63 protein-coding genes, 1 tRNA gene and 1 other RNA gene (2 of these 65 cut by a window edge) are annotated in these 53,498 nt (G+C 65.9%); 39 read left to right on the top strand and 26 right to left on the bottom strand.

The genetic code is table 11. The features are described from left to right. The 8 genes from trbE to AC58D2_RS15845 form a co-directional block, all read left to right on the top strand. A protein-coding gene (gene trbE / locus AC58D2_RS15880) for a conjugal transfer protein TrbE (RefSeq protein WP_058454882.1) crosses the window boundary here: on the top strand, positions 1–448 show its end. Its footprint begins 2,021 nt before the window's first position; 448 of the gene's 2,469 nt are visible here — the last part of the coding sequence; its start codon lies off the left edge, out of view; it ends in the stop codon at positions 446–448. A gap of 6 nt (positions 449–454) precedes the next feature. Then, complete coding sequence (trbJ, locus tag AC58D2_RS15875) at positions 455–1,207, top strand: P-type conjugative transfer protein TrbJ (RefSeq protein WP_058454881.1); 753 nt, start codon at positions 455–457, stop codon at positions 1,205–1,207. A 135-nt stretch (positions 1,208–1,342) separates the two neighbouring features. After that, a complete protein-coding gene (gene trbL, locus AC58D2_RS15870) occupies positions 1,343–2,650 on the top strand; it encodes a P-type conjugative transfer protein TrbL (protein ID WP_058454880.1) in 1,308 nt (435 codons plus the stop codon). Positions 2,651–2,653: 3 nt separating this feature from the next. Beyond that, a complete protein-coding gene (gene trbF / locus AC58D2_RS15865; RefSeq protein WP_058454879.1) occupies positions 2,654–3,496 on the top strand; it encodes a conjugal transfer protein TrbF in 843 nt (280 codons plus the stop codon). Then, complete coding sequence (gene trbG, locus AC58D2_RS15860; RefSeq protein WP_171127516.1) at positions 3,493–4,344, top strand: P-type conjugative transfer protein TrbG; 852 nt, start codon at positions 3,493–3,495, stop codon at positions 4,342–4,344. Before trbF ends, trbG begins: the two co-directional genes overlap by 4 nt. Then, positions 4,341–5,579 (top strand): TraB/TrbI/VirB10 family type IV secretion system protein, encoded by a 1,239-nt coding sequence (locus AC58D2_RS15855; RefSeq protein ID WP_058454877.1) that lies wholly within the window; start codon positions 4,341–4,343, stop codon positions 5,577–5,579. Before trbG ends, AC58D2_RS15855 begins: the two co-directional genes overlap by 4 nt. Then, on the top strand, positions 5,572–5,784 hold the full coding sequence (locus tag AC58D2_RS15850; protein ID WP_058454876.1) for a DUF2274 domain-containing protein: 213 nt from the start codon (positions 5,572–5,574) through the stop codon (positions 5,782–5,784). Before AC58D2_RS15855 ends, AC58D2_RS15850 begins: the two co-directional genes overlap by 8 nt. Positions 5,785–5,788: 4 nt before the next feature. Continuing rightward, positions 5,789–6,022: a helix-turn-helix domain-containing protein gene (locus AC58D2_RS15845; protein ID WP_051035681.1), complete on the top strand. Its 234-nt coding sequence runs from the start codon at positions 5,789–5,791 to the stop codon at positions 6,020–6,022. Between the two features lie 246 nt (positions 6,023–6,268). Here the strand turns inward: AC58D2_RS15845 and AC58D2_RS15840 are convergent, their stop codons facing one another. From AC58D2_RS15840 to AC58D2_RS15825, 4 genes are all read right to left on the bottom strand, one after another. Further along, on the bottom strand, positions 6,269–7,171 hold the full coding sequence (locus AC58D2_RS15840; RefSeq protein ID WP_497391987.1) for an FAD:protein FMN transferase: 903 nt from the start codon (positions 7,169–7,171) through the stop codon (positions 6,269–6,271). A gap of 68 nt (positions 7,172–7,239) precedes the next feature. Further along, entirely contained in the window at positions 7,240–8,070 is an 831-nt protein-coding gene (locus AC58D2_RS15835) for a DUF4198 domain-containing protein (protein WP_497391985.1), read from the bottom strand. A gap of 19 nt (positions 8,071–8,089) precedes the next feature. Continuing rightward, positions 8,090–8,620, bottom strand: coding sequence for a DUF2271 domain-containing protein (locus AC58D2_RS15830; protein WP_497391983.1), 531 nt, complete (start codon positions 8,618–8,620; stop codon positions 8,090–8,092). Positions 8,621–8,631: 11 nt separating this feature from the next. Continuing rightward, entirely contained in the window at positions 8,632–9,273 is a 642-nt protein-coding gene (locus AC58D2_RS15825; RefSeq protein WP_497391981.1) for a PepSY-associated TM helix domain-containing protein, read from the bottom strand. A 313-nt stretch (positions 9,274–9,586) separates the two neighbouring features. Between AC58D2_RS15825 and AC58D2_RS15820 the strand changes: the two genes are divergently transcribed. From AC58D2_RS15820 to AC58D2_RS15810, 3 genes are all read left to right on the top strand, one after another. Continuing rightward, the gene (locus AC58D2_RS15820; RefSeq protein WP_497391979.1) at positions 9,587–11,893 is read left to right on the top strand and encodes a catecholate siderophore receptor Fiu; all 2,307 of its coding nucleotides are present in this window, start codon (positions 9,587–9,589) and stop codon (positions 11,891–11,893) included. Between the two features lie 76 nt (positions 11,894–11,969). Continuing rightward, positions 11,970–12,647, top strand: a complete 678-nt coding sequence (locus AC58D2_RS15815; RefSeq protein ID WP_497391977.1) for a Fe2+-dependent dioxygenase — start codon at positions 11,970–11,972, stop codon at positions 12,645–12,647. A 19-nt stretch (positions 12,648–12,666) separates the two neighbouring features. Continuing rightward, positions 12,667–13,356, top strand: a complete 690-nt coding sequence (locus tag AC58D2_RS15810) for an energy transducer TonB (protein WP_497391975.1) — start codon at positions 12,667–12,669, stop codon at positions 13,354–13,356. A 1-nt stretch (position 13,357) separates the two neighbouring features. On the opposite strand, the gene AC58D2_RS15805 is transcribed toward AC58D2_RS15810, so the two are convergent. Next, complete coding sequence (locus AC58D2_RS15805; protein WP_497391973.1) at positions 13,358–14,830, bottom strand: helicase HerA domain-containing protein; 1,473 nt, start codon at positions 14,828–14,830, stop codon at positions 13,358–13,360. Between the two features lie 109 nt (positions 14,831–14,939). Here AC58D2_RS15805 and AC58D2_RS15800 point away from each other — a divergent pair, with 109 nt between their 5' ends. Beyond that, positions 14,940–15,200 carry a hypothetical protein gene (locus tag AC58D2_RS15800; protein ID WP_497391972.1) on the top strand — a complete coding sequence of 87 codons (261 nt, stop codon included), beginning with the start codon at positions 14,940–14,942 and terminating at the stop codon, positions 15,198–15,200. A gap of 21 nt (positions 15,201–15,221) precedes the next feature. Here AC58D2_RS15800 and AC58D2_RS15795 read toward each other — a convergent pair whose 3' ends face one another. From AC58D2_RS15795 to aguB, 3 genes are all read right to left on the bottom strand, one after another. Next, complete coding sequence (locus AC58D2_RS15795) at positions 15,222–15,560, bottom strand: hypothetical protein (protein WP_497391970.1); 339 nt, start codon at positions 15,558–15,560, stop codon at positions 15,222–15,224. Positions 15,561–15,659: 99 nt separating this feature from the next. Next, the gene (locus tag AC58D2_RS15790) at positions 15,660–16,322 is read right to left on the bottom strand and encodes an FABP family protein (protein WP_497391968.1); all 663 of its coding nucleotides are present in this window, start codon (positions 16,320–16,322) and stop codon (positions 15,660–15,662) included. A 23-nt stretch (positions 16,323–16,345) separates the two neighbouring features. Further along, a complete protein-coding gene (gene aguB / locus AC58D2_RS15785) occupies positions 16,346–17,197 on the bottom strand; it encodes an N-carbamoylputrescine amidase (protein ID WP_497391966.1) in 852 nt (283 codons plus the stop codon). Between the two features lie 158 nt (positions 17,198–17,355). Between aguB and AC58D2_RS15780 the strand changes: the two genes are divergently transcribed. After that, entirely contained in the window at positions 17,356–17,697 is a 342-nt protein-coding gene (locus tag AC58D2_RS15780; RefSeq protein WP_497391964.1) for a hypothetical protein, read from the top strand. 288 nt (positions 17,698–17,985) lie between these two features. Here AC58D2_RS15780 and AC58D2_RS15775 read toward each other — a convergent pair whose 3' ends face one another. The 3 genes from AC58D2_RS15775 to rpsD form a co-directional block, all read right to left on the bottom strand. After that, a complete protein-coding gene (locus AC58D2_RS15775) occupies positions 17,986–18,969 on the bottom strand; it encodes an agmatine deiminase family protein (RefSeq protein WP_497391962.1) in 984 nt (327 codons plus the stop codon). Between the two features lie 11 nt (positions 18,970–18,980). Beyond that, on the bottom strand, positions 18,981–20,675 hold the full coding sequence (locus AC58D2_RS15770) for a M28 family metallopeptidase (RefSeq protein WP_497391960.1): 1,695 nt from the start codon (positions 20,673–20,675) through the stop codon (positions 18,981–18,983). A 115-nt stretch (positions 20,676–20,790) separates the two neighbouring features. Continuing rightward, positions 20,791–21,402: a 30S ribosomal protein S4 gene (gene rpsD / locus AC58D2_RS15765; RefSeq protein WP_497391958.1), complete on the bottom strand. Its 612-nt coding sequence runs from the start codon at positions 21,400–21,402 to the stop codon at positions 20,791–20,793. 200 nt (positions 21,403–21,602) lie between these two features. Here rpsD and AC58D2_RS15760 point away from each other — a divergent pair, with 200 nt between their 5' ends. Beyond that, positions 21,603–21,911 carry a chorismate mutase gene (locus tag AC58D2_RS15760; protein ID WP_497391956.1) on the top strand — a complete coding sequence of 103 codons (309 nt, stop codon included), beginning with the start codon at positions 21,603–21,605 and terminating at the stop codon, positions 21,909–21,911. Here the strand turns inward: AC58D2_RS15760 and AC58D2_RS15755 are convergent. From AC58D2_RS15755 to rpiB, 5 genes are read right to left on the bottom strand one after another with little or no spacing between them, the layout of a single operon-like run. After that, a complete protein-coding gene (locus AC58D2_RS15755) occupies positions 21,908–22,645 on the bottom strand; it encodes an RNA methyltransferase (RefSeq protein WP_497391954.1) in 738 nt (245 codons plus the stop codon). The genes AC58D2_RS15760 and AC58D2_RS15755 overlap by 4 nt on opposite strands. After that, positions 22,642–23,106, bottom strand: a complete 465-nt coding sequence (gene nrdR, locus AC58D2_RS15750) for a transcriptional regulator NrdR (RefSeq protein WP_497391952.1) — start codon at positions 23,104–23,106, stop codon at positions 22,642–22,644. The genes AC58D2_RS15755 and nrdR overlap by 4 nt, the downstream gene beginning before the upstream one ends. Positions 23,107–23,109: 3 nt before the next feature. Continuing rightward, positions 23,110–23,322 carry a hypothetical protein gene (locus AC58D2_RS15745; protein WP_497391950.1) on the bottom strand — a complete coding sequence of 71 codons (213 nt, stop codon included), beginning with the start codon at positions 23,320–23,322 and terminating at the stop codon, positions 23,110–23,112. A 1-nt stretch (position 23,323) separates the two neighbouring features. After that, positions 23,324–24,631 carry a serine hydroxymethyltransferase gene (gene glyA / locus AC58D2_RS15740; RefSeq protein ID WP_497391948.1) on the bottom strand — a complete coding sequence of 436 codons (1,308 nt, stop codon included), beginning with the start codon at positions 24,629–24,631 and terminating at the stop codon, positions 23,324–23,326. Then, on the bottom strand, positions 24,628–25,080 hold the full coding sequence (rpiB, locus tag AC58D2_RS15735) for a ribose 5-phosphate isomerase B (protein ID WP_497391946.1): 453 nt from the start codon (positions 25,078–25,080) through the stop codon (positions 24,628–24,630). The genes glyA and rpiB overlap by 4 nt, the downstream gene beginning before the upstream one ends. A gap of 147 nt (positions 25,081–25,227) precedes the next feature. Here rpiB and AC58D2_RS15730 point away from each other — a divergent pair, with 147 nt between their 5' ends. Continuing rightward, positions 25,228–25,419, top strand: a complete 192-nt coding sequence (locus AC58D2_RS15730) for a hypothetical protein (protein ID WP_497391944.1) — start codon at positions 25,228–25,230, stop codon at positions 25,417–25,419. Next, positions 25,416–26,114, top strand: coding sequence for a DUF3667 domain-containing protein (locus AC58D2_RS15725; protein WP_497391942.1), 699 nt, complete (start codon positions 25,416–25,418; stop codon positions 26,112–26,114). The genes AC58D2_RS15730 and AC58D2_RS15725 overlap by 4 nt, the downstream gene beginning before the upstream one ends. A gap of 4 nt (positions 26,115–26,118) precedes the next feature. Here the strand turns inward: AC58D2_RS15725 and AC58D2_RS15720 are convergent, their stop codons facing one another. Next, entirely contained in the window at positions 26,119–26,775 is a 657-nt protein-coding gene (locus AC58D2_RS15720) for an alpha/beta hydrolase (RefSeq protein ID WP_089217171.1), read from the bottom strand. Positions 26,776–26,968: 193 nt separating this feature from the next. Between AC58D2_RS15720 and AC58D2_RS15715 the strand changes: the two genes are divergently transcribed. From AC58D2_RS15715 to AC58D2_RS15660, 12 genes are all read left to right on the top strand, one after another. Beyond that, a complete protein-coding gene (locus AC58D2_RS15715) occupies positions 26,969–28,054 on the top strand; it encodes a cysteine desulfurase family protein (protein ID WP_497391940.1) in 1,086 nt (361 codons plus the stop codon). Further along, complete coding sequence (locus tag AC58D2_RS15710) at positions 28,051–28,383, top strand: 2Fe-2S iron-sulfur cluster-binding protein (RefSeq protein WP_497391938.1); 333 nt, start codon at positions 28,051–28,053, stop codon at positions 28,381–28,383. The genes AC58D2_RS15715 and AC58D2_RS15710 overlap by 4 nt, the downstream gene beginning before the upstream one ends. 159 nt (positions 28,384–28,542) lie before the next feature. Next, positions 28,543–28,899, top strand: a complete 357-nt coding sequence (locus AC58D2_RS15705) for a hypothetical protein (RefSeq protein WP_497391936.1) — start codon at positions 28,543–28,545, stop codon at positions 28,897–28,899. 82 nt (positions 28,900–28,981) lie between these two features. Continuing rightward, an RNA gene (gene ffs, locus AC58D2_RS15700) (signal recognition particle sRNA small type) lies at positions 28,982–29,079 on the top strand. 43 nt (positions 29,080–29,122) lie between these two features. Next, entirely contained in the window at positions 29,123–30,874 is a 1,752-nt protein-coding gene (locus AC58D2_RS15695; protein WP_497391934.1) for a DNA polymerase III subunit gamma/tau, read from the top strand. Further along, entirely contained in the window at positions 30,871–31,206 is a 336-nt protein-coding gene (locus AC58D2_RS15690) for a YbaB/EbfC family nucleoid-associated protein (RefSeq protein ID WP_497391932.1), read from the top strand. Before AC58D2_RS15695 ends, AC58D2_RS15690 begins: the two co-directional genes overlap by 4 nt. A gap of 224 nt (positions 31,207–31,430) precedes the next feature. After that, positions 31,431–33,827, top strand: a complete 2,397-nt coding sequence (gene lon, locus AC58D2_RS15685) for an endopeptidase La (protein ID WP_497391930.1) — start codon at positions 31,431–31,433, stop codon at positions 33,825–33,827. Between the two features lie 159 nt (positions 33,828–33,986). Beyond that, complete coding sequence (locus AC58D2_RS15680) at positions 33,987–34,259, top strand: HU family DNA-binding protein (RefSeq protein WP_067107716.1); 273 nt, start codon at positions 33,987–33,989, stop codon at positions 34,257–34,259. 163 nt (positions 34,260–34,422) lie between these two features. Continuing rightward, positions 34,423–34,497: transfer RNA gene (locus AC58D2_RS15675), tRNA-Val, on the top strand. A gap of 73 nt (positions 34,498–34,570) precedes the next feature. Beyond that, positions 34,571–34,885, top strand: a complete 315-nt coding sequence (locus AC58D2_RS15670) for a PepSY domain-containing protein (protein WP_497391928.1) — start codon at positions 34,571–34,573, stop codon at positions 34,883–34,885. Positions 34,886–35,002: 117 nt separating this feature from the next. Then, positions 35,003–35,668, top strand: a complete 666-nt coding sequence (locus AC58D2_RS15665; protein WP_497391926.1) for a response regulator transcription factor — start codon at positions 35,003–35,005, stop codon at positions 35,666–35,668. Positions 35,669–35,775: 107 nt separating this feature from the next. Beyond that, the gene (locus AC58D2_RS15660; RefSeq protein ID WP_497392027.1) at positions 35,776–37,080 is read left to right on the top strand and encodes a sensor histidine kinase; all 1,305 of its coding nucleotides are present in this window, start codon (positions 35,776–35,778) and stop codon (positions 37,078–37,080) included. Between the two features lie 374 nt (positions 37,081–37,454). Here the strand turns inward: AC58D2_RS15660 and AC58D2_RS15655 are convergent, their stop codons facing one another. Continuing rightward, the gene (locus AC58D2_RS15655; protein ID WP_497391924.1) at positions 37,455–38,147 is read right to left on the bottom strand and encodes a glutathione S-transferase N-terminal domain-containing protein; all 693 of its coding nucleotides are present in this window, start codon (positions 38,145–38,147) and stop codon (positions 37,455–37,457) included. Next, complete coding sequence (locus tag AC58D2_RS15650; protein WP_497391922.1) at positions 38,144–38,431, bottom strand: chorismate mutase; 288 nt, start codon at positions 38,429–38,431, stop codon at positions 38,144–38,146. Before AC58D2_RS15650 ends, AC58D2_RS15655 begins: the two co-directional genes overlap by 4 nt. Positions 38,432–38,540: 109 nt before the next feature. Between AC58D2_RS15650 and AC58D2_RS15645 the strand changes: the two genes are divergently transcribed. The 3 genes from AC58D2_RS15645 to AC58D2_RS15635 all read left to right on the top strand — a co-directional run bounded on the left by AC58D2_RS15645 (position 38,541) and on the right by AC58D2_RS15635 (position 42,384). Next, positions 38,541–39,554, top strand: a complete 1,014-nt coding sequence (locus AC58D2_RS15645) for a polyprenyl synthetase family protein (RefSeq protein WP_497391920.1) — start codon at positions 38,541–38,543, stop codon at positions 39,552–39,554. Between the two features lie 7 nt (positions 39,555–39,561). Beyond that, positions 39,562–42,036, top strand: a complete 2,475-nt coding sequence (gene hrpB, locus AC58D2_RS15640) for an ATP-dependent helicase HrpB (protein WP_497391918.1) — start codon at positions 39,562–39,564, stop codon at positions 42,034–42,036. Between the two features lie 69 nt (positions 42,037–42,105). Further along, a complete protein-coding gene (locus AC58D2_RS15635; RefSeq protein WP_497391916.1) occupies positions 42,106–42,384 on the top strand; it encodes an ETC complex I subunit in 279 nt (92 codons plus the stop codon). Between the two features lie 40 nt (positions 42,385–42,424). On the opposite strand, the gene AC58D2_RS15630 is transcribed toward AC58D2_RS15635, so the two are convergent. From AC58D2_RS15630 to AC58D2_RS15610, 5 genes are all read right to left on the bottom strand, one after another. Further along, on the bottom strand, positions 42,425–42,643 hold the full coding sequence (locus AC58D2_RS15630) for a DUF4170 domain-containing protein (protein WP_497391914.1): 219 nt from the start codon (positions 42,641–42,643) through the stop codon (positions 42,425–42,427). Between the two features lie 95 nt (positions 42,644–42,738). After that, a complete protein-coding gene (locus AC58D2_RS15625; protein ID WP_497391912.1) occupies positions 42,739–43,128 on the bottom strand; it encodes a hypothetical protein in 390 nt (129 codons plus the stop codon). Beyond that, on the bottom strand, positions 43,112–43,516 hold the full coding sequence (locus tag AC58D2_RS15620) for a hypothetical protein (protein WP_497391910.1): 405 nt from the start codon (positions 43,514–43,516) through the stop codon (positions 43,112–43,114). Before AC58D2_RS15620 ends, AC58D2_RS15625 begins: the two co-directional genes overlap by 17 nt. Then, positions 43,516–43,971, bottom strand: coding sequence for a phage holin family protein (locus tag AC58D2_RS15615; protein ID WP_497391908.1), 456 nt, complete (start codon positions 43,969–43,971; stop codon positions 43,516–43,518). Before AC58D2_RS15615 ends, AC58D2_RS15620 begins: the two co-directional genes overlap by 1 nt. Before the next feature lie 7 nt (positions 43,972–43,978). Further along, positions 43,979–44,518 carry a hypothetical protein gene (locus AC58D2_RS15610; protein WP_497391906.1) on the bottom strand — a complete coding sequence of 180 codons (540 nt, stop codon included), beginning with the start codon at positions 44,516–44,518 and terminating at the stop codon, positions 43,979–43,981. 251 nt (positions 44,519–44,769) lie between these two features. Between AC58D2_RS15610 and eno the strand changes: the two genes are divergently transcribed. After that, positions 44,770–46,044, top strand: coding sequence for a phosphopyruvate hydratase (gene eno, locus AC58D2_RS15605; RefSeq protein WP_497391904.1), 1,275 nt, complete (start codon positions 44,770–44,772; stop codon positions 46,042–46,044). Between the two features lie 18 nt (positions 46,045–46,062). Here the strand turns inward: eno and AC58D2_RS15600 are convergent, their stop codons facing one another. Further along, a complete protein-coding gene (locus AC58D2_RS15600; RefSeq protein WP_497391902.1) occupies positions 46,063–46,821 on the bottom strand; it encodes a class I SAM-dependent methyltransferase in 759 nt (252 codons plus the stop codon). A gap of 81 nt (positions 46,822–46,902) precedes the next feature. On the opposite strand from AC58D2_RS15600, the gene AC58D2_RS15595 reads away from it, so the two are divergent. The 7 genes from AC58D2_RS15595 to AC58D2_RS15565 all read left to right on the top strand — a co-directional run bounded on the left by AC58D2_RS15595 (position 46,903) and on the right by AC58D2_RS15565 (position 52,592). Further along, complete coding sequence (locus AC58D2_RS15595; protein WP_497391900.1) at positions 46,903–47,700, top strand: helix-turn-helix transcriptional regulator; 798 nt, start codon at positions 46,903–46,905, stop codon at positions 47,698–47,700. Positions 47,701–47,730: 30 nt separating this feature from the next. Beyond that, positions 47,731–48,057, top strand: coding sequence for an FtsB family cell division protein (locus AC58D2_RS15590; RefSeq protein WP_497391898.1), 327 nt, complete (start codon positions 47,731–47,733; stop codon positions 48,055–48,057). Between the two features lie 127 nt (positions 48,058–48,184). Then, positions 48,185–49,255, top strand: coding sequence for a pyruvate dehydrogenase (acetyl-transferring) E1 component subunit alpha (gene pdhA, locus AC58D2_RS15585; protein WP_497391896.1), 1,071 nt, complete (start codon positions 48,185–48,187; stop codon positions 49,253–49,255). Between the two features lies 1 nt (position 49,256). Continuing rightward, positions 49,257–50,660 (top strand): pyruvate dehydrogenase complex E1 component subunit beta, encoded by a 1,404-nt coding sequence (locus tag AC58D2_RS15580; RefSeq protein ID WP_497391894.1) that lies wholly within the window; start codon positions 49,257–49,259, stop codon positions 50,658–50,660. A gap of 142 nt (positions 50,661–50,802) precedes the next feature. Beyond that, entirely contained in the window at positions 50,803–51,435 is a 633-nt protein-coding gene (locus AC58D2_RS15575; RefSeq protein WP_497391892.1) for a hypothetical protein, read from the top strand. Between the two features lie 81 nt (positions 51,436–51,516). Beyond that, on the top strand, positions 51,517–52,245 hold the full coding sequence (cysE, locus tag AC58D2_RS15570) for a serine O-acetyltransferase (protein ID WP_497391890.1): 729 nt from the start codon (positions 51,517–51,519) through the stop codon (positions 52,243–52,245). Next, the gene (locus tag AC58D2_RS15565) at positions 52,245–52,592 is read left to right on the top strand and encodes a DUF2794 domain-containing protein (protein WP_497391888.1); all 348 of its coding nucleotides are present in this window, start codon (positions 52,245–52,247) and stop codon (positions 52,590–52,592) included. Before cysE ends, AC58D2_RS15565 begins: the two co-directional genes overlap by 1 nt. A gap of 77 nt (positions 52,593–52,669) precedes the next feature. On the opposite strand, the gene AC58D2_RS15560 is transcribed toward AC58D2_RS15565, so the two are convergent. Beyond that, positions 52,670–53,498: the 3' portion of a SulP family inorganic anion transporter gene (locus AC58D2_RS15560; protein WP_497391886.1), read on the bottom strand. Its footprint extends 683 nt past the window's final position; the window shows 829 of its 1,512 coding nt (coding positions 684–1,512); the start codon falls outside the window, past its right edge — the gene reads right to left on this strand; the stop codon is at positions 52,670–52,672.

Below are 53,498 nucleotides of genomic sequence, written 5' to 3'. Positions count from 1 at the left end.
GCGCAAGAAGAACGTCAGCGTCGTGTTCGCGACACAGAGCCTAGCCGATATCGCCGACAGCACGATCGCGCCGGCCATCATCGAAAGCTGTCCGCAGCGCATCTTGCTGCCCAATGATCGGGCGATCGAGCCGCAGGGCCAGACGGCCTACGTCCGCTTCGGTCTCAACGCGCGCCAGATCGAACTGGTCAGCCGCGCGACGCCCAAGCGGCAATATTATCTGCAATCAGCGCGCGGCAACCGGCTGTTCGAGCTTGGGCTAGGCCCGATCGCGCTGGCGTTGTGCGGCGCGTCCGATCCCGACAGCCAGAAGCGCATAGACGCGGTGCTGGCCGAAAAGGGCCAGGCCGACTTCGCCGCGACCTTTCTCTCCCAAGCCGGCCTCGATTGGGCGGCCGACCTGCTTGGGCGTCACCCTGCCGCCCGCCCCCCAGAAGACAAGGAGTAATTTCCCGTGCCCCGTATCCCTATCCGCAAATATGCGTGCCTCTCTGCTCTCGCGCTCGGCGCCGTCGGCTCGCTCGGTATCGGCATCGCGTTGACCTCGACGCCCGTCGCGGCCCAGCTCAGCGTGTTCGATCCATCGAACTATTCGCAAAACCTGCTCACCGCCGCGCGCACGCTCGCCCAGATCAATAACCAGATCCAGAGCCTCCAGAACGAAGCGCAAATGCTGATCAACCAGGGCAAAAACCTCACCAGGATCGATTTCCCGCAACTTCAGGAGCTTCGCCAGCGCCTCCAGCAGATCGACCAGCTCATGGGCCAGGCGCAGGGCGTCGACTTCCGCATCGATCAGCTCGACGAGCGCTTCCGCCAGCTCTACCCGCAGGAGTTCGATCAGGTGTTCCGCCGCGATCAGCGTGTGGCTCGCGCACGCGATCAACTCGATACCGCAATGTCCGCGTTTCGCCAGACGATGGGGGTCCAGAACCGCATCGTCGACAACGTACGGAGCGACACGCAGGCGCTCGCCGACATCGTCGCGCGCAGCCAGGGCGCGGAAGGCTCGCTTCAGGCGCAGCAGGCCACGAACCAGCTTCTCGCGCTCACCGCCAAGCAGCAGCTCCAGCTTCAGCAAATGATGGCGGCGCAGTTCCGGGCGGAATCGGTCGAGCAGGCGCAGCGGGGCCAGATCGCGCGCGAGGCACGCGAGTCAACGCGCCGCTTCCTCGGCGACGGCAAGGCTTACACGCCACGCCAATGAGCTGAGGCAGGCGAGGACCGCGCCCCCAGCTCCCCCCGGTCCGAACCTGTCTCGTCGCGGGGGCCGTAGGGCTTGCCCCTCTCATGGCCGCCGGTCCCCGCGACACCTTTCAACTTCAAGCAGGAACCCGCCCATATGGATGACCTGAATGTCATCGATCAGTTCATGGAGGCCTTCGCCTCCTACATCGACAGCGGGTTCGGCCTGTTGGGCGGTGACGTCGGTTTCCTGACCACGATCCTGATCGGCATCGACATCACTCTCGCCGGGCTGTTCTGGGCGCTCGGCGGCGAAGACGACGTCATCGCCAAGTTCCTCAAGAAGATCCTCTATGTCGGCGTCTTCGCCCTGATCCTCAACAGCTTCTCGACACTGTCCGATATCATCTTTCGCAGCTTCGCCGGCCTCGGCCTCACCGCAGGGGGCAGCGCGATTACGGCTGACGATTTATTGCGACCCGGCAAGCTGGCCGGGACCGGCTTCGAGGCAGCATGGCCGCTCCTCGAGCAGGCGAAGGAGTTGGTTGGCCCGATCGCCTTCTTCGACAATTTCATCGAGATCGCCGTGCTGGTGATCGCCTGGGTCGTCGTCATCGCCGCCTTTTTCATCCTCGCGATCCAGCTTTTCATCACAATCCTCGAATTCAAGCTCACTTCGCTCGCCGGCTTCGTGCTCGTGCCCTTTGCGCTGTGGAACCGCACGTCGTTCCTCGCCGAACGGGTGCTCGGGAACGTCGTCAGTTCGGGCATCAAGGTCATGGTGCTCGCGGTCATCGTCGGCATCGGCTCTAACTATTTCGCCGACTTCACCAGTGCGATCACCGGCGACGAGGTGTCGATCGAACAGGCCGTGTCGCTGATGCTCGCGAGCCTCGCGATCTTTGGCCTCTCCATCTTCGGCCCGGGAATCGCATCCGGCCTCGTCGCCGGCGCGCCGCAGCTCGGCGCCGGATCGGTGATCGCCACTACCGCGCTTGCCGGCGGAGGTCTTGCGATGGCAGGCGCTGGCGCCGTCGGCGCGGCACGCGGTCTCGCGGGGGCCGGTCTCGGCGCGATCCGCGCCGGTACATCGATGGGGTCTGCCGCATCCACCGCCTACAAGCTCGGGCAGGAAACCTCGGGCTCGACCAGCGTCGGCGCGGGCCTCGGCGGCGTTGCGACCGCCATGCGCGGCGCGGCTGCCAACCGGATGAGCGGCGGTCTCGGCGTTAGCGCTGCCGCCGATCGTGGGCAGCGCGCCGCATGGGAAGCAGGAAGCACCCGTGCCGGCGGCGGCGCCCCCGCAGCCGCGCCGACAGGCGCAGCTGAAGGAACACCCGCCTGGGCGCAGAAGCTTCATGCCAGCCAGAATGCTCGCCACCGCCGTCAGATGGCGATCCACGCAATCCAGGGCGGCGACCGCGGCGGCGCTGGCGCCACTCCAGACATCAAGGAAAGGGACTGAGCGATGAAATTTCGACGCGCATTGCAGCGCTATGGGCGAACGCCCGAACCCGAGACACCCTACCAACGAGCGGGCCAGCTTTGGGATGAGCGTATCGGCTCGGCTCGCGCACAGGCGAAGAACTGGCGGCTGATGGCCTTCGGCGGCCTGTTCCTGACCACTGGTCTGTCGGGCGCGCTGGTCTGGCAATCGATGCAAAGCCGCGTCGTGCCCTATGTGGTCGAGGTCGATGCACTCGGGCAAGCACAGGCCGTCGCGCCTGCCGCCAAGGACTATCGGCCGACCGATCCGCAGATCGCATGGTTCCTCGGCCGGTTCATCACCGGCGTTCGAGCGCGCTCGCTCGATCCGGTATTGATGCGTGAAAACTGGCTATCAGCCTATGATTTCGCGACCGAACGTGCGTCACTGTTCCTCGGCGAATATGCCCGCACCTCCAATCCGTTCGCCGATGTCGGGCGCAAGACGGTTTCGGTGCAGGTGACGAGCATCGTCCGCGCGTCAGATACGAGCTTCCAGGTCAAATGGACCGAGCAGCAATATGAGCGGGGAAGCCTCGCCAGCACGTCACGCTGGACGGCGATGCTCACGGTGAAGATCAAGCCGCCGCGCTCGGCCGATGTGCTCCGAAAAAACCCGCTCGGTCTCTATGTTGACGCGATCGACTGGAGCCGCGAACTGGAAACGCCGCAGGACCGGCCACCTTCGCCGCAACCATCGGCCGTGCCCGATCCCGCACAATCACTCCCGGTCGCGCCGCCCGCCGACATTCCGCTGGGCTCGCCGCTCGATCCGACCCTTGCTCAACCCGCAGCCGCACCATCCCCCGAAAGGACCGACCAATGATCCGTGCCCTCATCCTGGCGGCGAGCGCGATGGCGCTTGCCATGCCCGCCGCTGCGCAGAGCCGCGAACCCGCGTCACCGACCGCGCGCGTCACTGCCGCCAACCGGGCGGCACTGCGCGAGCCGTCGAGCGCGGGATATATATATGCCGTCCAGGTCTATCCCTGGGCGGAAGGCGTGCTCTACCGGCTCTATGCCGCGCCCGAGCGCATCACCGACATTGCCTTGCAGCCGGGCGAAACGATTGTGTCCGTCGCCGCCGGCGACACCGTGCGCTGGACTGTCGGCGATACCACCAGCGGCATCGGCAAAAGCAAGCGCGTGCACATCCTCGTCAAGCCGTTTTCGGCGGGCCTACGCACAAACCTTGTCATTGCTACCGATCGCCGGACCTACCATCTCCAGCTCGAAAGCACGCCCGCGACCGCGATGGCGGCGATCTCCTGGACCTATCCACATGACGAGCTGATCGCGCTCCGGCGTCAGCGGGATGCAGCCGTGGCGGCGACGCCGATCGCGTCGGGCCTCTCGGTCGAAAGCCTCAACTTCAACTATGCGATCTCGGGCGACAAGCCGGCCTGGCGGCCGCTGCGCGCGTTCGACGATGGGCGGCAGACCTACATCGAGTTCTCGCCCGCGATCGCCGTGGGTGAGGCGCCCCCGCTGTTCGTGATTGGCGAGGATGGCGAGGCCCAGCTCGTCAACTATCGCGTCGCCGGCCGCTATTATGTGGTCGACCGCCTGTTCGGTGTCGCCGAGCTGCGCCTTGGCGGCAAGAAACAGCAGATTGTCCGTATCACCGCCGCCCAGCCGAAGAGCCGGCAGCGCAAGGCCGGGAGGGGCGCGTGACCGATCCAACCGCTTCTTCCGCGCCGATCGCGGCGCCCAAAGCCGACCCCGAAACGCTCGTTCTGCGCGCGGCGCCGGGCCGCGTCACCCGTTTTCGCCGCGGTGCGATCGTCGCCATCGCTGCCGCCGGCTCGACCGCGATCATCGGCGTCGCCTGGCTGGCGCTCAAGCCCGCGACCCTGAGCCTGATCGCACCAAGCGATGAAAAGCTGGTTGGCGCGAAGGCGCCGCCTGATGCGCTCGCGGGCGCGCCGACGAGCTATGGCGACGTGCCGAAGCTCGGGCCACCGCTTCCCGGTGATCTCGGGCGGCCGATCCTCGAGCGCCAGCGGCAGCTTGGCGGGATGGTTCCCCCTGACCCCGCTGCCGATGCGGTGAGCCGGGCCGCGCAGGAAGCCGAAGCCGAGCGCCAGCGCATCGCCGCTGAGCAGAAGGCCGCACGCGAGTCTGGCGTCATGCTGCAATTGGCGGGCGGCGGTCGCGCCGCCGCCCCTGCACCGGTGACTACCGATGCAAGTGTTCCGCCAGCATCGGCCGAGACTGCCAAGCCGCTCCTCGACCCTGACCGAGATCCTAACGCCCAGGGGCGCAAGAACGAATTGGTCGGCCGCGCCAATCGCGACGACGACATCAATCCGCACGCGCTGGCGCAGTCCGTATCGCCTTGGATCTTGCAGGCCGGCAGCATCATTGCCGCGAGCCTCATAACCGGGCTCAACTCGGATCTTCCCGGGCTCGTCACCGCGCAGATCACGGAGAACGTCTATGACAGTGTGACCGGGCGCGGTCTGCTCATTCCGCAAGGATCGCGGCTGATCGGCAGCTACGACAGCGTTGTAGCGTTTGGGCAGAGCCGTGCGCTGGTCGTCTGGCAGCGGATCATCCTGCCCGACGGCTCGTCGATTCGTATCGACAATGTGCCGGCGACCGATACGCAGGGCTATGCGGGTCTGTCCGACCGGATCGACCGGCATACTTGGCAGCTTCTGAAGGGCGTCGCCCTGTCGACATTGCTGGGCGTCGGCACTGAATTGAGCTTCGGCAGCACCGAAAGCGACCTTGTCCGGGCGATCCGCGAGTCAGCGCAGCAGAGCGGCGCGCGCGCCAGCGATCAGCTCGTCACGCGCAATCTCAATATCCAGCCGACCTTGCGCGTTCGCCCCGGCTGGCCGCTACGGGTGGTCGTGCACAAAGACATCATATTGCCCGGACCCTGGGGAGGCCGTCATGGCTGATTTGAAGCTGCCAAGGCTGCCCGATCGGACGCCGGTTAAGATCACGATCAACGTCATGCCGGATCTCATCGAAGCGCTGAACGACTACGCCGAGGCCTATGAGGCGGCCTACGGCCGACGCGAGTCCGTACCGGACCTCATTCCATTCATGCTTAGCGGCTTCCTGGCGAGCGACCGCTCGTTCAGCCGGGCACGTAAGAAATAGTCCGATGTCGGCCCGGCAGCCTGCAACGAATGGCGACGACGCGCCCCCGATTGGGCCGATAAGCGTTCGCATTCCCGACGCAGTACGGATGACGGGGCTCAGCAAATCCAAGATCTACCAGCTCATCGCTTCCGGCGACATCGAGGCAGCCAAGGTCGGCCGTGCAACCGTGGTGTTTGTCGATAGTCTGCGGTCCTTTCTGCGATCACACTGTAAACAGCCGCGTTCTCGGGCGTAGCAGGGATCGCGCATGTCGGCCTGTCGATATTTCGGCACGGCCTGTCGCGAAGGGGTAAAATTGGGGGTGGATTGAGCGGAATTATCGGCACGACGATCAAGAACGTTGTTATAAATCAGTATCTTATGTTTTTCGTGTGAATCCCTCCTCCGCTACCAACCTTCCAGACATCGATCGCCTGCATGCACCCGTCATTCGTCCGGCGACGCCGGTTCGTGCGCGATCGCATCGACCAAGACGTCGGGTTCAACCGAGCATGTCGCGCCACGCCTGCGACAGATACTCCCGCTCGTCCACGATTGCGCATGCGGCGAGGCCATGCTCGTCCGCGCATCGCATCGCCGCGTCGGCGCCCATCACCGTCAGCGCGGTCGCCCACGCATCGGCCAGCATGCAGCTGCGATGGACGACCGTGACCGAGCGGACGCCGTGGACGATCGGCCAGCCCGTTCGCGGGTCGAGGCTGTGCGAAAAATGTCGTCCATCGACCGCAAAGCCGCGCCGATAGCTGCCCGATGTCGCAATCGACAGGTCGTGGAGCGCGACCCGATAGGGTTGCCGGGTGACATCGGGGGGCGTTTCGACATCGACCCACCAGGGCTGGCCGTCCGGCCGCAGGCCCTCGCCGCGCAATTCGCCGCCGACCTCGATCAGGAAGTGGCGCACGCCCGCCGCGAGAAGCCACTCGGCGGCATGATCGACGCCGAAGCCCTTGGCGATCCCCGAAAGATCGAGCATCGCACCGGCCGATCGGCGCGCGCGCCGGGTGTCCGGGTCATAGTCGATGACGCGGTCGTCACGCCGCGCGGCATCGAGCGGGCCGGCGCCGGGGACCGCCGCGACGGCGCCCGCGGCGCCGAATCCCCATAATTCGGTCAGGCGGCCGAGGCAGGGATCGAACGCGCCGCCGCTCGCCCGGGCGACGTCGAGCGCCGCGCCGAGTACCGTTGCGAATTCGTGCGGCAAGGCCCGCCACGCGCCGGGCGCGGCCCGGTTGAAGCGCGACAGGTCCGAATGTGGTTCCCATTGGCTCATCTGGGCGACGACGCGGTCGAGCGCCGCCTGGACGCCGTGCGCGGCATGCGGCGGCGGCGCGACCGCTTGCAGCGACCAGCTCGTGCCCATGGTCTCGCCGCCAAATTGCTGCACCGGCGCCGCCGCATCGCGCGTGGCGAAGGCGGCGGGCGTCAGCGCGAGGGGGATCAGGACGCGGTCGCTCAGGGCGCAAGCACTTCGAGCGTGGTCATGTAGCTTGCGCGGCGCGAGGGCGCGGCATCGTCGTCGCCTTCGCCGCGCGGACCGCGCGGGGTCGATACGTTGAGCCAGTACATGCCGGGCTCTGGCCAGGTGATCGAAACCTTGCCCTCGGCATCGGTGGTCAGGTCGATCTGGCCGAGCTGGTCGCGATAGCGGATGCCGCCGGGAATGACCGTGACGGGCAGGGCCGACGCCGGCTTGCCGTCGAGCAGGAACTGGAAGCTGGCGCTTTCGCCGGCATAGAGGTCGTTCGGATGGGTGATCGGGACAAGCTCTATCCCCTTGCCGGTCGGCTTGAACAGTGTGGTGGTCGGTTCGCCGACCGTCACGAAGACTTCGTTGCGGCTGCTCGCCGCCGCGGTCTGGACGTTGGTCGCCCCGGCGGGAAGCTTTTCGGCGAGATTGGCGGCGTCGGTGCCGCGCGGCAGGCGCTCGCGCTTGCCGTTCAGTTCATAGCTGCCGGTCAGCGAGTCCGACACCGATGCGATTCGCCAGGTCCCTTTCTGCGTCAGGTGGACGTCGAACGTGCTGCGATAGCGCCCGGTCGCCGCATTTTCGATCGGCGCCTCGCTGCCATCGGGTGCCCAGGCTTTCACATGGTCGAGGCGGAGCGGAAAATGCTCGAAATAGAAAAGGTCGTTCGACACCGCGGCATCGACCGTGACCCAGACGTCGTCGCCGGACAGAACCGTCGCGGACGGCAGCATCCACTGCCGATGCGCCTGGGCCGGAACCGCGGCGAGGATGGCGAGGGCCGCGGTCGCGGCGATACCCAGGATATGCGTCTTCATCGTCTTGCCCCTTCGTTGGTTAGCGGAATGCAATCGAAACGGTGCCGAGTTCGTTCGAACCCGCGGCCTTGCCGCCCGCGCCGGGCGCGGCGGGCCAGGTGAACGGGATGCGCAGCAGTTCGCGTCCGCCGACTTCGCGCGCGGCCTCGATCACCAGCGTATATTGGCCGGGCGCCACCGCACCGAGCTGGGCGCGGGAGAAGCTCACCTTGTGCGTGCCGGGCGCACGCGTCGCTCCGGTGATGCCATTGGCGGGGAAGCGCATCGACCGGCCCGAGGCGCGCCACCACTGGCGCACGTCGCGGAGCCATTTCGTGCCCTCGCCATTCTTCATGTCATGGTCGTACCAGACCGCTACGGTCTTCGCCTTGCCGCCATCCTTTTCGACCCAGATCGCCACATAGGGACGGTGATATTCGGCCACCTTCAAGCGCGGGATCGTGACGGTGACGTCCATCGTCCCCGGCGCGGCGGCAAGCGCCGGCGCGGCGACCAGCGCGCCAAGGCCGGCGGCGCAGGCGCCAAGGGAAACAATATGGGGATCGGGCATCGGAGTCCTCCTTAATGAATGAAGAAAATCGCGAGGGCGGCGGGCAGGATCAGCCCGGCGCCGACGATCGGCCAGGTGCTCTTGCGCTTTGCCGCGTGCAGTTGGAGCAGGAACAGGCCGGTTATCGCGAAAACCAGGCACGCGGCCGCGAACACATCGATGAACAGGCTCCATACGGCGCCCGAGTTGCGCCCCTTGTGCAGGTCGTTCAGATAGGAGATCCAGCCGCGGTCGGTGACCTCGCCGGTCGCTTCGCCGGTTGCGCGATCGATCGCGACCCACGCATCGCCGCCCGGACGCGGCGCCGCGAGATAGGCCTCGTCGGTCGACCATTCGGCGTCGGCGGCGGCGCTGACGGGAAAATGATCCTCCACCCACGCCGCGACGGGGGCGGGAAGGGGGGCGTTGCCGCTATCCGGCGCGCCCTGCATCGCGCGCATCAGCGCGGGCGGCAGCTGCGCCTTATGCTCGGCGCTGACCGGCGCCGCTTCGATATCGGCGGCGTGGTTGAGGGTGAAGCCCGTCACGGCAAAGAGCAGCAGCCCGACGAGGCTGAGCGCGGAACTCATCCAGTGCCACATATGCAGTTGTTTCAGCCAAAAGGCTTTGCGGCTCTTGCGCGCCTTTGGCTGGATGGTGCGGGGTTGATGCATGGAGATGGTCGGATCCGATGGAGGTGAGCGCCAGTATCGCGAATGATTCGCAAATACAATCCCTATCCTCGTCGCAGGGCTAAATTCCACTCTACGCGGTTCGGATTTGCTCATCTCCTTTCGCGCCACGCAAGCCATCCGGTCCAAGAGTGATATACATAAAGCATTAAAAAACCGTGATAAAAGTCAACTTTGGTTTGTGCTCCTGATCTTTTTTGCTGCGTTGCGTCGAAAATCGGCTTGCAATTTATGCGAGTGACTCGCAATAGCGCACCCGCTACACAGGCTCTCATCCACAGAACAGGGGGAATAAATGTCATTCTTGCGTTTGCGCGAATCCATGTCGGCGGCGGCTCCGGCCTATCTGGCGCTCACCTGCTTCGGGCTCGCCGCGTCGCCCGCCGCGGCGCAGGATAGCGGCGACGCCGCGAAGCCGCCCATGCTCGGCGGCGTCACCGTGACCGACACCGCGATCGACGAGGATGGCTATAAGGTCGACCGGTCGTCTTCCCCCAAATTCACCCAGCCGCTGCGCGACACGCCGCAGACGATCCAGGTGATCGACAAGCAGCTGTTCAACGAACAGGGGGCGACCACGCTGACCGAGGTGCTCCGCAACACCCCCGGGGTCGGCACCTTCTATGCCGGCGAGAACGGCAACACCACGACCGGCGATTCGATCCGCATGCGCGGTTTCGATTCGTCGGGCAGCATCTTCGTCGACGGCATCCGCGATCTGGGATCGGTTTCGCGCGACATTTTCAACACCGAAGCGGTGGAGGTTCAGAAAGGTCCGGCCGGCACCGACAACGGCCGCACCGCGCCGACCGGTGCGATCAATCTGGTCAGCAAGCGCGCGACCCTCGAAAGCGCGCTGTCGGGCACGCTGTCGGTCGGGGTCGACGGGCAAAAGCGGATCACCGCCGACGTCAACCAGACGCTGGGCGGCCTCAGCAACAGCGCGCTCCGGTTCAACATGCTGTGGCAGGACAGCGACGTTCCGGGCCGCGACCATGTCAATAACCAGCGGCTCGGCCTCGCCGCCTCGCTCGGCATCGGCCTCGACACCCCGACCCGCGCCTATCTGAACCTGCTCTATGTCGATCAGGACAATATCCCCGACGGTTATGTTCCCACGATCGCGCTTCCCGGCTGGGAGCCGCAGGCCGGGCAAGAGGCACTGGTCGGCAATCCGGTGGATTCGGAGAATTTCTACGGCACGCGTAAAGATCACGACGATGTGCAGGCGAAGATGGCGACGCTGATCATCGAGCATGATTTTTCGGATAGCGTGCGGCTGTCGAATGTCGCGCGGGTCGGCCAGACGACGCAGGACTATCTTCTGACCGCTTTCATGTCGACGGGGGCCAACATCACGGGCAATCCCGCGAATCCCGATGACTTGTCGGCCTATACGATGACGCGCGGCAACCCCACGATCCGCGAAGCGACGAACCGCATCCTGACGAACCAGCTCAACCTGCGGGCCGATTTCGCGACCGGGGCGATCGAGCATAATCTGAGCGTCGGCGCCGAGATCACCGGCGAAAAGCAGGTCATCTACGGTCATAGTTCCACGGGCACTCTGCCGGTGGCAAATCTCTACAATCCCGACTGGAACGACACGAGCGATTACACCTATTCGCGCAACGGCGCGGCCGGACGGGGCAAGACGACCACGCTGGCGTTCTATGCCTTCGATACCGCCAAATTCTTCGATGGGTTGTTGCTGGTGACCGGCGGCATACGCCTCGATCACTACAAGACGACCTATTTCAACACGGCCGTCTGCAACAACGGCACCGGCCGCGGGGCCGTGCCATGCGGAACCGCCCCCGTTGGATCGATCGTCACCACCGCCGATCTGAAGGCCAAGGACACGCTGTTCAACTGGAAGCTCGGCGCCGTGCTCAAGCCGGTCGAGCCACTGAGCCTTTACGTGAACTATGCACTGTCGCAGCAGCCTCCGGGCGGCGAGGCCTTCACGCTGGCGACCGGCAACAGCGCCAACAACCCCGACTTCCTGCCGCAAAAGGCCAAGACGATCGAGGCCGGCGTGAAGTGGGACGTGCTCGACGGCGCGCTCGCGCTCAACGCGGCGATTTTCCAGACCAAGGTGCTGAACGAGATCAATGCGTCCGACCCCTCGGACATCCAGAGCGGGTCGAAGCGGGTGCGCGGCGTCGAACTGTCGGTGGTCGGAAACATCACCGACGCCTGGTCGATCTCCGCCGGCTACGCGCATCAGAAGACCAAGGTCACGAACGGTAACGGCATCGCGGCCGACGGCAGCGACGGCTTGACCTATGCGCCCGACGACAGCTTCACGTCCTGGACCAGCTATCGCACCCCGTTCGGTCTCGAAATCGCCGGCGGCGTCCGCTACACAAGCGGGATGCGGCGCGGAACCGACGGCGCGGCCGGCACGCCGCCGCACACGCAAGGCTATACGGTCGTCGACGCGCTGCTCGGTTATGCGGTCAACGATAATTTCAAGCTGCGCGTGAACGCCTATAATCTGTTCGACAAGGACTATGTGGCGGCGATCAACAAGAGCGGCTATCGCTACACGCCGGGGCAGCCGCAAACCTTCCTGTTCAGTGCCGACTTCGGTTTCTAGGCGGCGCGCGGACCAGCGGCCGGGGCGGGAGGCATGCCTCCCGCCTTTGCCGTGCGAGATTTAGGGAGAAACCGGGATGTTGCTGCATATACCGAACGTCCTGACGGCGGATGAAACCGCGGAGTTCCGCCGCCGTCTCGACGGCGCCGACTGGACCGACGGGCGCGAGACGGTCGGGGCGCAGGGCGCAAAGGTGAAGCGCAACGAGCAATTGCCCGACGCATCCCCGGAAAAAGCCGAGCTGGGCGCTGCGGTCCTCGCCGCGCTGAAGCGCAATCCGACCTTTTTCGCCGCAGCCTTGCCGGGCCGGATCCTGCCGCCGCGCTTCAATCGCTACGCGGGCGGCGGCGAATATGGTTATCACGTCGATGGCGCGGTGATGCACCTCGCCGACGGCCAGCACTTGCGCTCGGACCTCTCCTGCACGCTCTTCCTCAACGATCCGGGCGATTATGACGGCGGACGGCTGGTCATCAGCGACACCTATGGCGAGCATGAGGTCGCCTTGCCCGCCGGCGACGCGATCCTTTATCCGTCGAGCAGCCTGCACCGCGTCGAACCGGTGACGCGCGGCGCGCGGCTCGCCTCTTTCTTCTGGATACAAAGCCTCGTGCGCGATGCGGAATCGCGACGGATGCTCTTCGAACTCGATACGTCGATCCAGAAACTGACCCAGGATGGAGCCGATGACGATGCTGTCCTCCAACTCACCTGCATCTATCACAACCTCCTCCGCCGCTGGTCCGAAACGTGACGCGGGCGAGGGGAGGCCGATGAAACACACGCCCTATCCTGCCGGCTTCACGCGCCCGCCGCCGGCGGCGGCGAGCCGCTACGGCGACGACCGGCGGCCGAACCTGCCCGCGGCGGGCGTCGCGGCGGCGCTAACGGGACTGCTGCTGCTGGCCCTTGTCCAGACCGGCTATCATCCCAGGCGCGTCGAGGCTGCCGAACTGGCGGTCGTGAACCTGTCGGTCGCGCCGCCGCCCGCCCCGCCGCCGGCACCGCCGCGCGAAACGCCGCCACAGCCCGATACGCCGGTGGTCGCACCGCGACCGCTGGTGGCGGTTCCCAACAGCGCGCCCGCCTTGCTGACCTCTCCCGAACCGGTGCCGCCGCCGCCGGTTGCGATCGCAGTCCCGCCGGCGCCGCCCGCACCGCCCGCGCCTCCGGCGACGGTGCAAGCCGACGATCTGGGCACACGGATGCTGTCGGGGGCGCCGCCGCGCTATCCGCGCGAAAGCCGCCGCCACCGCGAACAGGGCACCGTGGTGCTCGCGCTGACGCTCGATGTCGATGGGCATGTGGCCTCGATATCGGTCGCGCGGACCAGCGGCTTCGACCGGCTCGACGAAGCGGCGTTACGCGCGGTACGCCGGTGGCGCTGGGCGCCGACGATGCGTGGCGGGCAGGCGGTGCGGGTGAAGGGCCTCGTCGAGATCCCGTTCGTCCTGCGCGGCTAGCCTATTCGGCTTCGGTGCTCAGGCCGAGCTGCGGAATGCCGATCGATCGCCGGCCGCCGAAGTCGGATCGCACGACGATCGCGCCCTGCCGCTCCATATAGTCGATCAGGCGGCGTATCCGTCCCGGCGAGCGCGTACCATAGGTCCGGCCAAGCGCGTCGTCGTCGGGGCAGGGATCGCCGTCGATCGCGGCGCGGGCGATCAGCACGAAAGGGGCGAGCATATCGTCGGGCAGCGCCTGCGCTGCGGCGAGCAGATCCTGCCAGCGCGGCTCGCCCGGATCGAAGACCCCTCCCTTGGCGAGCGCGAAGCGGCGGCGGAAAGCCGTCAGGTCCAGCGGCGGCCGCGCAAGCCGCTGCATCCGGCAGCGGACCGAGAAATCCTGATAGAGCACCGATTCGGTCTGGAACGCCGCGTCGGGGTCGGCCAGCATGTTGCGCAGCGCGGCGACCACCACCGCTTCGCCGTCGATCGCCGGACCCTCGGGGCGCTCGGCCGGGGGGGCGGTCTCCGCCGCATCACCCGCGTCCTCGCTCTCGGTTGCCGCGATCCGCTCCATCAGCTCGCCCGCGGCGAGCGGCGCGGGTTCGCTCGTGGCCGGCGGACGCGGCGGCGCCTCGTCGAGCGTCGCGAACAGCATCGACTGCATATCCTCGGGCTCGGCATCGGGAAGCGGCAACAGGCTGTGGGTGCCGCCGCGCGAATGGGTGCTCGTCGAACCGATGCGCACCGCGACCGGCCGCCGCGCGATCGCTGGCCCCAGGCCCAGGAAACAGCCGCGCTCGAGGTCGCGGATCTGTTCCGCCTGCCGCCGTTCCATGCCCAACAGGTCGGCGGCACGCGCCATGTCGATGTCTAGGAAGGTCCGCCCCATCAGGAAGTTGCTCGCCTCTGCCGCGACATTCTTTGCCAGCTTCGCCAGGCGCTGCGTCGCGATCGCGCCCGCAAGCCCGCGCTTCCGGCCGCGGCACATCAGGTTGGTCATCGCCGACAGGCTCGCGCGCCGGACCGCATCGGCAACGTCGCCGGAGGTGGTCGGAGCGAACATCTGGGCTTCGTCGACGACGACGAGCGCCGGAAACCAATGCTCGCGCGGCGCGTCGAACAGCGCGTTCAGAAAGGTGGCTGCACAGGTCATCTGCGCTTCGATCTCGAGCGTGTCGAGGCTCAGGATCACCGACGCGCGATGTTCGCGGATGCGCGCGCCCATCGTCGCGATTTCGCGCTCATTATAGTCGCCCGCATTGATGACGACATGGTTATAGGCATCGGCCAGCGTAACGAAATCGCCCTCGGGATCGATCACGACCTGCTGGACCAGCCCCGCGCTCTGTTCGAGCAGGCGGCGCAACAGGTGCGACTTGCCCGACCCCGAATTGCCCTGGACCAGCAGACGCGTCGCGAGCAGTTCCTGGATGTCGACATGGACCGCCTTGCCCGCGGTGTCGGTTCCGATTTCGATGCTGTGATTCACCCCTCCGCACCTATCGACGCCGCGCGGCGCTGACAACCGGAAGACCATTGGCGACGGGCCGCCGGCGAGGCGCTTTGCCGTGCGCCCTCATATCGTCTACGGCGCGCGCATGAACTTCGACGACCAGCTCTTTCGCTATTTCGGTACGGCCGACATCGGCGCGGTCCCCCCTGCGGCTTTCGAGGCGGGAACCGAGCGGATGCTCGTCGACTTCGGGCTCGAATCGAACCCCAGCCGGCGTTTCGCGCTGTGGACGTTGATGTACATGCTCGGCGTCGCGCCCGATCTGGACGTTGCGTTCAAGGACGCCGCGACGCGCGATGCGGCGCGCGATTTCATGGATATGGTCGACCGCGCGGCAGGGGATTGACCGGCGCGCGCGGCGCGGCGGTCAATGGGCGGCGTCGGCGTCGAAGGCCTCTTCGAGGTCGTGGATTTCGCCGACCGGTTCCTTGGGGCTGCCGCAATGCGGGAAGATCGCGTCGAGCCGGCGGCGCAGCGTTTCGTCGAACAGCGTCTGGTTCGAAATGCGCGCCTGCGACAGCGTCAACTCCATGCGGATCGAATCCTTGATCCGTTCGAGCGCGGGCGCGTCCAATATCCCGACCTTCAGCAGTTCTTCGCAAAGCTGGATCAGACCTACGGTCGTCGCATGCGCGCGCAGGCCCAGAAAATCGATTGTGCGGTGCAATTCGCGCGCGCCGGCCGCGCGCTGCTCCATATTGCTCATAATCCGTCTCCCTCACCACCCGGGCGCGGCGCCGGTCCAGTCGACCGGTCGTATCTGCGCGTCGGTGCTTAGGAGCTTAAGTGTATCGGCGGGGCACTGTCAAATGCCGCCTTGCGTCGAGGCTGTTCCGCGGACGATCCTGGCCCAGGGATTGAGGTCGGGTTCGGCAACCTTGGTCAACCGGTTGCGGTCGCGGTGCAGGAAAGGTTCGGCCTGTCCCTTCACCACCAGGGTCGTGTCGGAAACATAGCTCCATGTTCCATCATCGTGGAAATCGACGGTAATCCGATAGCTGTCGGTCCGAAAGGCGAGGTCGAGAAAGCTCGTCGAGCAGATGCCATATTCGGTTTGTCCGCGGTCGGCCTTCAACTCCAGTCGCCGCGCGTCGGGTTCGGCATGCCCCGATGCGATCGCGATCTGGCCGCGCGGGATGGCGAGCGTCTGGAGGATCAGGCCGGTGGCGGGTTCGTAGAGCCAATAGCCCACCTGGTCGTGAAAGGTGATTTGCTCTTCACGCGTGTTGACATGCAGGTGATAGCGCAGACCGTAAAAGAGCTGCGGCCCGTTCGGTTGCGCGTCGATCGGCTGCATCTCGATCCGCTCATAATAATCGCGCGTTTCCGGCCCGTCGGCCTTGGGATTGATATCGACGCCATGCTGGCCTTCCCAGATACCGGCAAGGCGCCGGAGCGGCCCCAGCCGGCCCAGCGTTTCGGGGTCGATATCGTCGGGTTCGGTGAAAATGTCGTCCGGTATATTCATCGCGTGGCCCCCCGCTTCCTCAATCAGATATCCTCGACCAGCCGGCCATAGAGTTGCGGGCGGCGATCGCGGAAAAAGCCCATGCCCGCCCGGTGCTTTGCCGCGCGGTCGAGGTCGATCGTTTCGATCAGCACACCCGTCTCCCCGGCGCCGAACTCCTGCGTCAGGTCGCCCCATTCGTCGCTGATGAAACTGTGGCCGTAAAAGTCGGCGTCGCCCTCTGTCCCGATCCGGTTCGCGGCGATCACCGGCATGCAGTTGGACACGGCGTGGCCCTGCATCGCGCGCCGCCACATGCGGCTGGTGTCGAGGTCGGCGTCATAGGGTTCGCTACCGATCGCGGTCGGATAGAACAGCAGTTCGGCGCCCATCAGCGCCATCGCGCGCGCGCATTCGGGATACCATTGGTCCCAGCAGACGCCGACGCCGATCCGCGTCCCGAACATGTCCCACACCCTGAACCCCGTGTTGCCGGGGCGGAAATAATATTTCTCTTCATAGCCGGGCCCGTCGGGGATGTGGCTCTTGCGGTACGTCCCCATGATCGCGCCATCGGGGCCGATCATCGCGAGCGTGTTGTAATAATGCGGCCCGTCCTTCTCGAAGAAGCTCGTCGGGATCGCGACCCGCCGCTTTGCCGCCAGCGCCTGCATCGCGACGACGCTGGGATGCTCGGCGGTCGGGTGCGCGGTCGCGAACAACTCTTCCGCCTCGACCTGACAGAAATAGGGGCCTTCGAACAGCTCGGGCGGCAGCACCACCTGCGCGCCCTTGTCGGCCGCGTCCTCGACCAGCGCGGTCACGGCGTCGATATTCGGCTGGACGGGCCCGGGCAGGGGAAGCTGCAATGCGGCGACGGTAAGGGTGCGGGTCATGAGGCGGATATAAGCGCGTCGGCGCATCTTGCCACCGCAAAAGCGGAGATTCGGCTCACCGAGCGGCGGAGCAGGCGCGACCATCGGGGACGGCTAACTCGCGATCGTCCGTTTGCGACCATCATAGCTGTCACAGAATTTATTGGCTAAGCTTCGGCATGTTTTGGTGGGATTGGAACTCGAAACGAAAATTCTCGGTGCTCGGCTTGATGCTCGCCATCGCCGCGACGCCTTGGTTGTTCCTTGGGTGGTTCCCCGGCGAAATTGGGGCACTGGTTGGCGGAACCGCCTTTCTAATGATCCCTCAATTGGTCGGCTGGCTGCTGCTCATTGGCCTAAGAACTGGTCGTATGCCAGTGGCGTATGGAGGAAGCGAGGATCGAGCGAGTTCTCCTGTCGCATTCTGGATTGCCGCCGCGATGTATGCCGCACTACTAGCCTTGGCGATTGGGTTCATCCTGACAGTGATAGCGGACGTCATAAAGGATGGTCTGTACTGACCGCTTTCCACCCCAAATCGGACATCCGCCGCAAAAACCGCTGTCCTACATTATCCGGCTGTGCCAGCCTTCGTCACGACTCTTTCGACAAGTGGATAAAAGCGGTCAACGTTCACGCATGCGAACGGAAGCCGGCGCGGCAGGTTCGCCGAACGCGGGCTCGCAAGGCTGAACTTTGCTGAACTTTGAAACGGCGACGCCGACCTAGCCCGCGACGGCTGAAGGCGGCAAGGGCAACAGGCCGCGCCAGACCCGCCGATCGCGTGTGCAGGACGCCGTCCGCGTGCCTCAGGCCGGGAGTTGCTGGCTCGAGCAATGGAAGCTGCCCCCGCCGGCGATAATCCCCCTTGCCGGGATGCCGACCGTGCGGCGATCCGGAAACAGCGCCGCGAGCGCATCGACAGCTTTCGCGTCATTGGCGACACCGTAGGTCGGGACCACGACCGTCGTGTTGCCGATGTAGAAATTCATGTAACTCGCGGCGGCGATCTCCCCCCCGATTTCCACGCGGCCGGGCGAGGGGAGGTCGATCACATCGACCCCGCCAAAGGCCGCCGCGCGCGCGCGGGCGTCGGCATAGACATGGGCGTTGGGGTCGTCGTCGCCCTCGGCCACCGGCAGCGCGATCCGGCCTTCGCCGACGAAGCGCGCCAGATTGTCGACATGGCCGTCGGTATGGTCGCCAACCAGCCCGTCGCCGAGCCACAGCAGGCGATCGATGCCGAGCGACTGGTGCAGCCGCACCGCGATATCCGCGCGCGTCAGCGACGGATTGCGGTTGGGATTGAGCAGGCAGTCCTCGGTCGTGACGCACAGGCCGCGACCGTCGACATCGATCGCGCCGCCTTCGAGCACCCAGTCCTGCTCGTCGACCGGCAGGCCGCTTTCGAGGGCGAGCGCGGCGCCGACCTCCTGATCGCCCGGCATGACGAATTTTTCGCCCCACCAGTTGAAGCGGAAGTTGCGCGCGCGCCGCGCCGCGCCCGTTCCGGCAATGATCGGCCCGGTATCGCGAAGCCAGATATCGCCGAGCGGCTGGATCAGGATGCGGACGCCCGCATCGACGAGCGTCGCCGCGATTGCGGCCTGGCGCTCGTCGTTGACGACCAGCCGCACCTCTTCGCCGCGGCCGCCGTCGTGGACCGCGTTGGCAAAGGCGGCAACATCGCTGCGCGCGGAGTCGATCTGTCCCGCCCATTCCTCGGCGAGGTGCGGGAAGCCGATCCACACGGCCTCGTGCGGCGCCCATTCGGCCGCCATGCGCAGCGTCATCGGCGTCGCCCTTAGCGGTCGGCGCGCGATTTGTCGCGGGCGGCGCGGAATTCGTCGCCCTCAACCCAGTTCGGCCAGCTTTCGGTCGACGCCAGCATCCGGCCGGCGGCATAGAAGAGCTTCAGGTCGGCAAGCATGCCATCCCAGTTCTTGATCGCCGCATATTCGTCGCTCGGCGCATGATAGCGGTTCGTCTCGTAATCCTCGGCGGCTTTCCGGCCGGCCTCCTTGCCGCCATCGACGAGATCCTCGCCGGCGCCGAAGTTGAAGAAGGGCACGCCGCGCTTCGCGAAGCTGAAGTGATCCGAACGGTAATAGAAGCCCTTTTCGGGCGTCGGTTCGTCGACGATCGTCACGTCGGCCGCCTTGGCGATCTTTTCCAGATAGGTATCGAGCTGCGATTTTCCGCGGCCGACCACGACGATATCTTTGGCGGGGCCATTGGGGTTGAGCGCGTCCATGTTCACGCCGCCCACCGTCTGGGCCAGCGGGAAGATCGGGTTCGCGGCATAATATTCGGAACCGAGCAGGCCCGATTCCTCTGCGGTCACGGCCAGGAAGACGATGCTGCGGTCGGGCGCGCCGGCCTTCTGATACGCCTGCGCGAGCGTCACCAGCGCCGCCGTGCCGGTCGCATTGTCGACCGCGCCGTTGCAGATGTCGTCACCGTTCACCGGGCTGCAGCGGCCGAGATGGTCCCAATGCGCGGTATAGAGGACATATTCGTCGGGATGCGTCTTGCCGGGCAGAATGCCGATGATGTTGTGCGACAGCTTTTTCGAAATCTCGTTGTCGAAGCTGAGCGAGGCTTTCACGCCGGCAAGCGGGACGGCCTTGAAGCCCTTTTTGCCCGCGGCTTCGCGCAGCGCGTCGAAATCCTGCCCGGCACTTGCAAACAGCGCCTTTGCCTTGTCGAGCTGGATCCAGCCGTTCGCCGCCGTCTGGTCGGCGCCGCCGTCCGCCTTCTCTGCCAGATACTGGGTGCCGGTGTTGCTGCTTTCCACGACGTTCCAGCCATAAGCGGCGGGTTCGGTGTCGTGGACGATCAATGCCGCAGCGGCCCCCTGCCGTGCGGCCTCTTCATATTTGTAGCTCCAGCGACCGTAATAGGTCATCGCGCGGCCGTTGAATTCGCCCTTGGCTTCCTTGGTCTGCCAGTCGGGATCGTTGACCAGGATGACGACCGTCTTGCCCTTCACGTCGAGCCCGGCATAATCGTTCCAGCCCTTTTCGGGGGCGTTGATGCCATAGCCGACAAAGACGACGTCGCTGTTCTTGATCTCGGTTTTCGGCTGCACGCGATAGCTGAACGCGACATAGTCCTTCGCATATTGCAGCGTGACCGGCGACTTGCCGCCGGTGAAGGTGAGCGGGGTTGCGTTCTTCGCGGTGATTTCGACCAGCGGAACGTCCTGGGTCCACTTGCCGTTGTTCCCGGGCTTCAACCCCGCCGCCTCGAACTGGCCGGTCAGATAGGCGATCGTCTTTTCCTCGCCCTTGGTGCCGGGTGCGCGGCCCTCATAGGCGTCCGACGACAGTTCCTTCGTCACGTCCTGAAGCGTCTGGAGCGACAGGTCCGGGAACTCGACGTCGGGCAGCACCGCCACCGCGTCGGTCGCGCTGGTGGGGGTCGTCGTGTCGGCGTTGCAGGCCGTGACCCCGACAAGGACCGCTGCGGCCGCGGTGGTTCGGAAGAAGCGAAGCATGGAATTTCCTTGGATTTTCGTGATCGACGACGGGGCTTGTGCCAGTCGCCACCGGCAGATGCAAGAAGGGCGGCCCTTGCGGACCGCCCGTCTGGAGTAACGCTGTGCGTTCCGATCAGCGCGAATAGAATTCGACGACCAGATTGGGTTCCATCTTCACCGGATAGGGCACTTCGTCGAGCGTCGGAACGCGGACGAAGGTCGCCTTGGTGCCGTCGACCGCCACATATTCGGGCAGGTCGCGCTCGGGCAGGCTCTGCGCTTCGGCGACCAGCGCCATTTCCTGCGCCTTCTTGCCTAGGGTGACTTCGTCGCCCGGCTTCACGAGGCGGCTGGCGATGTCGCACTTCACGCCGTTCACATAGACGTGGCCGTGGCTGACGAGCTGGCGCGCCGAAAAGATGGTCGGCGCGAACTTGGCGCGATAGACGATCGCGTCGAGGCGGCGCTCGAGCAGGCCGATCAGGTTCTGGCTCGTGTCGCCCTTCATGCGCGAGGCTTCGAAATAGTTCTTCTTGAACTGCTTTTCGGTAATATCGCCGTAATAGCCCTTCAGCTTCTGCTTGGCGCGCAGCTGGATGCCATAGTCCGACATCTTGCCCTTGCGGCGCTGGCCATGCTGGCCGGGGCCATATTCGCGGCGATTGACCGGGCTCTTCGGGCGACCCCAGATGTTTTCGCCCATCCGGCGGTCGAGTTTATACTTGGCGCTCTGGCGCTTCGACATATGTCGTCTCCAATATGCTGTGCCGAGGGATTTCGGCCGATGTCCCGGGTCGCACCGCACGGAAGAGATTCCGAGCGCGACCGCCGCTTCACCGGGGTGCGGGGTCCATTGCGAAGGCGCGCGGTTAGACGGGGCGGGCGCCGGAGTCAAGCATTGCGGGGCGCTCGACACGTGGGAAAAAGCCGTTAAAGGCAGCGCACATGACCGCTGCCAAATCCCCCGAAGCCTGCGAAACGATGACCGATGTCCGCCAGGGGGTCGATGCCGTCGACCGCGAACTCGTCGCCCTGCTCGTCCGCCGCTTCGGCTATATGGATGCCGCGGCCCGGATCAAGGCCGATCGCGGCGCGGTGCGCGACGAGGCGCGCAAGGCCGAGGTGCTCGACAATGCCGCGCGGGCCGCCGAAGCGGCGGGCCTCGATCCGCGGCGCATCCGTGCTGTCTGGAACGAGCTGGTCGAACAGTCGATCGCGCACGAACTGGGTCGCTGGGACGATTTGCGCGCCTAATCCGGTCGACGCGCCGATTTGCGCGCTTTCCCCAATGTCGTAACGATGCCGTGCATCATCCTGATATCATTGTGCGACCATCCGGTGCGCGTCAATGTGGTCCGCAACGTGCGCAGGGTGGCTTCGGTGCGGTCCGCCGGAAAGAAATAGCCCGCCGCATCCAGGTCGCGGACGAAATGCTGGATCAGCTCTTCCATCTCGGCATGCGGCGCGGGGGGATCGAGATCGACGGCGGGGGGCTGGGCGAGCGCCCGCCCTTTCGACCATTCATAGGCGAGCAGGATGACCGCCTGCGCAAGGTTCAGCGAACCGAACTCCGGGTTGATCGGTACGGTGACGATCTTGTGTGCAAGCGCGACGTCGTCGGTTTCCAGTCCCGAGCGTTCGGGACCGAAGACATAGGCCGAGCGACCGGCGCTTGCATGAACCTCGGTCGCCGCGGCCTCGGGGGTGAGGACCGGCTTGGTCACGCCACGCTTTCGTACCGTCGTCGCATATATGGTGGTGCAGTCGGCGACCGCGTCGGCCAGCGATTCGAACACATCCGCCTTTGCCAGCACGACGTCGGCGCCCGATGCGGCGGGGCCGGCGTCGGGGTTGGGCCAGCCGTCGCGCGGCGCGACGAGGCGCATCTCGGTCAGCCCGAAATTGAGCATCGCGCGTGCCGCCTTGCCGATATTCTCGCCCAGTTGCGGACGAACGAGGACGATGACGGGGGGAGGGGCTTCGCTCACGCCTTTTGCGCCGCCTCGTTGATCGTCGAGGCGAATTCTTCGAAGTCCTTGGCTTCGGTGAAATCGCGGTAGACGCTGGCAAAGCGGATATAGGCGACGTTGTCGAAACCCTTGAGCGCTTCCATCACCATCGCGCCGATCTGCTGGGCCTGCACTTCGCTATCGCCGGACGTTTCCAGCTGGCGCTGGATGCCCGAGACGAGCCGCTCGATCCGCGCGCCGTCGATCGGGCGCTTGCGGCACGCGATCTGAACGCTGCGCATCAGCTTTTCGCGGTCGAACGGCTCGCGGCGGCCATCCGCCTTGAGCACGCCGACTTCGCGCAGCTGGATGCGCTCGAAGGTGGTGAAGCGGGCGCCGCAATCCTCGCATTGTCGCCGGCGACGGATCGCCGCGCCGTCCTCGGTGGGACGGCTGTCCTTCACCTGGCTGTCTTCATGACCGCAATAGGGGCACCGCATCGGTCAGCGTCGGACCCGGCCGTAAAGGGCGATCGCGGCGCCGGCGAGCAGGCCCACCGGCCAACTGACGATGGGCAGCACCGCACCTGCAACGGCACCAAGGCCCCCGCCGATCAGCACGGGCTTCGTAGAGGGATGGTCCATCCCTTCCTTGCCCATCGCCTTGATTTCCTCGACCGTGTCGCCGAGCAGCGTTTCGATCTTCGGCTTTCCCATGTCAGCCTCCATAGATGGGGAAGCGTTCGCACAGCGCGCGGACGCGGCGGCGCACGTCGGCTTCGACGTCGGCATCGCCCTGTTCGCCCTTGTCCCGCAAGGCTTCCAGAACGTCGGCGACCATATCGCCGATATCCTCGAATTCCGCGACCCCGAAACCGCGGGTCGTACCCGCGGGCGATCCGACGCGGATGCCGCTGGTCTTGACGGGCGGCAGCGGGTCGAACGGAACGCCATTCTTGTTACAGGTGATCGCGCTGCGCTCCAGCGCCTCGTCGGCATCGCGGCCGGTGATGCCTAGCGGACGCAGGTCGATCAGCGCGAGGTGCGTGTCGGTGCCGCCGGCGACGATGTCGGCGCCGCGCGCCTTCAGCCGGTTCGCGAGCGCCTGGGCATTGGCGATCGTCGCCTTTGCATAATGTTTGAACTCGGGGCGCAGCGCTTCGCCGAACGCGACCGCCTTCGCCGCGATGACGTGCATCAGCGGGCCGCCCTGCAGGCCCGGGAAGACCGCCGAGTTGATCCGCTTGGCGATCGCTTCGTCGTTGGTCAGGATCATGCCGCCGCGCGGGCCGCGCAGCGTCTTGTGCGTCGTCGTCGTGACGACATGCGCGTGGGGAAGCGGCGAGGGGTGCTCGCCGCCCGCGACGAGGCCCGCGAAATGCGCCATGTCGACCATCAGCAGCGCACCCACATCGTCGGCGATCGCCCGGAAGCGCGCGAAGTCGAGCGTGCGCGGATAGGCCGAACCGCCCGCGATGATCAGCGCCGGGCGATGCTCCTTGGCGAGCGCCTCGACCTGGTCGAAATCGACGAGATGGTCGTCGGCGCGCACGCCGTACTGCACCGCGTTGAACCATTTGCCCGACATCGCCGGCGGCGCGCCGTGGGTCAGGTGGCCGCCCGCGTCGAGGCTCATGCCCAGGATCGTCGCGCCGGGCTTCGTCAGCGCGAGCATTACCGCGCCGTTCGCCTGTGCGCCCGAATGCGGCTGGACATTGGCATAGCCGCAGTCGAACAGCGCCTTCGCGCGGTCGATGGCCAGCGTCTCGACCTCGTCCGACGGCGCGCAGCCCTGATAATAGCGGCGGCCGGGATAGCCCTCGGCATATTTGTTGGTGAAGACCGATCCCTGCGCTTCGAGCACGGCCTGCGACACGATGTTTTCCGACGCGATCAGTTCGATCTGATATTGCTCGCGTTCGAGCTCATGCTTCATCGCGGCCGCGACCGCGGGATCGGTGGCTTCGACGCCATCGGTGAAATAGCCGGCCGATTTGATGGGTTTGTCGAGCGTATCAGTGGTCATCGGCTGGTCTCCAGGACGGGAGGGTGGGAAAGCTTGTCGACACGGCGCACATGGCGATCGCCGGCAAAATCGGTGGTCAGAAAGGCATCGAGGCACGCCTTCGCCATGTCGATCCCGGTCAGGCGTGCGCCCATCGCGACGACATTGGCGTCGTTATGTTCGCGCGCGAGCTTTGCCGACAGCGGCTCGGAAACGAGCGCGCACCGGCACGCGGGATTGCGATTGACCGAAATCGAGATTCCGATGCCCGATCCGCAGAGCGCGACCCCGCGCTCGGCGCTGCCGTTGGCCACCGCTTCGGCAAGGGCATAGCCATAATCGGGATAATCGACACTCTCCGGCCCGTTGGTGCCAAGGTCGGCGACATCATGGCCGGCGTCGCGCAGCCAGTCGGCGAGCGCGTCCTTCAGCTCCCATGCGGCGTGGTCGGAGGCGATGGCGATGCGCATGGCGCGTCTCCCGAGATGCTGAAAGGGAATCGATGTGCGCCCTTTAAGCGAAGCCGCCCGGATTGGCCATAAGCGGCAGCGGCTTTTGACGCGATTTTGTCACGAAGCGCGTTTGACGGACATCGTCGCCCGGCATAGAGCCGGCGCATGAGCGACCTCCTTCTGTCCCTGGTGATGCTTGGTGCGCTTGCCTTGCTCGGCGGTGCGGTTCTTGTCTTTCGATCGGGCGATCGGCGGCGGGCGCTCCTGATGGTGATCGCTGCGGCGGTCATGTTCGCGAATGTCGCGATCTGGTTGATCCCGGCAAACGACGGGCCTTCGCTGTCCGGGACCGAATGAGCGAACCTTGCGCACACCGCGGCGACGGACGCTATTGCCCGGACTGCGGCAAGGATCTTCGTCCCGCGCCGTTCGATCAGCGTACCATATTCGACGACGTTGCGGAAAACTGGTGGGAAAAAGGGGCAATCCAGACCTTCATCGGTCTCTTTCGCGAGCCGGGGCCCCTGATCCGTCGCTATATCGAGGAGGATCGTGACCTTCTCGTCAAGCCGGTCGCTTATGTCGCGGTCGTGCTCGCATTGAATTATCTGGTCCGCGCACGATTGTTACCCGGAAGCGATACCACCGATCTGACGCTGATCGAAATGCTGCGCAACGAGCCGGTCATCCTGCCGCTCGTTTCAGCCATGATTTCGGCTCTGGTACTGAACTATGTCTTCTATCGGCACGCATCGGCCGGATTGTTCGGGACGATCATCATGCGCGTTTATGTGCTCGCCCAGGCCACATTGCTGATGCTGGCCGCCGATCTTCTGATGGAACTCGCGACGCCCGATCGCAGCATCGAACGCAATCTGGTGCGAGCTGCGGTCGGGATCGGCTATTCGATCGCCGCGGTGCGTCAATTCTATGCGGGCGAGGGTCGCGGCGGGTGGATCCGCGCGATCGTCGCCGTGGTGTGCGGCGAAATCGCGCTGATCCTTTTAGTTCTTACGCCCGCGGCCATGATAGAGCGGTCGGGCTTTCTCTGACCGATCAGCGGATAGGCGAATCGGGCGCGAGCCGCATATCCAGATAGTTATCGAGCGACTTCATCAGCTGGTCGAGCTCGTGCTCGAAGAAATGGTTCGCGCGGGGGATCTCGTCGTGATGGATGGTGATGCCCTTTTGCGTGCGCAGCTTGTCGACCAGTTTCTGGATCGCCGACGGCGGCACGATCTCGTCCTGCCCGCCCGCGACGATGATGCCCGACGAGGGGCAGGGGGCGAGGAAGCTGAAGTCGTACATGTTCGCCGGCGGCGCGACCGACAGGAAGCCGCGGATTTCGGGGCGCCGCATCAAGAGCTGCATCCCGATCCACGCGCCGAAGCTGAAGCCCGCGACCCAGGTCGTCTGCGCCTCGGGATGGATCGACTGGACCCAGTCGAGCGCCGAGGCTGCATCGCTCAATTCGCCGACGCCATTGTCGAAAGTGCCCTGGCTGCGCCCGACGCCGCGGAAATTGAAACGCAGGGTTGCAAAGCCGCGCGCCACGAAGCTCTTGTACATCGCCTGGGTGATACGGTCGTTCATCGTGCCGCCGCCTTGCGGGTGCGGATGCAGGATCAGCGCAACCGGCGCGCGCGGGCGCGGCGGGGGCGAAAAGCGGCCTTCGATGCGACCCTCGGGGCCGGGAAAAATGACGTCGGGCATGCGAGCACCTTCATATCTTGGCTGGCCCCCCGAGTCGCCGGATCGGCGGGGTGGCAGAGCGAAAGCGGCGCCTATATAGAAATTGGGTATCAAGTTGCAACTTTTGCGAATGGTTCGCAATAAACGGTTGCGTCCATCCCGATGATAGACGGCGGCGCTCGACAGGAAAGGGATTAACAGGCAGATGCGCCCGATGATCTACCTCGACTATCAGGCCACGACCCCGCTCGCTCCCGAAGCGCGCGAGGCGATGCTGCGCTGGCTTGGCAAGGAAGGCGACAGCTTTGCGAACCCGTCGAGCACGCACAAGGCGGGTCGCGCCGCCGCCGCCGCGGTCGAGGTCGCGCGCGATCAGGTCGCGGCGCTGCTGCCGAAGGGCGGGCGAGTCTTTTTCACATCAGGTGCGACCGAGGCCCTCAACTGGGCGCTTTTTCGCGGAGCGCAGAGCCGGCCGGGCGGCGTCGCGGGGCTCAGCATCGAACATGCGGCCTCGCTCCAGTGCCTCGAACGGCTGAACGCGACGATCTTGCCCGTCGACGGCGCGGGACTCGCGCTGCCGCCCGATGCGGCGTTGCTGCCCGAGGGCGGGGTCGTCGCGACGATGCTCGTCAACAACGAGGTCGGGACGATCCAGCCCGTCGCCGATTTCGTCGCCGCCGCGCATGCGAAGGGCAGCCTGCTGCTCTGTGATGCGGTGCAGGGCTTCGGCCGCGTGCCGATCCCCGAAGGCCCCGACCTGATCGCCATATCGGCGCACAAGATCCACGGGCCGAAGGGCATCGGCGCGCTGTGGGTGAAGGATGGCGTCGATCTGGAACCGCTGATGTTCGGCGGCGCGCAGGAACAGGGGATGCGCTCGGGCACCGTCTCGCCCGCGCTGTGCGCCGGTTTCGGCGCCGCGGCGGCGCTCGCGGCCGAGCGGATGGATACGGACGCAAGCCATGTCGAGCGCCTCTGGTCAATTGCGACGGACATGCTGCCCGAATGGACGCTCAACGGCGCGGCGGATACGCGCTATCACGGCAATCTCAACGTCCGGCGCGAAGGCGTCAACGGGCTGCGGCTGATGTCCGATGCGCGCGATGTGGCCTTCTCGTTGGGCAGCGCATGTGGCAGCGGGTCGGGCAAGGTCAGCCATGTGCTGCGCGCGATGGGCGTGAGCGAAGCCGACGCGCGCGCCTCGATCCGGCTCGGCTGGGGGCGCTATACCAGCGAAGGGGAGTTGCGCGACGGGCTGAACGCGATCAAGGATGCCGCGCGGCTGCAAGGGGTCGATTGATGCGCGTTACCTTCATCCACGCCGACGGCAAGGGCCGCACCGACGCCGAGGCAAACCCCGGCGACATCCTGCTCGACGTCGCGCAGGCGCATCTGATGCCGCTCGAAGGCACGTGCGAGGGCCAGATGGCCTGCTCGACCTGCCATGTGATCGTCGAGAAAGCGGATTTCGACCGCCTGCCGCCCGCGAGCGAGGAAGAAGAGGATATGCTCGACCTCGCCGCGGGCGTCCGGCGCACCAGCCGCCTGTCGTGCCAGATCATGTTGACCGACGCGATGGACGGGCTGACGGTGCATATTCCCGCCGAGAGCCGGAACATGCAGGGGTAGGGTGTTTCGGAATTGCGGCGGTGCCGGAGCACGACGAGAGCTCCTATGTCCTGGACGGCTGGTAACGACCGATTGCGGACGTCTTGAAATAGGGTAAGGCTCCCGCCCGATGACAGACTTTTGGCCTTTTGAACTGGCAGTGCTCAAGTTGAACTGGCAGTGCTCAAGGCGATTGGGGCGGAATCCGCCGAATGGTCAGCGATTGTTGATCGACTAACCGTCCACGGTCGTGTGCGTTCACGCGACAATACGGGCGGCGGAATCTTTGTGGAGATAGAGCCAGGGCCCGGCGATACCGAGATTGTCCGGAAATGTCAGGTCTCTCAAAAAGATGTGTGGCTGAGCGTCGACCGGATGGATCACGGCCTTGGGATGATCCTTCATCTGAAGGATGATGGCCTAGCCCTCCTAGAGGGATATGCAGTCGGTCTGGAAGACACATCAAAGATCGATTTTGAGCGAGCGCGATTCGAAATCACCGACCGGCCCGGGCCTCTTCCATCGAACGGCAGCTAACCACCCCGGAATCTCACAGAATGCGACGCGGCCCCCCGGCACCGGCGGTCTTGCATTTCCCCGCCGCCCCCGCCATATGCGCCGCGGGAGTCGGGCGGACGCAGTCTTCGCCAACCCGGTCAGGTCCGGAAGGAAGCAGCCGCAACGAATTCGCTGCGGGTCGTTCCGGCTCCCACCCATTTCCCCCTTCGACAAGCGCGCTGACCACCCCTAAGACGGGCGTATGGACGATTCCGCCGACGACAACACGCCGATGCTGGGCATGGACTTGCCAGAGGCGCCGCCCGCGCCTGCCTCGAGCGGTCCCTACCGCGTTCTCGCGCGCAAATACCGCCCTCAGACGTTCGCAGAACTGATCGGGCAGGATGCGATGGTTCGCACGCTCGGCAATGCGATCGCGCGCGACCGGCTGGCGCATGCCTTTCTGATGACCGGGGTGCGCGGGGTAGGCAAGACGTCGACCGCGCGCCTGATCGCCAAAGCCCTGAACTGCATCGGGCCCGACGGGCAGGGCGGACCGACGATCGACCCGTGCGGCGTGTGCGAGCCGTGCCGCGCGATCACCGAGGGGCGCCATATCGACGTGATCGAGATGGACGCCGCGTCGAACACCGGCGTCGACGACGTGCGCGAGATCATCGAGGCGGTGCGCTATGCCGCCGTGTCGGCGCGTTACAAGATCTACATCATCGACGAAGTGCACATGTTGTCGCGCAATGCCTTCAACGCGCTGCTGAAAACGCTCGAAGAGCCGCCGCCGCACGTTAAATTCCTGTTTGCGACGACCGAGGTCAACAAGGTGCCGGTGACGGTGCTCTCGCGCTGCCAGCGCTTCGATCTGCGCCGCATCACCCCCGACATGCTGTTCGCCCATTTCAGTGCGATCCTGCAAAAGGAAGGCGTCGAGGCCGAGGCGCTCGCGGTGTGGTTGATCGCCAGCGCCGCCGAAGGGTCGGTGCGCGACGGTCTGTCGATTCTCGACCAGGCGATTGCGCACGCCGATCTCGAATCGGGCGACGCCGGAAAAAGCCGCATCACCTCTGAACAGGTGCGCGCGATGCTCGGTCTTTCGGATCGATCGTCGATCGCGCAGCTTATGGCGGCGATCCTGGAGGGGGACGTGGGCGGAGCGATCGACCTTGCCCGTGCGCAATATGCGTTGGGCATCGAACCCGTCGCGATGGTACGGGGGCTGATGGACCTGACCCACGCGATCACCCTCGCCAAGGTGTCGCGGCACGAGGATCCGGCGCTGGCCGAGGCCGATCGCGAGCGGATCGGGGACTGGGCACAGAAACTGGGCTTCGCTCCCCTCAACCGGCTCTGGCAATTGCTGCTCAAAGGCCATGAAGAGGTCCTGCGAGCGAATAATCCGCTCGAGCATCTCGAAATGCTCTTGCTGCGCGTGATCTATGCCGCCTCCATGCCCGATCCCGGCGAATTGGCGAAGCTGCTCGCGACGGGCGCCGTTCCCGCGGCACCTCACGCCGCGCCGGCCTCGCCGCCGGCATCGGGTTCGCCCGACGCTGCGCTGCCGGCGGACGGCCCCGCGCCAGCTGCGCAGGCCGCGCCCGTCGACGCCGTGGCGCAGCCGCCGGCGTCCGCGCTGACCGTCGCGCAAATCCATCAGCTTCTCGAATCGACGGGCAACCACAGGCTGGCGGTCGACCTCCATGACCATCTTCGCGTGATCGAACTCGAGCCGGGAATCCTTGCCTTCGCGGCCATCCCGGCGCTGTCCGGTGGTTTCGCGCGCGACCTTTCCGATGCGTTGTTCGCCGCGACGGGCAATCGCTGGCAGGTGCGGGCCGAGGAGGGCGAGGGACGCCCCAGCCTGGGCCAGATTCGCGCTGCGAAGGTCGCCGACAACGACGCGCGCATCCGCGAATTGCCGGTCGTAAAGGCCGCTTTGGCGGCTTTTCCCGACGCCGAGCTTGAACCGCCCGGCGACAATCGCCATAGATCGAACCCATGAAATCGATCGAAGACATGATGAAGGCGGCGCAGGAAGCCGCGGCGAGCGTCCAGGCCCAGATGCAGGAGGCGCAGGCAAAGCTCGACAGCGTCGAGGTCGAAGGTGTCTCGGGTGGCGGGCTCGTGAAGATACGCGCGACCGCGAAGGGGCGCATCAAGGCGATCGCCATCGACGACAGCCTGATCGTTCCCACCGAAAAGCAGATGCTCGAGGATTTGCTTGCCGCGGCGTTCAACGACGCGCGCGAAAAGGCCGATGCCGCGAGCCAGGAAGAAATGGGCAAGATGACCAGCGGCCTGCCGCTGCCCCCGGGCTTCAAGCTGCCGTTTTGACCTCCTTTCATCCGTCATCCCGGCGAAGGCCGGGATCTCGCCGGTGCATCAAAACGCTAGGACGAGATCCCGGCCTTCGCCGGGATGACGGATTGAGACGGGAGAGCGAGCCTTACCCGTTCACCCCGTCGTCATTGAATGCGTGGCAAGTTACGCCATATTAGCATGGAACACCCTATAACAGGGGTGGCGCGCCCGTGCCGGTCGCCCGCCCAGGAGCCATGATGACGCAATCCTTTCCTCTTCTGCCCCTGCGGGACATCGTCGTTTTCCCGCACATGATCGTTCCCCTTTTCGTCGGCCGCGACCGCTCGGTCGCCGCGCTCGAAGCCGCCATGGAAGCCGACAAGGAGATTTTCCTCGTCGCGCAGCTCGATCCCGGCGAGGACGATCCGCAGCGCGACGACCTGTACGACGTCGGCGTGATTGCGACCGTGCTGCAACTGCTCAAGCTGCCCGATGGCACCGTTCGCGTGCTGGTGGAGGGCAAGACGCGCGCAAAGCTGATGGGCCTCGATAGCGAGGACAAGGCGGTGATGGCGCGCGTGGAGCCGGTCGCCGATGCCGTCGACGACAGCGTCGACACCGCGGCCTTGATGCGGTCGGTCGTCGACCAGTTCGAGAGCTATGCCAAGCTCAACAAGAAGATGCCTGCCGAAACTGCGGTGCAATTGTCGCAGATCGACGACGCCTCGCGCCTCGCCGACTCTGTTGCCGGCAATCTCAATATCAAGGTCTCCGACAAGCAGGCGCTGCTGGTCGAGGACGCGCCCGCCAAGCGGCTCGAGATGGTATTCGCCTTCATGGAGGGCGAACTCGGCGTGCTCCAGGTCGAAAAGAAGATCCGCGGCCGCGTGAAGCGGCAGATGGAGAAGAGCCAGCGCGAATATTATCTCAACGAGCAGTTGAAGGCGATCCAGCGCGAGCTCGGCAATGACGGCGGCGAGGGCGGGGACGACCTTGGCGAATTGCAGGCAAAGATCGACAAGCTGAAATTGTCGAAGGAAGCCAAGGCAAAGGCCGAGGCCGAACTCAAGAAGCTGCGGGCGATGGCGCCGATGTCGGCCGAAGCCACGGTCGTGCGCAACTATCTCGACACGCTGCTTGGCCTGCCGTGGGGCAGGAAGTCGAAGCTCAAGAAGGATATCGCCAAGGCCCAGTCGGTCCTCGACGACGATCATTATGCGCTGGAAAAGGTCAAGGACCGCATCGTCGAATATCTCGCGGTGCAGGCGCGCACGAACAAGTTGAAGGGGCCGATCCTGTGCCTGGTCGGCCCTCCGGGCGTCGGCAAGACCTCGCTCGGCCGCTCGATCGCGAAGGCGACGGGCCGCGAATTCGTGCGCCAGTCGCTGGGCGGCGTGCGTGACGAGGCAGAGATCCGTGGCCACCGCCGCACCTATATCGGCTCGCTGCCGGGCAAGATCGTGTCAAACCTGAAAAAGGCGGGGACGATGAACCCGCTGTTCCTGCTCGACGAGATCGACAAGCTCGGCCAGGATTTCCGCGGCGATCCCGCATCGGCGTTGCTTGAGGTGCTCGACCCCGAACAGAATGCGAAATTCCAGGATCATTATCTGGAGATCGACGTCGACTTGTCCGACGTGATGTTCGTGACCACCGCGAACTCGCTCAACCTGCCGCAGCCGCTGCTCGACCGGATGGAGATCATCCGGCTCGAAGGCTATACAGAGGACGAGAAGGTCGAGATCGCGAAGCGTCACCTGATCGCCAAGCAGGTCGAAGCGCATGGGCTGAAGGACGGTGAGTTCGAGCTGACCGACGAAGGCCTGCGCGATCTGATCCGCTATTACACGCGCGAAGCCGGTGTCCGTACGCTCGAGCGCGAAATCGCCCGCCTTGCGCGCAAGGCGCTGCGCAAGATTCTCGAGGGCAAGGCGCAGAGCGTGACGATCACGCCCGACAATCTGTCCGAATTCTCCGGTGTCCGGAAATTCCGTCACGGCGTCGGCGATCGCGAGGACCAGGTCGGCGCGGTGACGGGACTCGCCTGGACAGAGGTTGGCGGCGAGTTGCTGACGATCGAGGCCGTGACCGCGGCCGGCAAGGGGCAGGTCAGGACGACCGGCAAGCTCGGCGAGGTGATGACCGAGTCGGTGCAGGCCGCGCTGTCCTTCGTCAAGGCGCGCGCGCCCGCTTATGGCATCCGGCCGAGCCTGTTTGCGCGCAAGGATATCCATATCCACCTTCCCGAAGGCGCCGTGCCAAAGGACGGTCCGTCGGCCGGTGTCGGCATGGTCACCGCGATGATTTCCACCCTGACCGGCATCCCGGTACGCAAGGATGTCGCGATGACCGGCGAGGTCACGTTGCGCGGCCGCGTGCTGGCGATCGGCGGACTTAAGGAAAAGCTGCTCGCGGCGCTGCGCGGCGGCATCACGACCGTTCTCATTCCCGAAGAGAATGAGAAGGATCTGGTCGAGATTCCGGCGAACATCACCGACAAGCTCAAGATTATTCCGGTGAGTCATGTCGACGAGGTGCTGGCGGAAGCTCTGGCGAGTCCGGTCGAACCGATCGAGTGGACCGAAGCCGACGAACTCGCAGCTTCGCCCCCGCACGCGCCCGGTGCCGACCCCGAGTCGGCGATCCGGCACTGATCCATGTTGGTTTCGAGGCGGGTTTTCATCGCAAAAAGCCCGATTCGGGGCGCTTTTCCCCCATTTTTGCTTTGACAAGGTGGGGTGAAACGGCGTTAGTGGCGCGCCATGGCACGGCCATGAATCACTAACCAACCACATCACAGGGGTTCCTTAGGCATGAACAAACAAGACCTGATCGCCACCGTCGCTGACTCGAGCGGCCTGACCAAGGGCGATGCGAGCAAGGCGGTTGAGGCCGTTTTCGACGCGATCACCGCGTCGCTGAAGAAGGGCGGCGAAGTCCGCCTCGTCGGCTTCGGGACGTTCTCGGTCAGCAAGCGCAAGGCGTCGACCGGCCGCAACCCGCGCACCGGCGAAACGATGACCATCGCGGCGTCGAACCAGCCGAAGTTCAAGGCCGGCAAGGCCCTCAAGGACGCCTGCAACTAATCGGCAGGGCGTTTCCTTGGTGAAATGCGTTCGGGCCGTGGTGAAAACCGCGGCCCGATTTGCATCCGCCGGCCGCAAAGCTGCAAATCGGCGTTGCAATCGCCGCCGCAGCGGCTATGGACGTCCCGCTTTCGGATGCCCGCCGCGATGGTGGGGCCGGGACGGGCGCGTAGCTCAGTGGTAGAGCACACCCTTCACACGGGTGGGGTCGCAAGTTCAATCCTTGCCGCGCCCACCATGGCCCAAAGGCCGAACGGTCGCCGAACGGGTCATTCATCGCCTATTCAATGCGTTCGCGTTAGGACCGGGGCATGATCCGCACGCTGACCCTCTCGCTTCTATCCGCGCTGCTGCTGACCGCCGGCGCGCCGGCGCTCGCCCGCGGCGACCGCAACCGCGACCAGGACAATCTGCGCGAGGCCGCGGCCGAGGGTCGCGTGGTGCCGCTCAACAGGCTGATTGCCGATGTCCGATCGCGTCCGCCCTACAACAAGATGACCTATTTGGGCGGCACGCAGTTCGACGCGTCGCGCATGGTCTACACCCTGAAATTCCTCGACGGAAACCGCGTCGTCCAGGTGTTCGTCGATGCCCGGTCGGGCCGCATCGTCGGGCGCAATCCCTGAATATCGCCCGTCGGACCGGCGCGCGCGCAACGACATTTTGCGATGTTCGTTCCGACTTGATAGAGCGAAGATGAACGGACTGCCTGCATCGGCCGGTCCCCGTTGAAAGGCGCATGAATGCGGATATTGATTGTCGAAGACGAGCCCACGCTGGGGCCGCAGCTCAAGGCGACGCTCGAAGGCAACGGCTATGCCGTCGACCTTGCGACCGATGGCGAGGACGGGCATTTCCTTGGCTCGACCGAGGATTATGATGCCGCGATCCTCGATCTCGGCTTGCCGGAGGTCGACGGGCTGACCGTCCTCGACCGCTGGCGCAAGGAAAAGCGCAATTTCCCGGTCCTCGTCCTGACGGCGCGCGACAGCTGGTCGGACAAGGTCGCCGGACTCGACGCGGGCGCCGATGACTATCTGGCCAAGCCGTTCCAGACCGAAGAATTGATCGCCCGCCTGCGCGCGCTCATTCGCCGCGCATCGGGTAATGCGTCGAGCGAGCTGATCGCGGGGCAGGTGCGCCTCGACACCCGGTCGGGCCGCGTCACGCTGGCGGGCGAGCCGGTCAAGCTGACCGCGCAGGAATATAAGCTGCTGTCCTACCTGCTGCACCACAAGGGCAAGGTCGTGTCGCGCACCGAACTGATCGAGCATATCTACGATCAGGATTTCGACCGTGATTCGAACACGATCGAGGTGTTCGTGACGCGCATCCGCAAAAAGCTCGGCGCCGATATCATCACGACCATCCGCGGGCTCGGCTACCAGCTCGACGACCCGCAGGATTGAGCGCGGCGCCCGTGCCCGACGCGGCGGATCAGGCAGGCGCGGGGACCGGGCCCGTCGCAAAGCCGGCGCTGTTGTCGACGCGCATGACCGGCTCGCTCGCGCGCCGCATGATCGCGATCGCGGCGATCTGGATTTCGGTGCTGCTGATCGGCGGCGGCTTCGCGCTCGACCGCGTGCTGACCGGCGCGATCACGCGCAACTTCGATTCGGGGCTCGAATATGTGCTGATCGCGATGATCCGTTCCTCGGAGATCGGTCCCGACGGAGAGGTGCGGTTGCTTCAGCCGCTTGGCGACCAGCGGTTCCTTGAACCCTACAGCGGCCTCTATTGGCAGATCAGCGGCACGGGGCAGGAACCCTATGTTTCGCGTTCGCTGTGGGAACGGCGCCTCGAAACGTCGGACGAACACACGGACGACGACATGCACGTCTATGACAGCAACCAGTTCCCCGACGAGGAACTGCGCGTGCTCGAACGCGATGTGGTGCTGCCCGGAAGCCAGACCAAATGGCATTTCCAGATTGCCGCGTCGCGCCAGTCGCTCGATGAACAGATACGCGCGGTCCGCGCGACCCTGATCCCCAGCCTCGCGATGCTGGGGCTCGGCCTGATCGTACTGGCGGCGCTCCAGACCTTTTACGGCCTCTGGCCGCTGCGTCATATCCGGCGGGCGATCGCCGCGATGCGCGGCGGGCAGAACCGCCGCGTCACGGCGCCATTGCCGCTCGAGGTTCAGCCGATGGTCGACGAACTCAACGCGCTGCTCGCACATAATGAGAAACAGGCGGAGGAAGCGCGGCTCCATGCGGGTAATCTTGCCCATGCGCTGAAGACGCCGCTGACCGTTCTGGTGAACAGCGCCACCGGCAATGACAGCGACCTTGCCGAAACGGTGCGCCGCGAAGCGGCGACGATGCAGCGACAGGTCGAACATCATCTGGCGCGCGCAAGGGCGGTCGGGCGGCGCGGCGCGGCGCAGGCGCGCGCCAATGTGCGCGACAGCGTCGACAGTGTCTCGCGCGCGGTCGCCGCGCTCTATCCCGACGTCCGGCTCGACGCGGCGGGCGACAAGGATCTCGTCGTCTGCGTCGAGCGGCAGGATCTCGACGAACTCGTCGGCAACCTGCTCGAAAATGCCGCCAAATATGGCGGTGGCAGCGTATTCGTGACGATCGGGCGCGAAGGCAAGATGGGCGAAATCCTGGTCGAGGACGACGGTCCCGGCATCTCGCCCGTCGACCGCACCCGCATTTTCGACCGCGGCGTGCGGCTCGACAGCGGCAAGCCGGGCACCGGGCTGGGCCTCGCGATCGTGCGCGACGTGGCGGAGATTTATGGCGGCAGCATCGCGCTCGAAGAGAGCGAGGATCTGGGCGGGTTGCTGGTGCGGCTCAGGCTTCCGGCCGGGTAGGGGCAAAGGACCGTTTTGGGGTGGGAAGCGAACTGTCCCCTATCCGTCATCCCGGCGCAGGCCGGGATCTCAAGCTAGCGGATTTAGACACCGGGGAGATCCCGGCCTTCGCCGGGATGACGATGAGGTAAAGGTCCGCCTCCGCTCGTTCACAGGCGTTCGTCATCCCGGACTTGATCCGGGATCCATTCTTCCAACGCTGCGCTAGTGGACCCCGGATCAAGTCCGGGGTGACGATGGTGGAGGGGCCGCGACGCTGCGCCATTGCCCCTCCATCAGCGCGTCGCGCTGCCACCTCCCCAAGCCTGCGGCACAGGGAGGGCCAATGGCCGCAACCGGTCGCAAACCGGCGTCGTACCCCGATCGCAGCAGCCCTATGCCGCCGTCACCTCCAGCCCGCGCTGCACCGCCGGGCGCGCCAGTCCGGCGTCGAGCCAGCGCTGGACGTGTGCGAAGCGATCGAAACCGACGATCTCGCGCGCCTCGTAAAAGCCGATCAGGTTGCGCACCCAGCCGAGCAGCGAGATGTCGGCGATGCTGTAATCGTCGCCCATCACCCATGCGCGGTCGGCCAGCCGCTCGTCGAGGACGCCGAGCAGCCGAGCCGATTCCTTGGCGTAGCGGTCGCGCGGGCGCTTGTCCGCATAGTCCTTGCCGGCGAATTTGTGAAAGAAGCCGAGTTGGCCGAACATCGGCCCGACCCCGCCCATCTGCCACATCACCCATTGGATCGTTTCATAGCGGGCATTCGGATCGGCGGGCAGAAACCGGCCGCTCTTGTCGGCGAGATAGATCAGGATCGCGCCCGATTCGAACAGCGCGAGCGGCGTGCCGTTCGGCCCAGCGGGGTCGTAGATCGCGGGAATCTTGCCATTGGGGTTGAGCGCGAGGAAGGCCGGATCGTGGCTTTCGTCGGCCATGATGTCGATGCGGTGCGGCTCATAGGAAAGCCCCGTTTCCTCCAGCATGATCCCGACCTTGACCCCGTTGGGCGTCGGTGCCGAAAACAGCTGGAGCCGGTCGGGGTGCTGCGCGGGCCAGCGCGCGAAGATCGGATGTCCGGTCAAGAGTCATTCTCCCGCTTCGCCTGTTCGTGGTGACGAATGACTTCCTCGATGATGAAGCGCAGGAACTTTTCGCTGAATTCGGGGTCCAGATCGGCCTCGCGCGCCAGGCTGCGCAGGCGCTCGATCTGCCGCGCCTCGCGGTCGGGGTCGGCGGGGGGCAGGTCGATCTTCGCTTTCAGCTCGCCGACCGCCTTGGTCACCTTGAACCGCTCGGCGAGCATATAGACGAGCGCCGCGTCGATATTGTCGATGCTCTGGCGATAACGGCTCAACTGGTCGTCCATGGGCGGTGATGCTCCTCTCGTTCGGGGCACGCTTGGCACCGGCAAGGGGTCGGTGGCAAGGCGAAAGTCGTTGCAAAATCGTGACCGCGCGGCCAAGGCAGCGCGTGACATGACTGCCGAAATTCATCAGCTTCACGGCGACCGTCCGCCTTCGCTTGACCCGATGATGGCGCTCGTCGCCCATGACATGAACGAGGTGAATTCGGTCATTCTCGATCGCATGCAGTCGGAAATCCCGCTGATCCCCGAACTCGCCGGGCACCTGATCGCCGGCGGCGGCAAGCGAATGCGGCCGATGCTGACCCTCGCGAGCGCGCAGCTTCTCGATTATCCCGGGCGCCGGCATTGCAAGCTCGCCGCCGCGGTCGAATTCATTCATACCGCGACGCTGCTCCATGACGATGTCGTCGACGGCTCGGACCTTCGCCGCGGCCGCAAGACCGCGAACATCATCTGGGGCAACAGCGCCTCGGTGCTCGTCGGCGATTTCCTCTTTGCGCGCTCCTTCGAACTCATGGTCGAGGACGGGTCGCTCAAGGTGCTCAAGATATTGAGCCACGCGTCGGCGGTGATCGCCGAAGGCGAGGTCAACCAGCTCTCGGCACAGCGCCGTGTCGAAACGAGCGAGGACCAGTATCTCGCGATCATCAATGCTAAGACCGCCGAACTGTTCGCCGCCGCGAGCAAGATTGCCGCGGTCGTCGCGGAGCGCGACGAGGCGACCGAGGCGGCGCTCGACGCCTTTGGCCGCAACCTCGGCATCGCCTTCCAGCTCGTCGACGACGCGATTGACTATGTTTCGGACGCCGAAACGATGGGCAAGGGCGTCGGTGACGACTTCCGCGACGGCAAGGTCACGCTGCCCGTCATCCTCGCCTATGCGCGCGGCAGCGCCGAAGAACGCGAGTTCTGGAAACTCGCGATGGCGGGGCACCGGACGTCGGACGCGGATCTCGCTCATGCGACCGACCTGCTTCGCCGCCACGACGCGATCGCCGACACGCTGGCGCGCGCGCGTCACTACGGCCAGCGCGCCGTCGATGCGATCGGCGGATTCCGTGCGAGCCAGGCCAGGGCGGCGCTGACCGAAGCAGTCGCCTTCGCGGTCGCGCGCGCCTATTGAGGCGGCGATGGCCGCCGCGCGCCAGCCGCTTCCGATTGATGCGGTGCTGCCCGATATCGTCGCGGCCCTCACGCTGAGGCCCAATGCCGTCGTCGTCGCGCCACCGGGGGCGGGAAAGACGACGCGCGTCGCTCCCGCGATCCTCGAACAGCCGTGGTGCAGCGGAGCGGTGTGGTTGCTTTCGCCGCGCCGGCTGGCGGCGCGTGCGGCGGCGGAGCGCATTGCCGAGGAACTGGGCGAAGAGGTTGGCGGACGCGTCGGATATGCGACGCGGCTCGACAGCAGGCAATCGAAGGCGACCCGGCTGCTGGTGATGACGCCCGGCCTGTTCCGCAACCGGATCCTCGACGATCCCGAGCTGACCGGGGTGACGGCGGTGCTGTTCGACGAGATTCACGAGCGAAGCCTCGATGGCGATTTCGCGCTCGCACTCGCGATCGACGCACAGCAAGGGCTGCGCGACGACCTGCGGCTGGTTGCGATGTCGGCGACGCTCGACGGCGCGCGCTTCGGGGCGCTGCTCGGCAACGCGCCGCTGATCAAGAGCGAGGGGAAGAGCTGGCCGCTCGACCTGCGCCATATCGGTCGGCGCGCCGAGGACCGCCTGGAGGCGAGCGTCCTGGCGGCGGTGCGACAGGCCCTGTCGGACGAGCGCGAAGGGGACATGCTTGCCTTCCTGCCCGGCGCTGCCGATATCGAACGTGCTGCGGCAGCGGTCGAGGCGGCGGATTTGCCGCTCGTGGTCCACCGCCTGCATGGCCAGATCGACCCCGCGCAACAACGCCGTGCGCTCGTTCGCGATGCCGGGGGCGGGCGCAAATTGATCCTTGCGACGAGCATCGCCGAAACCAGCCTGACGATCGAGGGGGTTCGGATCGTGATCGACGCCGGCCTCGCGCGGCGTCCGCGGTTCGACAAGGCGGCGGGAATCGCGCGGCTCGTGACCGAGCGTGCCAGCCAGGCGTCGGCGACGCAGCGCGCCGGGCGCGCGGCCCGGCAGGGGCCCGGGGTCGCCTATCGTTTGTGGGAAGCGCCCGCGACCGCGGGGATGCCGCCGTTCGATCCGCCTGAGATTCACGAGAACGACCTGATGCCCGTCGTCCTCGACTGCGCGAGTTGGGGCATCATCGACCCCCGCCAGCTGGGCTGGCTCGACCCACCATCGCCCGCGGCGATCGCCGAAGCCAAATCGCGCCTCGTCGCGATCGGGGCGCTTGGCGAGGATGGACGGATTACGCCGCACGGCAAGGCGCTTGCCGCCGTACCGTTGCCGGTCCCGCTCGCGCATATGCTGATCGATGCCGCAGGGCTGGGCGAGGCCGAACTCGCGGCGCGGCTCGCGGTATTGCTCACCGAGCCGGGGCTCGGCGGTCGCGGGGTCGATGTCGAAGCGCGCCTGCAACGCTGGCGCGGGTCGAAGGGCGATCGAAGCGAGGGGGCGTGGCGGCTTGCGCGGCGGCTTGCCAATGTGGGCGAGCGATTGGCCCCCGAGGGCGACAGGGCGCCCGTCCGCTCGGTGGGCGGATGGATCGCGACGGCCTGGCCCGATCGCGTCGCGCGCGCGCGGGCCGGGCAGCGCGGCGAATATCTGAGCGCCGGGGGGCGCGCCTATCGGCTCGATCCCGCCGACCCGCTTGCCGGCAGCGAATGGCTTGCCATCGCGGATGCTCAGGGACACGCGGCGGGCGTCCGCATCCTCGCCGCGGCGGCAATCGAGGCGGAGGAAGTCGCGGCGATTTTCGCCGACCAGGTCGTCGTCCATGCCGCAAGCCGCTACGACCCCGCCACCGACCGCGTCGACCACCGGCGCGAACGCCGTCTCGGCGCGATTGCCCTGGCGAGCGGGCAGGCGGCGCGCGGCGAAGGCGCGGAGGACGACGTCGCGGTCCGCCTAGCCGCCGTGCGCGACAAGGGGCTGGGGCTCGTCGGCTGGGGGCCGCTGGCGCAGGCGCTGCGACAGCGCGCGAGTTTTGCCGGCCTCGATACCTTGTCGCCTGGCGCGCTCGATGCCAGTCTCGATCTGTGGCTCGCGCCGTTGCTGGCCGAATGCCGTGGGCTGCGCGACATTCCCGATCGCAAGCTGGTCGATGCGCTGCTCGGCCTGCTCGATTGGCCGGCACGCCAGCTGCTCGAAAAGCTGGCGCCGGCCGACTATGCGACCCCGGCGGGCAGCCGCCACCCGATCGATTATGGCGCGGAGGGCGGGCCGACGGTCAGCGTCCGAGCGCAGGAGATGTTCGGGCTCACCCGGCATCCTTCGGTTGGCGACCCCGCGGTGCCGCTCGTGATCGCGCTGACCTCTCCCGCGCACCGGCCGATCCAGACGACCCGCGATATTGCCAGTTTCTGGGGCGGGAGCTGGCACGACGTGGCGCGTGAAATGCGGGGGCGCTACCCCAAGCATCCGTGGCCCGACGATCCCGCGAATGCCCGTCCGACGCTGCTGACCAAGGCCGCGCAGGCGCGGCGGGACGGTGCATGACGAGGGGGCTTTTCGCCGCGCTCGCGACGGGCTAAGGCGGCGGCGTCAGCTTCCCGAGAGGATCGAAGAATGAAAGCGCGGATTTTCCAGAAACCGAAGAATGCGATGCAGTCGGGTCGCGCCGGAACGCAGCGCTGGATTCTGGAATTCGCCCCTTCGGAGGCGCGCAAGGCCGACCCTTTGATGGGCTGGGCGGGCAGCGGCGATACCCGCCGCCAACTGCGCCTTGGCTTCCCGAGCCGCGACGATGCGGTCGCTTATGCGGCTCGTAACGGCATAGACGCAGAGGTCGTGCCGACCCCGGAACGCACGCTGAAGATTCAGGCCTACGCCGACAATTTCCGTTGAACGATGCAACAGCGGCGGCCGGAAAGGCCGTCGCGATCGATCAGTCCTCGACATCCGGTTGGAGCAGCCGGTGCAAGTGGACGACGACATATTTCATTTCGGCATCGTCGACGGTGCGCTGCGCGGCGGCGCGCCAGGCCTTTTCCGCCGATTTATAGTCGGGATAGAGGCCGACGACATCGAGGGCGGACAGATCGACGAAATCGAGGCCCTGCGGATCGCTGACGCGTCCGCCGAATACCAGGTGCAACTTGCTCATTTTCGCTTTCCTTGGCGTCATGCGCGGGAGGAGGGGAGGTGGCGCCCCCTACCAGCGCCGCGCCGCCACGGCAAGCGGATGAGGCGCACCGGCCGTCAGGAGTCGCGTCGACCGCCCTTGGGCAGCAGCGACCCGACAAGTGCGCCGAGTGCGATCGCGCCCGCGACGAGGGCGATCGGCTGTTCCTTGGCAACGTCCTTCAGCTTGCTGTTGGCGCGCTTCGCCTGGACCTTTCCCTTGGCATAGGCTTCGCTCGCCTGCGCCTTGCCCTTTTCATAGGCCTGTCCTGCGGCTTCGCGCGCGACGTCCGCCTGTTCGCGGCCCTTGCTGGCCAGTTCGCTGGTCGCCGTGCGGGCGCGGCCATAGCCTTCCTGGATCCGGGCGCGCGCCGCGTCGGCGGTCGCCCTGGCGTTTTCGGCGGTTTTCTCCGCAAGTTCACTCGCTTTCGCACGCGTCTCGCGGGCGGTGTCACGCAGCGGTTTCATCGTCATAGTCCTCCATATCGGTATCTGTTTCGGCCTCGTCGGCCGGGGCATGGTCATCGTGCGCCGGGCGGAAGCGGTCGATCGTCGCGTCGACCGTATCGCGCAGCCTGCGGCCGAGGCGCGGGGCGTGCTCGCGGATCGGCTCGCGGAAGAGCCAGACCGCACCGGCGACCGCCGCAAGCGCGATCGGCAGGCGATTGCTGCGAAACTGCTCGCGCACCGCATGGGCCGTGTCGTCGACCTTTGCACCGACGCGATATTTGGCGCGGCCGACGAGCGCGGTGGGCTTGAAGGCCCCGCGCGCGGTATCGAGCTTGCGTTGCAACTCGCTGCGCTGGAGCATCGACCGGCGCGCGGCGTTGATCAGGCGGGCTCGCGATGGTCGCATCAATCCTCTCCCGCTTCGTGCATCAGGTCGCGGCGCAGCGCGGTCCGGACGTCCCCGGCGCTCGATTTCGCGCGCCACCCTGAAAAGGCGGCAAGCGCAACCAGCGCGGCGACGACGACCAGCGTCGCAAGCAGCGGCCCGATGTGCGGCGCCAGCACGAGGATCGCACCGAACGCGATTGCCAGCATCGCGACCAGAAGCGCACAGGCGGCGACGAAGCCCCAGGCGGAGGCCCATTTCACCCCATGCCCGGCCAGCGCGGCCCGCGCTTCGAGCAGGGTCATTTCGGCCCTGGCGGTCTCCGACAGATTGTCGACGACGTCGCGTACGATGTCCTCAAGCGGTACCGGCGGCGTCGATTCGGGCGAACCTTCGGGCGCAAAGCCGTGGCTGACGCGGTCGTAGCCGCGCCGGGTTTCGGGGTCGGGCGAAGTGTCGGGGTCGGGAGACGTCAAGGCCGGATCAGTCGTTCGATCCGCCCTTCAGCATCCGGGCGAGCACAAAGCCGATCACCGCCGCCGCGCCGACGGCGACCGCCGGGCTCTTCTTCACGAAGTCGCGGGTCGCGCCTGCAAGCTCGTCGAGATCCTTCTGATCGAGCGTCGAGGCAAGGCCGGCGACGGTCGAGGCCGCCGACCGGGCATAGTCGCCATATTGCTTGCCGAATTTGTCGTCGACCGTGCCCGCGCTGTCCTCCAGCATCTTGGCAAGGCTGCCGACCGCTTCGGCGGCCTTGTCCTTGCCTTTGGTCGCCGCGTCGCGCGCCTTCGTGGACGCCTGGTTGGCGAAATTGGTCGCATCGCTCTTCATCGATGCGGCCTTCTTCGACGCCTCGCTCTTTATCGTGTCGCGGGTCGCGGCCAGCTGGTCGCGGATCGGATGCTCGGCAGCGGCCGCCTTCGGCGCCGCGGGTTTGCGCGCGGGCGCTTTTTTCGTCGCGCCGGGTTTCGCGGGCGCGCGGGGCGTGGCTTTCTTGGCGGCGGGAGTAGCGGCTTTGGCCATCGGGCGTGATCCTTCTTCTTATAGGGGCGCGCCACTTTGCGGCGATCGGCGATCGACGGCTAGTGCCCGGCCCTTTTCGGTCCTGTATCAATATATAGCAAGGCGCGCGAAATGGTTCCATAGCGCCGCAAAATTCGTCGGTATCTGCGTAAAATTCCTATGCACCTTGCCTTGGCCGGATGCCGCCGATAACAGGCGGGCGCCTTCTCCACCGGGCCGCGCGCCGGCCCCTTTTCAGCAGGACACGTTCCATGACCGCCATCATCGACATTCACGGCCGCGAAATTCTCGACAGCCGGGGCAATCCGACGGTCGAAGTCGACGTGTTGCTGGAGGACGGCAGCTTTGGCCGCGCCGCGGTTCCGTCGGGCGCCTCGACCGGCGCGCACGAAGCGGTCGAACTGCGCGACGGCGACAAGGCGCGCTATCTGGGCAAGGGCGTCACCAAGGCGGTGTCGGCGGTGAACGGCGAGATCGCCGAAGTGCTGATCGGCATGGAAGCCGAAGACCAGCGCGACATCGACATGGCGATGATCGACCTCGACGGGACGCCCAACAAGGGCCGCCTCGGCGCCAATGCGATCCTGGGCGTCAGCCTTGCGGCCGCGAAGGCCGCGGCGGATGCGCGCGGCCTGCCCCTCTATCGCTATGTCGGCGGGGTATCGGCGCGCACGCTCCCGGTGCCGATGATGAACATCATCAACGGCGGCGAGCATGCCGACAATCCGATCGATGTCCAGGAATTCATGATCATGCCGGTCGGCGCCGGCAGCATCGCAGAGGCGGTGCGCTGGGGTAGCGAGATTTTCCACACGCTGAAAAAGGGGCTCGCGCAGAAGGGTCTCGCCACCGCAGTCGGCGACGAGGGCGGCTTTGCGCCCAACCTTGCCTCGACGCGCGATGCGCTCGACTTCATCGCCGCTTCGGTCGACCAGGCGGGGTTCAAGCTGGGCAGCGACGTGGTGCTGGCCCTCGATTGCGCCGCGACCGAATTCTTCAAGAACGGCAAATATGAAATCAGCGGCGAAAACCTGTCGCTCAGTCCGGAGCAAATGGCCGAATATCTCGCCGCGCTCGTCGCCGACTATCCGATCAAATCGATCGAGGACGGGATGAGCGAGGATGATTTCGCCGGCTGGAAGGCACTGACCGACCTGATCGGCGACAAATGCCAGCTCGTCGGCGACGATTTGTTCGTCACCAACCCGGCGCGTCTGGGCCAGGGGATCGAGGACGGCCTCGCCAATTCGCTGCTCGTCAAGGTCAACCAGATCGGGACGCTGTCCGAAACGCTCGACGCGGTCGATATGGCGCACCGCGCCCGCTACACCGCCGTGATGTCGCACCGTTCGGGCGAGACCGAGGATGCGACGATCGCCGACCTCGCGGTCGCGACCAACTGCGGTCAGATCAAGACCGGCAGCCTGGCACGCTCGGACCGGCTCGCGAAATACAACCAGCTCATCCGTATCGAGGAGGAACTGGGGGACATGGCGCGCTATCCGGGAATGGCGACTTTCGGATAAGACGGCCCGCGTCGGGCGCTATCCGACCTCGAACAGCGCGACGTCGATCGTGAACGAGCCGTCGTGTTCGATGGCATAGTGACGCGCGGTTTCGGCGCTCGCCTGTTGCTGAAGCGCGCGGATCGCGGCCATGTGCGCGGCGGGCGTCCGCATTCGCGCGGTCCAGTCGGCAAAATCCATGCGCAGCCGCGACCGGGACATGCCGCCAACGTCGAAGCCGGCGCGTGTCAGCATCGCGGTCCACTCGTCGATGCGGTAATCGCGGACGTGCGAGCCGTCGCGCAGCAGTTCCACCGCCTGCAAATGGGTGTCGAGGGCGGGTGCGGCGGGCGCCACCACGTCGACGAAGATGGCGCGCGCGCCGGCTGCCAGCACGCGCCGCGCCTCGCGCAGTCCCGCCTCGGCGTCGTGCCAGTGATGGGTCGAAAAGCGGCAGGCCAGAAAATCGAAATGACCATCGGGGAAGGGCAGGTCCGCGGCCGGCGCGACCTGCGTTGCGATCGTGCCGATCCCGCGGCGCCCGGCCTCCTCCGCCACGGCGGACAGCATATCGGGGGCAAGGTCGCAGGCGACGACGGTGCCGGCATGCGGGGCGAGCGCATAGGCGACATGGCCGCCCCCACAGCCAAGGTCGAGGGCGCGCTTCGGCGCCGCGTCGGCCGCGCGCGCGGCGATCGTTTCGAGGTCGGCGCCCGACGCATGGACGGCACTGGCGACATAGGCGTTGGCGGTCGGACCGAATTGGCCGCGGACCAGGTCATTGTGCGAGGCAGTCATCTTCTTCTCCTTCGGGTCCGCGATCCAGCCGATGATTTACCCTGTTACAATGGATAAAGTTATCCTGTTATAAAACCCATCATGCAGACCGAGGAACAGCGCAGGCTTTTGGGGGCCTTCCTTAGGGGGCGGCGCGAAGCGATGACGCCGTCGTCGCCGCCGCGTCGTCGCCGGACACCGGGGCTGCGCCGCGAGGAGCTGGCCGACCAGGCCGGTATCGGCACGACCTGGCTTGCATGGGTCGAGCAGGGGCGCGACGTGCGGCCGTCGGCGGCGACGCTCGCGCGACTTGCCGATGCGCTGCATCTGTCGGGCGCCGAACGCGACTATATGTTCACGCTGGCGGGGCGGCGCGATCCCGACGCCCCCGTTCATCCCGCAGCGGCTTCGGCGCCGCCGGCGATCGCGGCGGCGGTCGCCGCGCTCGACTGGCCGGCCTATGGCCTCGACCCGGCCTGGTATGTCTGCTGTGCCAACGCCGCGGCGCGCCGGCTGTTCGTCGGGTTGTTCGACGTTGACGACCTGCCCAACCTGCTCGACTATGTCTTCACCCATCCCGCAGCGCGGACGCTGCTGCCCGACTGGCGCGCGCGCGCCGCGCGCATCCTGTCCGAATTCCGCCGCGATTTCGGGCGCGGGGTCACCGATCCGCGCGTTCACCTGGTCGTCGACCGCTTGTGCGCGGTCAGCCCCGAATTCGCCGCCGAATGGGATCGGCAGGCGGTGTTGCCGCACGAGGGCGGCGAACGGCAATTCGATCATCCGGAGCTGGGCCGCCTTGCGTTCGACCAGCGGACGCTGGCCGAGGTCGAGCGCGGCGATTTTCGTCTGGTCTTCCTTGAACCCGCCACGGTGGAAAACCGTCGCAAGGCGCCTTGACGGCGCGAATCACTTGTGATTCAAGGCCGTATGACGCAGCGCCACAAAGTTCGGAAATCGGTGAACCGGGCCATCGGTCCCACCGTCGCGCTGCTCGCGGTGCTCGCGATGATCGGCTATATCATTTTCGGGCCGACCGGCCTCTATGCCTGGGGCGATTACAGCCAGTCGGTCGAGAAGAAGCGGGTCGTGCTTTCGAAGCTGACCAAGCGTGAAAACGAGCTTCAAAACCGGGTCAACCTGCTCGACCGGCGGCGCGTGGATCCCGACCTTGCGGACGAATATGTGCGCGAGAAACTGGGCGTGATGCATCCCGACGAAATCGCCATCCCGATGGACGGGAACGCGAAGCCCTGAACCCCGGGGTAGCGGGCAATTTGCATACGTAGTGCCGAAACCGCGGGGAAGAGGCGGGCGTTGCCAAGCGGGGCAGGGCAGTCCTATAGGGGCCTTGCCGTAACGGCTAAACGCAAAGGAAAGCACCTTGGCCAAAGCACCCGCGCGCAAGACCGCCGCGCCAAAAAAACCTGCATCCACCCCAGCTCCCAAATCGAACCGCGAGACCCCCCGCGAGCCCGCACCCTATGAGGCGACTCCGGAAGAGCTCGAGAAATTCTATCGCGAGATGCTGCTCATCCGACGCTTCGAGGAAAAGGCGGGGCAGCTTTACGGGCTCGGCCTGATCGGTGGCTTCTGCCACCTCTACATCGGCCAGGAGGCCGTTGCCGTGGGCCTGCAATCGGCGCTCGACGGCGACAAGGACAGCGTGATCACCGGCTATCGCGACCACGGCCACATGCTCGCCTATGGCATCGACCCCAAGGTCATCATGGCCGAGCTGACGGGCCGCCAGGCCGGCATCTCGAAGGGCAAGGGCGGCTCGATGCACATGTTCAGCGTCGAGCATAAATTCTATGGCGGACACGGGATCGTCGGCGCGCAGGTCGCGCTCGGCACCGGCCTTGCCTTCGCGCACAAATATCGCGGCGATGGCGGCGTGGCGATGGCCTATTTCGGCGACGGCGCCGCGAACCAGGGCCAGGTCTATGAAAGCTTCAACATGGCCGAGCTGTGGAAGCTGCCGATCATCTTCGTGATCGAGAACAACCAGTATGCGATGGGCACCAGCGTCAATCGCTCTTCGGCCGAGGACCAGCTTTATCGCCGCGGCGAGAGCTTCCGCATCCCCGGCATGCAGGTCGACGGCATGGACGTGCTCGCGGTGCGCGGCGCGGCCGAGGCGGCGCTCGAATGGGTGCGTGCGGGCAAGGGACCGATCCTGCTCGAGCTCAAGACCTATCGCTATCGCGGTCACTCGATGTCCGACCCCGCCAAATATCGCAGCCGCGAGGAAGTGCAGGCGGTGCGCGACAAGTCCGATGCGATCGAGGGACTGAAAAAGCTGATGCTCGACGCGGGGGTCAGCGAGGAACAGATCAAGGGAATCGACAAGGAAATCCGGGCCGTCGTGAACGAATCGGCCGACTTCGCCGAAAATGCGCCCGAGCCCGAACTCGGCGAACTGTATACCGACGTGCTGGTGGAGCAATATTGAGATGGCGATCGAACTGAAGATGCCGGCGCTGTCGCCGACGATGGAAGAGGGTACACTCGCCAAGTGGCTCGTCAAGGAAGGCGACGAGGTCAAGTCGGGCGATATCCTCGCCGAGATCGAAACCGACAAGGCGACGATGGAATTCGAAGCCGTCGACGAAGGCACGATCGGGCAGATCCTGGTTGCCGAGGGCACCGACAATGTGAAGGTCGGCACCGTCATTGCGACGATCGCGGGCGAGGGAGAGGATGCTTCCTCAAATTCCGCTCGTGCTGAGCCTGTCGAAGCACCGTCCTCCTCTTCGGCGGCGCCGGAAGAAAAGGACGGCCCTTCGACAAGCACAGGGCAATCGGAAGAAAGGGCGCAAAAGCCCGCCCCGACCGAACGCGCGTCGGACCCGGCGATCCCCGAAGGCACCGCGATGAACCGCCTGACCGTGCGCGAGGCACTGCGCGACGCGATGGCCGAGGAAATGCGCGCCGACGATCGCATCTTCGTGATGGGTGAGGAAGTCGCCGAGTATCAGGGTGCGTACAAGGTCACGCAGGGCCTGCTCGACGAGTTCGGCGACAAGCGCGTCGTCGATACGCCGATCACCGAATATGGCTTTGCAGGGCTCGGCACCGGCGCGGCGATGGGCGGTCTCAAGCCCATCGTCGAGTTCATGACCTTCAACTTCGCGATGCAGGCGATCGACCACATCATCAACTCGGCGGCGAAGACCAACTATATGTCGGGCGGCCAGATGCGCTGTCCGATCGTCTTTCGCGGTCCGAACGGCGCGGCAAGCCGAGTCGGCGCCCAGCACAGCCAGAATTATGCGCCGTGGTATGCGAGCGTGCCGGGCCTGATCGTGATCTCGCCCTATGACGCCGCCGACGCGAAGGGTCTGCTGAAAGCCGCAATCCGCAGCGAAGATCCGGTCGTCTTTCTGGAAAACGAGCTGCTTTACGGCCGCAGTTTCGACGTGCCCGAGGTCGATGATTTCGTCCTGCCGATCGGCAAGGCGCGGATCATGCGCGAGGGCAACGATGTGACGCTCGTCAGCTATTCGATCGGCGTCGGGCTCGCGCTCGAGGCCGCCGACGCGCTGGCAGAGGACGGCATCGACGCCGAGGTGATCGACCTGCGCACGCTGCGCCCGCTCGACACCGCCACGGTGCTGGCAAGCCTGAAGAAGACGAACCGCCTCGTCATCGTCGAGGAAGGCTGGCCGACCTGTTCGATCGCCAGCGAACTCGCGATGGTCGCGATGGAGCAGGGCTTCGACGATCTCGACGCGCCCGTCACGCGCGTGTGCAACGAGGATGTGCCGCTTCCCTATGCGGCCAATCTCGAAAAGGCGGCGCTCGTCGACACCCCGCGCGTGATCGCGGCAGCGAAGGCGGTGTGCAATCGCGGTTGAGATCGCGGGGCTACACCCCATTTCCGTTCGTGCTGAGCTTGTCGAAGCACCGTTCTTGCCATCACGGAGAAAGAACGGCCCTTCGACAAGCTCAGGGCGAACGGTTTTCTATTTATAGGCGCTGTTCTAACGCAGTCGTTGCATGACAAGCGAAGCTGAAGCCCCCTATCCCGACCTGCGTGACCCGCGCGTTCTGGTCGCGGTCCGGCCGGAGCGCCGCCCCGCGCTGGCGGCGCTATGGTCGCTTGCCGAGCGGCTGACGGCGCTGTTGCGCGATACCAGTGAGCCGCTGATCGGTCAGATCAAGCTTGCCTGGTGGCGCGACATGCTGGCGCTGCTCGCCGCCGACCCGGCGGCGCTGCCGAAGGGCGAGCCGTTGCTTGCCGACCTTCAGGCGAACTGGAGTGGGCAGGGCGGTTTCGACACGCTCGTCGATGCGGCCGAAGCCCTGTTGTTGGCCGAAGATGCCGACGCGCGCGCATCGGCCGCGGCGGCCTTCGGAGCGGCGCTCTTCGGGCTGTCGGGCGGCGATCCCGTCTCGGGACGGCGCTGGGGGCTGCTTTGGGGCGCGGCGCAGCAAAAGGAAGAGGACGATGCGCGCCGACTGTTCGCCGATGCCCGCGACGCCGTCCCGCCGCCCCGCACCGCTTTCGCCGGACAGCGCGCGCTGCTTCTGCTCGATCGCTGGGCCGCCGCGATCGCTGCGCGCGGCGGCGAACGACGATGGCGCAGCGAGGGGTGGCTGCTGTTTCGGCTGGGGCTCTTCGCTCGTTAACGAATAAGGCGCGTCGGGGGTGGAAATGATGCGCCGCCGTCTCTATCTTGCGCCGACAACAGGATCGCAGGGGACAATGCGATGTTCAACAGCCTGGTCGCCTATCTCGATTCGATCAAGGCGCGCGACCCCGCACCGCGGTCGCGGTGGGAAATTCTTCTCTACCCGGGGCTGCTCGCCGTCGGCATGCACCGCGTCGCCCACTGGCTGTTCGAGGCGCGGCTGTTCTTCCTCGCGCGCTTCATCAATCACCTCGCGCGTTTCCTGACCGGAATCGATATCCATCCCGGCGCGACGATCGGCCGCCACCTGTTCATCGATCACGGCTTTGGCGTCGTGATCGGCGAAACCGCCGAGATTGCCGACAATGTCTCGATCTATCAGGGCGTCACCCTCGGCGGCACCGACCCCGCCAACGGCATCGGCGGCAAGCGCCACCCGACCCTGTGCGACGATGTGATCGTCGGTTCGGGGGCCCAGATACTCGGGCCGGTGACCGTTAACGAGCGCGCGCGCGTCGGCGCCAATGCTGTCGTCACGAAGGACGTCCCCGAAGGCGCGGTGATGGTCGGCATTCCGGCCCGCTCGACGCTGGTCGATGCGACCGAATATGCGCGCGAGTTCGTCCCCTATGGCACGCCGTGCAGCGAAACTTTCGACCCCGCGACGCAGAAAGTCGAGCTGTTGCAATGCCAGCTCGAGCAATTGCAGAAACAACTCGCCGCGTTGATCGCCGAGCGCGATGCCGCGGCCGTGGACAATGACGACGAAGCGCCGCAGCGGCGCAAAGGGAGCCGGAACCGGGCCTGATGGGAACGGTAACGCCCTTGCCGCACGTCATGCGCGCGGCACCGCTGCAAGTCGGGTTCGACCGTGAGGAACTGACCCGCATTCTCGACCTTTACGGCCGCATGGTCGCGGCGGGGCGCTGGCGCGACTATGCGATGGACTTCCAGCGCGATGCCGCGATCTTCTCGGCCTTTCGCCGCACCGCGGAGCGTCCCGAATATCGCATCGAAAAGCGCCCGGCCTTGCGGAGCCGCCAAGGTCTGTGGGCGCTGGTGTCCGAAGCCGGGGCGGTGCTGAAGCGCGGGGACGAACTCGCGAACATACTCGCCCCTATCGAACGCAAGCTGATGAAGCTGGTGGGCGACTGACGGCCAGCCGACCGCGGCGAGTGTGGGCCAGATCTGACGCCTGACCCACACCCGTTCCTCCCGTAGGAGCCCTTTGGTCAGGCAGCGAGCGCGCGAAGGCGCCGGTCGCTGCCCAGCAAGGTCGTTTGTCCGCCCTGCGTCTTGCGGCGTTCGACCCAGTCGCGGATCAGTTCGGCGCAGCTGTGGTCGAGTCCCGACAGCTGTGCGCAATCGAGCGTGACCGGCTTGTCGGACGGAAGCGTGCCGAGCGTCGCCTCCAGTTTGGGAAGCTGGACGAACGTCGCCGCGCCCGACAGGCTGACATGTTCGCCTTCTTCGACTTCCGATCGATCGACCCGGAGCCGCAGGCGGCGGAGGTGGGGGATCAACTCGACAAGCGAGAAGAGGATGCCGACGATCACGCCGGTGAGCAGGTCGACCGCGACGACAAGGACGAGCGTCGTCGCCCAGATCAGCACCGGCAGCAGTCCGTGATTGCGGAACAGCTCGCGCGCATGGTCGAACTTGACGAGCCGCCAGCCGGTCACGACCAGCACCGCGCCCAGCGTCGCCATCGGAATCTCGCGCATGACGAAGGGGAGCAGCGCGACGAAGCCCAGGATCCAGACGCCATGCAGGACCGCCGACAGCCGCGTTGCCGCGCCTGCCTGCACATTGGCCGAGCTACGGACGATGACTCCCGTCATCGGCAGCGCGCCCGCGCCACCGCACAACAGGTTGCCGACGCCCTGCGCGCGCAGCTCCTTGTTGAAGTCGCTGCGCGGGCCGTCGTGCATCTTGTCGACGGCGGCAGCCGACAGCAAGGTTTCGGCGCTGGCGATGAACGCGACCGCGACCGCGGCGGCCAGGATGTCGGGGGTCAGCCAGCTCAGAACCGACGTTTCGGGCGGGGCAATCGCGGCGACG

This window comes from Sphingopyxis sp. CR5 (assembly GCF_059693785.1).
Note: the sequence above shows the minus strand (reverse complement) of the source record. Positions and strands in the feature narration are given on the sequence as shown.

Excerpts from the sequence above, each read along its gene's own strand:
- trbL (WP_058454880.1), top strand. The coding sequence starts at position 1,343 with ATGGATGACCTGAATGTCATCGATCAGTTCATGGAGGCCTTCGCCTCC.
- trbF (WP_058454879.1), top strand. The coding sequence starts at position 2,654 with ATGAAATTTCGACGCGCATTGCAGCGCTATGGGCGAACGCCCGAACCC.
- trbG (WP_171127516.1), top strand. The coding sequence starts at position 3,493 with ATGATCCGTGCCCTCATCCTGGCGGCGAGCGCGATGGCGCTTGCCATG.
- AC58D2_RS15850 (WP_058454876.1), top strand. The coding sequence starts at position 5,572 with ATGGCTGATTTGAAGCTGCCAAGGCTGCCCGATCGGACGCCGGTTAAG.
- AC58D2_RS15845 (WP_051035681.1), top strand. The coding sequence starts at position 5,789 with ATGTCGGCCCGGCAGCCTGCAACGAATGGCGACGACGCGCCCCCGATT.
- AC58D2_RS15835 (WP_497391985.1), bottom strand. The coding sequence starts at position 8,070 with ATGAAGACGCATATCCTGGGTATCGCCGCGACCGCGGCCCTCGCCATC.
- AC58D2_RS15830 (WP_497391983.1), bottom strand. The coding sequence starts at position 8,620 with ATGCCCGATCCCCATATTGTTTCCCTTGGCGCCTGCGCCGCCGGCCTT.
- AC58D2_RS15825 (WP_497391981.1), bottom strand. The coding sequence starts at position 9,273 with ATGCATCAACCCCGCACCATCCAGCCAAAGGCGCGCAAGAGCCGCAAA.
- AC58D2_RS15820 (WP_497391979.1), top strand. The coding sequence starts at position 9,587 with ATGTCATTCTTGCGTTTGCGCGAATCCATGTCGGCGGCGGCTCCGGCC.
- AC58D2_RS15815 (WP_497391977.1), top strand. The coding sequence starts at position 11,970 with ATGTTGCTGCATATACCGAACGTCCTGACGGCGGATGAAACCGCGGAG.
- AC58D2_RS15810 (WP_497391975.1), top strand. The coding sequence starts at position 12,667 with ATGAAACACACGCCCTATCCTGCCGGCTTCACGCGCCCGCCGCCGGCG.
- AC58D2_RS15800 (WP_497391972.1), top strand. The coding sequence starts at position 14,940 with ATGAACTTCGACGACCAGCTCTTTCGCTATTTCGGTACGGCCGACATC.
- AC58D2_RS15795 (WP_497391970.1), bottom strand. The coding sequence starts at position 15,560 with ATGAGCAATATGGAGCAGCGCGCGGCCGGCGCGCGCGAATTGCACCGC.
- AC58D2_RS15790 (WP_497391968.1), bottom strand. The coding sequence starts at position 16,322 with ATGAATATACCGGACGACATTTTCACCGAACCCGACGATATCGACCCC.
- aguB (WP_497391966.1), bottom strand. The coding sequence starts at position 17,197 with ATGACCCGCACCCTTACCGTCGCCGCATTGCAGCTTCCCCTGCCCGGG.
- AC58D2_RS15780 (WP_497391964.1), top strand. The coding sequence starts at position 17,356 with ATGTTTTGGTGGGATTGGAACTCGAAACGAAAATTCTCGGTGCTCGGC.
- AC58D2_RS15775 (WP_497391962.1), bottom strand. The coding sequence starts at position 18,969 with ATGACGCTGCGCATGGCGGCCGAATGGGCGCCGCACGAGGCCGTGTGG.
- AC58D2_RS15770 (WP_497391960.1), bottom strand. The coding sequence starts at position 20,675 with ATGCTTCGCTTCTTCCGAACCACCGCGGCCGCAGCGGTCCTTGTCGGG.
- rpsD (WP_497391958.1), bottom strand. The coding sequence starts at position 21,402 with ATGTCGAAGCGCCAGAGCGCCAAGTATAAACTCGACCGCCGGATGGGC.
- AC58D2_RS15760 (WP_497391956.1), top strand. The coding sequence starts at position 21,603 with ATGACCGCTGCCAAATCCCCCGAAGCCTGCGAAACGATGACCGATGTC.
- nrdR (WP_497391952.1), bottom strand. The coding sequence starts at position 23,106 with ATGCGGTGCCCCTATTGCGGTCATGAAGACAGCCAGGTGAAGGACAGC.
- AC58D2_RS15745 (WP_497391950.1), bottom strand. The coding sequence starts at position 23,322 with ATGGGAAAGCCGAAGATCGAAACGCTGCTCGGCGACACGGTCGAGGAA.
- glyA (WP_497391948.1), bottom strand. The coding sequence starts at position 24,631 with ATGACCACTGATACGCTCGACAAACCCATCAAATCGGCCGGCTATTTC.
- rpiB (WP_497391946.1), bottom strand. The coding sequence starts at position 25,080 with ATGCGCATCGCCATCGCCTCCGACCACGCCGCATGGGAGCTGAAGGAC.
- AC58D2_RS15730 (WP_497391944.1), top strand. The coding sequence starts at position 25,228 with ATGAGCGACCTCCTTCTGTCCCTGGTGATGCTTGGTGCGCTTGCCTTG.
- AC58D2_RS15725 (WP_497391942.1), top strand. The coding sequence starts at position 25,416 with ATGAGCGAACCTTGCGCACACCGCGGCGACGGACGCTATTGCCCGGAC.
- AC58D2_RS15720 (WP_089217171.1), bottom strand. The coding sequence starts at position 26,775 with ATGCCCGACGTCATTTTTCCCGGCCCCGAGGGTCGCATCGAAGGCCGC.
- AC58D2_RS15715 (WP_497391940.1), top strand. The coding sequence starts at position 26,969 with ATGATCTACCTCGACTATCAGGCCACGACCCCGCTCGCTCCCGAAGCG.
- AC58D2_RS15695 (WP_497391934.1), top strand. The coding sequence starts at position 29,123 with ATGGACGATTCCGCCGACGACAACACGCCGATGCTGGGCATGGACTTG.
- AC58D2_RS15690 (WP_497391932.1), top strand. The coding sequence starts at position 30,871 with ATGAAATCGATCGAAGACATGATGAAGGCGGCGCAGGAAGCCGCGGCG.
- lon (WP_497391930.1), top strand. The coding sequence starts at position 31,431 with ATGACGCAATCCTTTCCTCTTCTGCCCCTGCGGGACATCGTCGTTTTC.
- AC58D2_RS15680 (WP_067107716.1), top strand. The coding sequence starts at position 33,987 with ATGAACAAACAAGACCTGATCGCCACCGTCGCTGACTCGAGCGGCCTG.
- AC58D2_RS15670 (WP_497391928.1), top strand. The coding sequence starts at position 34,571 with ATGATCCGCACGCTGACCCTCTCGCTTCTATCCGCGCTGCTGCTGACC.
- AC58D2_RS15665 (WP_497391926.1), top strand. The coding sequence starts at position 35,003 with ATGCGGATATTGATTGTCGAAGACGAGCCCACGCTGGGGCCGCAGCTC.
- AC58D2_RS15660 (WP_497392027.1), top strand. The coding sequence starts at position 35,776 with ATGATCGCGATCGCGGCGATCTGGATTTCGGTGCTGCTGATCGGCGGC.
- AC58D2_RS15650 (WP_497391922.1), bottom strand. The coding sequence starts at position 38,431 with ATGGACGACCAGTTGAGCCGTTATCGCCAGAGCATCGACAATATCGAC.
- AC58D2_RS15645 (WP_497391920.1), top strand. The coding sequence starts at position 38,541 with ATGACTGCCGAAATTCATCAGCTTCACGGCGACCGTCCGCCTTCGCTT.
- hrpB (WP_497391918.1), top strand. The coding sequence starts at position 39,562 with ATGGCCGCCGCGCGCCAGCCGCTTCCGATTGATGCGGTGCTGCCCGAT.
- AC58D2_RS15635 (WP_497391916.1), top strand. The coding sequence starts at position 42,106 with ATGAAAGCGCGGATTTTCCAGAAACCGAAGAATGCGATGCAGTCGGGT.
- AC58D2_RS15630 (WP_497391914.1), bottom strand. The coding sequence starts at position 42,643 with ATGAGCAAGTTGCACCTGGTATTCGGCGGACGCGTCAGCGATCCGCAG.
- AC58D2_RS15625 (WP_497391912.1), bottom strand. The coding sequence starts at position 43,128 with ATGAAACCGCTGCGTGACACCGCCCGCGAGACGCGTGCGAAAGCGAGT.
- AC58D2_RS15620 (WP_497391910.1), bottom strand. The coding sequence starts at position 43,516 with ATGCGACCATCGCGAGCCCGCCTGATCAACGCCGCGCGCCGGTCGATG.
- AC58D2_RS15610 (WP_497391906.1), bottom strand. The coding sequence starts at position 44,518 with ATGGCCAAAGCCGCTACTCCCGCCGCCAAGAAAGCCACGCCCCGCGCG.
- eno (WP_497391904.1), top strand. The coding sequence starts at position 44,770 with ATGACCGCCATCATCGACATTCACGGCCGCGAAATTCTCGACAGCCGG.
- AC58D2_RS15600 (WP_497391902.1), bottom strand. The coding sequence starts at position 46,821 with ATGACTGCCTCGCACAATGACCTGGTCCGCGGCCAATTCGGTCCGACC.
- AC58D2_RS15595 (WP_497391900.1), top strand. The coding sequence starts at position 46,903 with ATGCAGACCGAGGAACAGCGCAGGCTTTTGGGGGCCTTCCTTAGGGGG.
- AC58D2_RS15590 (WP_497391898.1), top strand. The coding sequence starts at position 47,731 with ATGACGCAGCGCCACAAAGTTCGGAAATCGGTGAACCGGGCCATCGGT.
- AC58D2_RS15580 (WP_497391894.1), top strand. The coding sequence starts at position 49,257 with ATGGCGATCGAACTGAAGATGCCGGCGCTGTCGCCGACGATGGAAGAG.
- AC58D2_RS15575 (WP_497391892.1), top strand. The coding sequence starts at position 50,803 with ATGACAAGCGAAGCTGAAGCCCCCTATCCCGACCTGCGTGACCCGCGC.
- cysE (WP_497391890.1), top strand. The coding sequence starts at position 51,517 with ATGTTCAACAGCCTGGTCGCCTATCTCGATTCGATCAAGGCGCGCGAC.
- AC58D2_RS15565 (WP_497391888.1), top strand. The coding sequence starts at position 52,245 with ATGGGAACGGTAACGCCCTTGCCGCACGTCATGCGCGCGGCACCGCTG.